The sequence below is a fragment of the Gemmobacter aquatilis genome, from assembly GCF_900110025.1.
GTDB classification, from domain to species: Bacteria; Pseudomonadota; Alphaproteobacteria; order Rhodobacterales; family Rhodobacteraceae; genus Gemmobacter; species Gemmobacter aquatilis.
The window spans coordinates 113,281-168,750 of record NZ_FOCE01000007.1; the positions used below are offsets into that span (position 1 = coordinate 113,281).

Sequence of the window (55,470 nt, forward strand, 5' to 3'; positions counted from 1 at the left end):
GCCGGGCCGTCATGCAGATCGGCGCCCAACTGCCGCAACACCTGATCGTTCAGCGCCGCCGTGCGTGCCGCCGCGCCCTGCACCCGCAGCCGCAGGGCGCGGTTATGCTCCGACATCTCGGCCAGCGCGGTCAACTGCCGCGCCATGGCCGCGCGCTGCGCCCCGATCGTGGCCGACCCGCGCGCCACGATCCCCCACAGCGCCGCCCCGATCGCCGCCATCACCAGCGCCACCGCCAACCAACTGCGCCGCTTGGCCGCCGTCAGATCGGCGGACAGCGTCGTGGCATTTTCATAGAACTCCACCACCGCGATCACCCGGCCCGACCACACCTCGCGGATCGGGCTGTAAATCTCCAGCAGCGGCAGGCCCATCGCCGCCTCGCGCGCGTTTTCCGCCGCGCCGGGCTGCACGAAATCCGCCGAAACCTCACCCGCCCAGGCGCGTTTCAGATCCACGCCCACCGGAAAGCGTTGCCCCAGCACGCTCTCGTCCGAAGCATCGACCACCAGCCCACCGGATTTCCAGATCTTGTAAGACACCACCCGCGCGCCCAGCGCGGTCGAGGCGAACACCTCGTCCAGCGCCCGATGCGCCAGTGGCGACAGCTCGTCCGTGGCGGCCAGATCCTGGCTCAACGGAGAGATGAAGCTTTCCATATACAGCGCCGTGGCATTGGCCCAGTTGCGCACCACCGCCTCTTCGATGCGCGCCGCCACCCACTGGCCCACGATCAGCATCGCCGCCAGCATGACCACGCCGCCCGCCACAGCAAATTGCGTGGCAAGCGACCAATTCGACCATCTGTTCCAGAACCGGTGCATCATGCCCCGGTTCTATCCGCCCCGCCGCGCCCGGCAAACGGGCGAAAGTCTGATCGGGCGGTTATTTCAGCTTTTCTTCCAGCGCGGCAATCCGCGCCTCCAGCGCCGCGTTTTCCTCGCGTGCCTTCACCGCCATGGCGCGCACCGCGTCGAACTCCTCGCGCGTCACGAAATCTCGGTCGGCCATCCAGCGGTCGATGAAGCCTTTCATCGCCGTCTCGGCCTCGGTCTTGGCGCCCTGGGCCACGCCCATGGCATTGGTCATCAGTTGCGACATGTCGTCGAAGAATTTGTTGCGGGTCTGCATGGGGATCTCCTGTGCTTGGCCTCTATATGCGGCGCCGCGCCCCCGCCTGCAAGTCCGCGCCCCCCTTTGTTCCCCGCCGGTTGACAATGCCGCAGCCCCGCCCGACAACACGCCAAGCCGGAGGCCCGCATGACCTATATCCCCTTCCCGAACCTCTCGCCCGATCTCTTCTCGATCGACCTGTTCGGGGTCACCTTTGCCCTGCGCTGGTATGCGCTGGCCTATATCGCGGGCCTGCTGATCGGCTGGCGGCTGGTGCTGCGCGCGCTCCACCAGCCCCGGCTCTGGGCCGCACAGGCGCCGATGAACGCCGAACAGCTTGACCGACTGCTGACATGGGTCATTCTTGGCGTGGTGCTGGGCGGGCGGCTTGGCTTCGTGCTGTTCTACCAGCCCGGCTATTACCTGACCCATCCCGCCGAAATCCTGAAAGTGTGGGAGGGGGGCATGTCCTTCCACGGCGGCTTCCTCGGCGTCGTCACCGCCGCCCTGATCTTCTGCAAGCGCGAACACATCCCGCTTCTGCCCATGGCCGATCTTCTGGCCCTGGCCGCCCCGCCCGGCCTGCTGCTGGGCCGCATCGCCAATTTCATCAATGCCGAGCTGTGGGGCCGCCCCACAACCCTGCCCTGGGGCGTGGCCTTCCCGGGCGAGGCGGCGCAAAGCTGCGCCACCGCCACCCTGCCCTGCATCCGCCACCCCAGCCAGCTTTACGAGGCAGGGATGGAGGGGCTGATCCTTGGCGCCACCCTGCTGATCCTCGCCTTCGCCACCCGCACCTTGCGCCATCCGGGCCGTCTGGCCGGGGTATTCATCGCCGGCTATGGCATCGCGCGTTTTCTGGTGGAATTTGCCCGCCAGCCCGATGCGCAATTCGCATCCCCGCTGAACCCGCTGGGCCTTTACATCCAGTGGGGGCCCTATGAGGGGCTGACGATGGGGCAGCTTCTGTCGCTGCCCATGGTGCTGATCGGGGCCGTGCTGATCCTGCGGGCGCGCCGTGACCCCGCTTGAATCGCTGCTGATCCGCCGCATCGCCACCACCGGCCCGATCACGCTGGCCGAGTATATGGCGGACTGCCTGCTGCATCCCGACCACGGCTATTACACCACGCGCGAACCCTTCGGGGCGCAGGGCGATTTCACCACCGCGCCCGAAATCAGCCAGATGTTCGGCGAATTGCTGGGCCTTTGCCTCGCGCAATACTGGCTGGACCTTGGCGCCCCCGCGCCCTTCACGCTGGCCGAGCTTGGCCCCGGGCGCGGCACGCTGATGGCCGATGTGCTGCGCGCCACCGCCCGCGTGCCGGGCTTTCACGCCGCGGCACAGGTCACGCTGGTCGAGGCCTCGCCCACCCTGCGCGCCCGCCAGCGCGCCACGCTGGGGGATCATCCGGTGCACTGGCTGGCCACGGTGGCCGACCTGCCCGCCCAACCGCTGTTCCTGCTGGCAAACGAATTCTTCGACGCCCTGCCGATCCGCCAGTTCACCCGCGATCCGGCGGGCTGGCGCGAAACCATGGTCACCGTGACCGAGGACCGCCTGTCCTTCGCCCTGTCATCCCCCGCGCCCATCGCCGCGCTGGACCACCGCCTTGCCGACACCACCCCCGGCGAGATTGTCGAGATCTGCCCCGCCGCCGCGCCGATCACCGCCGAAATCGCCGCCCGCATCACCGCCCAAGGCGGCACCGCCCTGCTGATCGACTATGGCGGCTGGCGCTCGCGCGGCGACACGCTGCAAGCCCTGCGCGCCCATGCCTTTGCCGATCCGCTGGCCCACCCCGGCGAGGCCGACCTCACCGCCCATGTGGATTTCGCGGCGCTGGCCCGCGCCGCCGCCCCCTGCCCCGCCTCCGAACTCACCCCGCAAGGCACCCTTCTGGCGCGGCTGGGCATCGAGGCCCGCGCAAACGCCCTCGCGCAGCGGTTGACGGGCGCCGCCCTGCAAGCGCATCTTGCCGCTACACGCCGCCTGACCGACCCCGCCGAGATGGGCACCCTGTTCAAGGCTCTCGCGCTGCACGCCCCCGGCACCAAGCCGCCGCCGGGCTTCGCGCCCGGCCCTGCCCACCCAGGCCAAACCTGCTGAGGACCAAATGCTCGAAATCATCACCTCCGACGCACTTGGCCTCGTCCGGCACGGTTTCTTCACCCGCAAGGGCGGCGCCTCCTCCGGCATCTTTTCGGGGCTGAACTGCGGCACCGGATCGACAGATCTGGCCGAGGTGGTGGCGATCAACCGCGCCCGGGTGGCCGCCGCCATGGGGGCGGACCCGCAGGCGCTGGTCACCGTCAACCAGATCCATTCCGCCGATGTCGTCCCCATCACCGGCCCGCATGGCGCCGAGGTGCCCAAGGCCGATGCCATGGTCACCGCCACCCCCGGCGTGGTGCTGGGCATCCTGACCGCCGATTGCCAGCCCGTGCTGTTTTCCGATCCGCAGGCCGGGGTGATCGGCGCCGCCCATGCCGGCTGGCGCGGCAGCAAAGAGGGCATCCTCGAAGCCACGCTCGACGCGATGGAGGCTCTGGGCGCCCGCCGTGCCCGCATCACCGCCATCATAGGCCCGACCATCAGCCAAGCCGCCTATGAGGTCGGCCCCGAGTTCTTTGAATCCTTCGTGGATGACGACCGCGACACCGCCCGCTTCTTCGCGCAAGGCAAGGGCGACCGTGCGCTGTTCGATCTGCCCGGCTATGCGCTGTGGAAACTGCGCCATGCCGGGGTCGGCCATGCCGAATGGACCCGCCACTGCACCTACCGCGACCCCGAGCGATTCTATTCCTTCCGCCGCACCACCCATCAGGGCGAGGCCGATTACGGGCGACTCATCTCCTGCATCCGGCTCTGATTGCGGCAGGCGCACGCCAAGTTCCCGCCGCAATTTCCGAAACAATCGCGTGCCCGCCCCCCCACTGTTTCACCGGCTCTCAAGTATTCCTCGCATTTTCCGCAAGTCCCGCTTGCCTTTCCCCCTCCTCCCATCCGCTGAAAATGCCACAATCGCGGCCAAACCCTTGCCGCAATAGGCTGGCAGATTGTTTCCAAGGTCGGACAGACCACGAAACAACCGCCCAGAAGGAGCAGACCATGAAGAAAGAACGCCGCTGGCTGAAATCGGTCCTCGCCGCTTCGGAAACCCAGCAGGCCGCCCTGCCGTGGCAGCGCGGCGCCCGCCGCAAGCCCGAAGCCTTCAAATCCGCCGCCGCGCCGCAGCCACGCGCCCAGGCCGCGCGCTGATCCTGCAGACCGTACGATCCCAAAGACCTCGACCGAAGGCCGCGTATGCAGAGACGCGGCCTTTTCCTTTGCCGATTCGCCGCCTTTTGCCATCACTCTCCCACAGATTGTGGCACATACCGGCACAACGTTGATCACGCGGAAACAGTGTCCCGCTTGCGGCAAGACTGCGCACGACGCCCTCCACAAAAATGAAATAACTTTGACAGGTCGCCGCGAAGCAGCCATCTTTGCCTTATCGGCGCCTGACCGTGCAAAAGCAGGTGCCACCCGTGAAAGTCATTGCTTCTGACTTGCGCGGGGTGGCTCGGGAAACCAGGCCAGATTGTGTGGCTCAGTACGGGCGGCCCTGTTGCGTTCCTCTGCGCAACGAAGGGGTCGCCTGTTCACTTTCCGGGTCATGCATATCGGCCCTTTCCCGGCCAGATCGCGCTCCCGAACATGCAAAAACCGGCCCACTTGCGCAGACCGGCCCAAGGCGTTCAGCCATTCCCCAAAATCAGGCGTTCTTGCTCAACCGCGCTTCCAGCACATCGAAGGGCAGCCCCGGCTCGTCCTTGGCACAGCGGATCACCAGCGAGGTCTTCACACTCGCCACATTTTCGGCCTTCAGCAATTCCCCGGTCAGAAAGCTCTGAAAGCTCGACAGGTCCGGCGCCACGCATTTCAGGATGAAGTCGATCTCGCCATTCAGCATATGGCACTCCCGCACCAGCGGCCAATCGCGGCAGCGCCCCTCGAAGGTGCTCAGATCGCCCTCGGCCTGGCTTTGCAACCGCACCATGGCGAACACCTGCACCTCGAACCCCAACTCGCGCGCGTCGATATCGGCGTGATAGCCCTTGATATACCCCGCCTCCTCCAGCGTGCGCACCCGGCGCAGACAGGGCGGTGCCGAGATCCCCACCCGCTTGGCCAGTTCCACATTGGTCATCCGCCCATCCGCCTGCAATTCAGCCAGAATATGGCGGTCGATGGGGTCCAGTTTGGCGCCAGCCATGAAGAAACGTCCTTTCCCGCGCCGCCTGTTGTGGTCATTGCGGCGTCTATTTCGTGCGGACATTAGGATTTTGCGCCCCCATGCGCAATATTCTTTCGCCCGATAGGTATTTTTCCGCACGACCCGACCCAAATGCCCCATTTCACGGCGCTGCGATCAGGCATTTGCCTCGCCCCGCGCCGCCCCCTATATGGGGCAGGCAACAGATACGAGGGCACCATGGGTGACGCGCGCCATACCAAAGTTCTGATCATCGGCTCCGGCCCGGCGGGCTATACCGCCGCCGTCTATGCCGCCCGGGCGATGCTGGAACCGATCCTCGTGCAGGGGATGCAGCCCGGCGGCCAGTTGACCATCACCACCGAGGTCGAAAACTGGCCCGGCGATACCCATGTGCAGGGCCCTGACCTGATGGTCCGCATGGAAGCCCATGCGCAGGCCATGGGGGCCGAGGTCATCGGCGATTACATCACCAGCCTCGATCTGCAAAACCGCCCCTTCACCGCGCAGGGCGACAGCGGCACCACCTATACCGCCGACGCCGTGATCCTTGCCACCGGTGCGCAGGCGCGCTGGCTGGGCCTGCCCTCCGAAGAAAAGTTCAAGGGCTTCGGCGTCTCGGCCTGCGCCACCTGTGACGGCTTCTTCTATCGCGGCAAGCAGGTCGTGGTAATCGGCGGCGGCAACACCGCCGTGGAAGAGGCGCTGTTCCTCACCAATTTCGCCACCAAGGTCACGCTGATCCACCGCCGCGATTCGCTGCGCGCCGAAAAGATCATGCAGGACCGCCTGTTCAAACACCCGAAGATCGAGGTGATCTGGAACAGCGAAGTGACCGAGGTTCTGGGCACCGAGGCGCCGCTGGGCGTCACCGCCGTGCGCGCCCGCAATCTGCAAACCGGCGAGACGACCGATGTCCCCTGCGACGGCTTCTTCGTCGCCATCGGCCATGCCCCCGCCTCGGAACTGGTGAACGACCAACTGGAGCTGCACAATGGCGGCTATGTGAAGGTCGAACCCGGCACCACCCGCACCTCGATCCCCGGCGTGTTTGCGGCGGGCGACCTGACGGATCACGTCTATCGTCAGGCGATCACCAGCGCGGGCATGGGCTGCATGGCAGCCCTTGACGCCGAGCGCTGGCTGGCCGGGCACTGATCGCCTCAACGCAAACGGCACCCCACGGGGTGCCGTTTTTCATTCTACCCGCGCCGCGCAGCCTTAATGCACGTTCACCGGCGCCAGATCGTTCTGCCGCGCCAGCGCGAAGGCCAGCGCCCGGTCGCGCACCAGCGCCAGCCGCTCGCCATCCGGGCGATGCACCGCATACAGCGTCTCGATACCGACCGCCTGCACCCGGATCTCTTCGGGCAGGTCGGCCACATGCACCGGGCGGACATAGACGATCCGCTCGGCGCTTTCAGGGAAGAAATTCACTTTCGCATCCATGACCCGATCCTTTCATTTCGCCTCGATCCGCTTCACCGGCGCAGGCGTATCCGCCACGCGCGGCGACCGGATCGGGATTGTCTGCACCACCGTCTCCGGCACGACGCGCCGCAGATCGACATGCAACAACCCGTGTTCCATATGCGCCCCCGCCACCTCTACCCCGTCGGCCAGCACGAAGCTGCGCTGGAAGGCGCGGCTGGCAATGCCCCGGTGCAGCCAGACCCGCGCGCCGTCATCCTCGGCCTGACGGCCCCGGATGACGAGTTGCCGGTCCTCCACCGTGATCGACAGCTCTTCCTCGCGGAACCCGGCCACGGCCAGCGTGATGCGATAGGCATTGTCTGCCACCGCTTCTATGTTGAACGGGGGATAGCCCTCGCCCGAGCCTTTGGCGGTGCGTTCCACCAGCCGTTCAAGCTGCTCGAACCCGAGAAGATAGGGATGGGACCCGAAACTGATCTTGGTCATCGACTTGCCCTTGCGAAAAGCGACATATCGTGCCCGGCCCCGTCATCGGGCACCCGGCTCCCCTTGAATATGGGGCGCCGCAACGCCCCGCGCAAGCCCCTGTGCGGCTGCCGCAATCGCAGGAAATCGCGGGACATTTCTTCCCAAAGCGCGGAAAAAATGCTATGTTTCGCAAGTAATTCGCCTGCGACTCAGCAGCCCGCCCGTCAGGAAGAACGCACATGAACGCTTCGATGGAACTCAATTTCGAAGAGATGCTGCGGATCCGGCTAGAAGTGCTGCGTTGCGAACACCGCGATCTGGACGAGGCGATCCATGTGCTGGAAACCATGGGCCGCCCCGATCAGTTGACGCTGCGGCGGCTGAAAAAGCAGAAACTCTGCCTGAAAGACCAGATCGTGAAGATCGAGGATCAGTTGATCCCCGACATCATCGCCTGACCTGACCGCGATCACGCCGCCCCGATCCTTCGCAGAAGGATCGCCGCCGCCCGAATCCCGCCCCATCCGATGCGCCGCAGCACGATCCTTCGCAGAAGGATCGCCCGTCACGCATCCGCGCTTGCCCCCTGCCCCCCTGCGCGCTAAAGCGCCTGAAAAACCACGGGGGATGCGATGGCTGTTGACGTCGGAATCATCATGGGCAGCCAGTCCGACTGGCCGACGATGCGCGAGGCGGCGGCGATCCTCGATGAACTCGGGATCAGCTACGAATCGAAGATCGTCTCGGCCCACCGCACGCCGGACCGGCTCTGGTCCTATGGCAAGACCGCGGTCGAGCGCGGGCTCAAGGTGATCATCGCCGGGGCCGGTGGCGCCGCCCATCTGCCCGGCATGATGGCCTCCAAGACCCGCGTGCCGGTGATCGGCGTGCCGGTGCAGACCCGTGCCCTGTCGGGCGTGGACAGCCTCTATTCCATCGTGCAGATGCCCAAGGGCTTTCCCGTCGCCACCATGGCCATCGGCGCCGCAGGGGCGGCCAATGCCGGGCTGATGGCCGCCGGCATCCTCGCCCTCACCGACCCGGCGCTGGCCGCCCGGCTGGATGCCTGGCGCGACGCCCTCTCCGCCTCCATCCCCGAGGAGCCGCGCGATGAATGAGGCCCTGCCGCTTGGCGCGATGATCGGTATTCTGGGCGGCGGCCAGTTGGGCCGGATGCTGTCGGTCGCGGCGGCCCGTCTGGGCTTTCGCACCCATATCTATGAGCCCTCCGCCAATCCCCCCGCTGCCCATGTCGCCGACCGGCTGACCACCGCCAGCTATGACGATGCCGAGGCGCTCCGCGCCTTCGCGCAAAGCGTCGATGTCATCACCTATGAGTTCGAGAACATCCCCACCGCCGCACTCGACCTGCTCGAATCGCTGCGCCCGATCCGCCCCAACCGCCGGGCGCTGGCCGTCAGTCAGGAGCGGATTGCGGAAAAGGATTTTCTCACCTCGCTCGGCCTGACCACCGCGCCCTATGCCGCCGTCACCACGCTGGAGGATCTGCACACCGCCCTCGCCCGCATCGGCACGCCGTCCATCCTGAAAACCTGCCGTCTGGGCTATGACGGCAAGGGCCAGGCCCGGTTGCACAGCCCCGCCGATGCCGAATCCGCACTGGCCCAGATGGACGGCGCCCCCGCCGTGCTGGAAGGCTTCGTGAGCTTCACGCATGAGGTGTCGGTCATCGCCGCCCGCGGGCTTGACGGTTCGGTCGCCTGCTATGACCCCGGCGAGAATGTGCATCGTGACGGCATCCTGCACACCACCACCCTGCCCGCCAAGCTGACCAATGCCCAGCGCACCGATGCCGTGCTGCTGGCCGCCCGCATCCTCAACGCGCTGGAGTATGTCGGCGTCATGGGGGTTGAACTGTTCGTGACGCCGCAGGGCCTGCTGGTCAACGAAATCGCCCCCCGCGTCCATAATTCCGGCCATTGGACGCAGAACGGCTGCGCGGTGGACCAGTTCGAACAGCACATCCGCGCCGTTACCGGCTGGCCGCTGGGCGACGGGTCGCGCTTTGCCGATGTGGTGATGGAAAACCTGATCGGCGACGACATCGCCCGCATCCCCGCCCTCGCGCGCGAAAAGAACGCCGCCCTGCACCTCTATGGCAAATCCGAGGCCCGCCCCGGCCGCAAGATGGGCCATGTGAACCGCATCATCGGCCGCTAAGGCTCAGGACTCCGGCGTGCCGGTATCGCTCTCCCCGCGCTCCAACCGGGCGCGGGCTTCCGCCGCCAGATTTTCGTAACGGCGGCGAAATGCCTCCAGACTGCGCTCCTCCAGCTCCTCCAGATCCAGCAGCGCGTTATGCGCGCCCTGCGTCGCCCGGATCAGCTCGTCCAGCTTCAACTGGATCGCCGAGGTGTCGCGGTTCTGGGTGTTCTGGATCAGGAACACCATCAGGAAGGTCACGATCGTCGTGCCGGTGTTGATGACAAGCTGCCAGGTGTCGGAAAACCCGAAGATCGGCCCGGTGACGATCCAGACGACAATCACCCCCAGCGCCAGCGTGAAGGTCGAAGGCCGCCCGCACCAGCGCGACACCGTTTTCGCGATGCTGCCATACCGATCCGCCATGCGCCGCCCTCCCCGTGATCCGGCGCCACCCTAGCGCAGCCCCGGGGCGCCGCAACCCCTGCTCAGCCGGCGGCAAGCCGCGCCAGCTGCTCCATCCGGGCCGCGAATTCCTTGCTGGCCGAATGGGCCCGCGCAAAGGCCAGCGCCCGCTCCGAATGGCCCGAAACCTCCTCGGGGGCCGCCGCCAGCAGCGCCGCCTCGCGCGCCAGCGCCACCGGGTCGCCAAACTGCACCGTCCAGCCCGCGCCCACCCGCGCCACCAGCCGCTCCAACATCCGGTTGGCATAGCCCAGCACCGGCAGCCCGCAGCCCATCGCCTCCAGATAGGCGCAGGATGGATCGTCCTGCCGGTGACAGCTCAGGAAAATATCCGCCTCCTGCCGCATCCACGGCACCAGCTCGCTCTCGAACGGCACCGGCGCGTGCAACCGCACCCGCGCCTCCAGCCGCGCCGCCGCGATCTCGTCGCGCAACTGCGCCTCCAGTGATCCGGTGCCGAAAATATCCAGCGTGAAATCCACGCTCCGCGCCCGCAGCGCCCGCGCAAAGGGCACCAGATCCTGCGCGCCCTTCATCGGCTCCAGCCGCCCGAAATTCACCAGCCGCAGCGGCCCGCCATGCAGTCGCCGCGCCAGCCGGATCGCCTGTTCCGAGGTTTGGGCGAACAGTGCCCCATCCATCCGCCCGTCATGGTAACGCAATACATCCGGCACCAGCCGACCATAGGCCTCGAACGCCGGGTCGCCATTGCATTGCAGCCCCGCCGCCCGGCGAAAGGCCCGGCACATCCGCCGCTCTTGCCGGATGACCCACAGCATCGACCGCAGGCGGCGCAGCCAGCCGATACCCTTGTCCAGCCGCAGAATATCCAGCCGCGTCGCCAGCGTGTATTCGATCGCATAGACCAGCTTCACCCCCGGCCCGCACAGATCGGGCAAGGCATGGGTGCGCCAGCCATCCGCCGCCGCCAGCACGATCCCCGCCCCCGCCAGATGATCGCGCGTCAGCGCCGCCCCCTCGGGCAGCACGGTCAACGGCACCGCCAGATCGGCCTCGGCCATCTCGCGGCCAAACGGCACCGGCCCGCCTTCCCAGATGATGCAGCGCAGCGGCCCATCCCAATGGGCGGCGTGCAGGGCCAGCCCCTCGATGAACCGCGCATCCAGCCGCAGCCGCCCGTCGGGCAGCCGCTCCAGCGGCGCCGTCACGATCATCACCAGTTCCGGCAGCATCCCGCCTCCATAGCAGCCCCAGTTGCGACAGACCTACACGAAACCCCGCCCCCCGCGCAGCAAAAAGGGCGCCCGAAGGCGCCCTTTTCCGTAAACAGCCTATCGGCTGATCACATCATGCCGTCCATGCCGCCCATGCCGCCCATGCCGCCGCCGCCAGCAGACGATTTGTCCTGCGGCTTGTCAGCGATCATCGCTTCGGTGGTGATCAGCAGCGAGGCAACCGACGCCGCGTCTTCCAGCGCGGTGCGGGTGACTTTCGCCGGGTCGATCACGCCGAACTTGAACATGTCGCCATATTCTTCGGTCTGCGCGTTGAAGCCGAAGGTCAGGTCGGTGGATTCGCGCACTTTGCCCGCAACCACAGCCCCGTCCACACCGGCGTTTTCGGCGATCTGACGCAGCGGTGCTTCCAGCGCGCGGCGCACGATGGCGATACCGGCATTCTGGTCAGAGTTTGCACCCACCAGACCGTCCAGCGATTTGCCAGCCTGAACCAGAGCCACGCCGCCGCCGACAACGATGCCTTCCTGCACGGCCGCACGGGTCGCGTTCAGGGCGTCATCCACGCGGTCCTTGCGCTCTTTCACTTCGATCTCGGTCATGCCGCCGACGCGGATCACCGCAACGCCGCCAGCCAGTTTGGCCACGCGCTCTTGCAGTTTTTCCTTGTCGTAATCCGACGTGGTTTCTTCGATCTGGGCGCGGATCTGCGACACGCGGGCCGCGATTTCAGCCTTGTCGCCAGCACCGTCCACGATGGTGGTGTTGTCTTTGGTGATCGACACTTTCTTGGCACGGCCGAGCATGTCGATGGTGACATTCTCCAGCTTCATGCCCAGATCGTCAGAAATCACCTGGCCGCCGGTCAGGATCGCGATGTCCTGCAGCATGGCCTTGCGACGGTCGCCGAAGCCCGGCGCCTTCACGGCAGCGATCTTCAGGCCGCCACGCAGCTTGTTGACGACGAGCGTGGCCAGAGCCTCGCCTTCCACGTCTTCGGCCACGATGATCAGCGGCTTTTGCGACTGGATCACGGCTTCCAGCAGCGGGACCATCGGCTGCAGCGACGAGAGTTTCTTCTCGTGCAGCAGGATGAGCGCGTCTTCCAGATCGGCGATCATCTTGTCCGGGTTGGTCACGAAATAGGGCGACAGGTAGCCGCGGTCGAACTGCATGCCTTCGACGACTTCGGTCTCGGTTTCGAGGCCTTTGTTCTCTTCGACGGTGATCACGCCTTCGTTGCCGACTTTCTGCATCGCGTCGGCGATCTGACGACCGATTTCCGCTTCGCCATTGGCCGAGATGGTGCCGACTTGCGCAACTTCAGCCGAATCCGAAACCGGACGGGCCGCAGCCTTGATCGCCGCGACGACTTTGGCGGTGGCCAGGTCGATGCCGCGCTTCAGGTCCATCGGGTTCATGCCAGCAGCAACGGCTTTCAGGCCGTCCTTGATGATGGCTTGGGCCAGAACGGTGGCGGTGGTGGTGCCGTCGCCCGCTTCGTCATTGGTGCGGGAAGCGACTTCCTTCACCATCTGCGCGCCCATGTTCTCGAACTTGTCGGCCAGTTCGATTTCCTTGGCAACCGTCACACCGTCTTTGGTGATGCGCGGGGCGCCGAAGGATTTGTCGATCACCACATTGCGGCCTTTCGGGCCGAGGGTAACCTTCACAGCATCGGCGAGGATGTTCACGCCGCGCAGCATGCGGTCGCGGGCATCGGTGTCGAACTTGACGTCTTTAGCAGCCATGTGCTTGCTCCAGTGTCTAGAATTTCAGGGATAAGGTCAGCGGTCCGTCAGGGATCAGGCGATGATCCCGAGGATGTCGCTTTCCTTCATGATGAGCAGCTCTTTGCCATCCAGCGTGACTTCGGTGCCCGACCATTTGCCGAACAGCACGCGGTCGCCCACGGCCACCGACGGCGCGATCAGCTCGCCCGAGTCCTTGCGTGCGCCTTGGCCCACGGCAACCACTTCGCCCTCAGCGGGCTTTTCTTTCGCGGTATCGGGGATGATCAGGCCGCCCTTGGTTTTTTCTTCGCCTTCGATGCGGCGAACCAGCACACGGTCATGCAGCGGTTTGAATGCCATCTTTGAACACTCCCTTTGGGTATCCAGTGTTAATCCGATTAGCACTCAGTCGGCCTGAGTGCCAATGGCCAGACAGTTAGGCACCCCGCGCGCACCTGTCAACGCCCGTCGCACAGAAAAAATCGCTGCGCCGCAGCGCCGGGCGGCCCTTGGCCCGCCCCCTCCCCCATGCCACACTCCCCCGATCCCGGAGGACCAGATGCCCCTGACACTCATCCGCCGTCTTGCCTGCAGCCTCGCCCTGTTGGCCGGGCTCTGCACCACGCCCGCACTGGCCGACAGCTGCACCGGCCGCAACCTGTTCACCACCCTCGCCCCGCCGGATACCGCCCGGCTCGATGCCGCCACCGCCGCCCAACCCTTTGCCACCGGCAATTTCTGGCGCGCCACCAAGGACGGGCGGCAACTGCACCTGATCGGCACCTTCCACCTGGCCGATTCGCGCCATGCCGCCACCCTCGCCCGCCTCGCCCCCGTGCTGCGCGACGCCCGCACCCTGCTGGTCGAAGCCGGGCCAGAAGAGGAACGCGCCCTCAAGGCCGCCATGGCCCGCAACCCCGACCTGATCCTGCTGCCCGCAGGCCCGACGTTGCGCGACCGCCTCGGCCCCGCCGATTGGGCCACGCTCACCACAGCCCTCAAACGCCACCAGATCCCCGCGATCATGGCTGCGCGGATGCGCCCGTGGTTCGTCGCCGTCACCCTGTCGATGTCCAGTTGCGCGCCCGCCGCCGCGCTGGATAACGGCCTTGACCGGCAATTGATGCAGCGCGCCACCGAGGTCGGGCTGCCGATCCGCGCGCTGGAACCCTACACCACGCTCTTCACCATTTTCGACAGCCTGTCGGAGGAAGACCAGCTCGGCATGATCCGCTCTGCCCTGCTGATGGAAGATCAGCTCGCCGATTACGCCACCACCCTTTCCGATGCCTATTTCGCCGAAGACAGCCGCCGCATGTGGGAGTTTACCCGCCTCGAATCAGCCAAGGCGCCCGGCTATACCGCCGCCCGCGCCGATGCCGAATTCGCCCGGCTGGAAGCCGCGCTGATGACCCACCGCAACCGCATCTGGATCGCGGTGCTGGAACAGGCCACCGCCGAAGGCCCCGCCCTTGCCGCCTTCGGGGCGCTCCACCTCTCGGGGCAAGAGGGCGTGCTGTCCCTGCTGGCAGAGCGCGGCTGGACCCTCGAACGCCTGCCGCTCTAGCCCGCACCTGAGACATTGCGCCGCGTGACATTGCCGCGCGGATTGCTATAACGCGCCAAACCCTCCTCAGACTACGGAACCCCGCATGATCCAGGTTTTCGGCCACAAGGCCCCCGACACCGATTCCACCGGCTCGCCCATCGTCTGGGCCTGGTATCTGACCGAAGTCAAAGGCACCCCGGCCAAGCCCGTGCTGCTGGGCGAACCCAATACCGAAGCCGCCTTCGTGCTGCGCCACTGGGGGCTCGACAAACCTGAAATCATCGCCGACATCGAACCCGGCGCCGAGGTTGTGGTGGTCGATACCAACAACCCCGCCGAATTGCCCGCCGGGATCCATGACGCCAAGCTGCTGGCGATCATCGACCACCACATGCTGGTCGGCGGGCTGAAGACCAAGACCCCGATCGACATCACCATCCGCCCGCTGGCCTGCACCGCCACGCTGATGCACGATCTGATGGGGGCCGATGCCGCCCGCGCCCCGCGCGCGATCAAGGGCGCGATGCTCTCCTGCATCCTGTCCGACACGCTGGAATTCCGCAGCCCCACCACCACCGCGCATGACCGCGCCGTGGCCGAGGCGCTGGCCGCCGATCTGGGCGTGACCATCGCCGAATTCGCCGCCGCAATGTTCGCCGCGAAATCCGATGTCTCCAGCTTCTCGGATGCCGAACTGCTGCGCATGGATTCGAAAGAATACAATGTCGCGGGCAAAGAGCTGCGCGTTTCCGTTCTGGAAACCACCGCGCCGCAGGTGCTGCTGGATCGCAAGGCCAGCCTGATGGACTCGATGGTCGCCGTCGCCAAGGAAGACGGCGCCGATCAGGTGCTGCTGTTCGTGATCGACATCCTGAACGAAGAAGCCACCCTGCTGGTGCCGAACGATCTGGTGAAACAACTGGCAGAAGCCAGCTTCGGCTGCACCGTCACCGGCGACACCGTGGTCCTGCCCGGCGTGATGAGCCGCAAGAAGCAGATCATCCCCTCGCTGAAACTCTGAACGCCACAACACACCACCCCTCTCCCCCGGGGGAGAGGGCAGGGTGAGGGAGCCACCGCACCCGCTTCCCCCAACGCCACCCACCCCAGCACACCACCCCCCTCTCCCCCGGGGGAGAGGGGGGGTGAGGGGGCCACCGCACACCCCTTCCCCCAACCCCACCCACCCCAGCACACCACCCCCCTCTCCCCCCGGGGGAGAGGGCAGGGTGAGGGGGCCACCACACCCGCCCCAGAAAAATCCCATCTTCCCTCCCCCAAAATTCCGGTAGAAAACACCCGACAGGGGGCGCACCGGGGGTGTACCCCCGGTGTACGCGAGTCACCCCCCCGAAATTCGCCGTGAAAGGCCCCAGATGACCACGCTGATCTCCGCCCTCTCCGAGATTTCTCCGTCCTACCGTGCGGTGTTCTGCGACCTCTGGGGCTGCCTGCACAACGGCCAGACCCCCTTCCCCGCCGCCGTTGCCGCGCTGCAGCAATTCCGCGCCAGCGGTGGCCTCGTCGTGCTGATGACCAACGCACCGCGCCCCCGCACCTCGGTCATGGCGCAGCTGGATCGCATGGGGGCGCCGCGCGATTGCTACGACATGGTGGTGTCCTCGGGCGATGCGGCACAATATGCGCTGGTGTCCGGCGCGGTGGGCCGTCGTATCCACCATATCGGCGCCGAGAAGGACATGCCCTTCTTCACCGATCTGCCGCCCGATCTGCAGGCCCTTGCCGCGGCCGATCCCATCACCTTCGTGCCCCTGGCCGAGGCGGAGGGCATCGTCTGCACCGGCCTGACCGATGACACGACCGAGACGCCCGACGACTACCGCGCCGCCCTGCTTCTGGGCAAGACGCGTGGCCTGACCATGCTCTGCGCCAACCCGGATATTGTGGTCGATATGGGCGACAAGCGCCTATATTGTGCCGGCGCCCTCGCAAAAGCCTATGAAGACATGGGCGGTAGCGCGCTTTATTTCGGCAAACCCCACCCGCCGATCTACGATCTCGCCCGCCGGATGCTGGCCGAATCCGGCAACCCGGTCGCGAATGAAGACATCCTTTGCATCGGCGACGGCCCCTGGACCGACGTGCAAGGCGGCCAGGCCGAGGGGCTGGACACGCTGTTCATCACCGGCGGCATCGTGGCGGATCGGTTCGGCGCAGATTCCTCCAATCCTGACAAAGGCTTGCTGGAAGACTGGCTCACCGCCGAACAGCTTGCCCCCACCTATGCGCTGGGGCATCTGAGCTAACCGACCCGCAATAATATTGCGACTTTTGTCGCACCTGCGTTAAATTATTACCCGACTGATTGCGCTGCATCGCAGCATCTGCTACGTTGCAGCGCAGTAAACCGGAGGATTCGCAGGATGTTGGACAATATGCCCCGCGGCACGATCTGCATCGAAGACATCGAAATCGGTATGACCCGCCACCTGCGGAAAACCGTAACCAACCGGGATATCGAGCTTTTTGCCGAGGTTTCGACCGACCGGAACCCCGTCCACCTCGACGATTCCTACGCGCAGGACACGATCTTTCAGGGCCGCATCGCCCATGGAATGTTGACCGCCGGGCTGATTTCGGCGGTAATCGGCGAACAGCTTCCCGGCCATGGCACTGTTTACCTTGGACAATCCCTGAAATTCATGGCCCCCGTGCGCCCCGGCGATACCGTCTATGCCGAGGTGAAGGTGACCGCGATCGACCATGCGAAACGCCGCGTGACCCTTGAAACCCATTGCGCAGTGGGTAATACCGTTGTCCTGAAAGGCGAAGCGCTGGTTCTGGCGCCCAGCCGCAAGTTCGACTGAGGGCGCGCGCCCTCACTACGGGGCCGCATGAAGATTTTTCAGCACTGGCAAGGGCTTGCGCCCGAAGATCGGGGCGCCTCGGTTGCGATGGGCAATTTTGACGGCGTGCATCTGGGCCACCGCTCGGTGATCGAAGCCGCATCGCAGCATGGCCCCTTGGGCGTGCTGACCTTCGAGCCGCACCCGCGCGAGTTCTTCGCCCCCGACGCCCCGCCCTTCCGGCTGATGAACGCCGAAGCCCGCGCCAATCGCCTGTCGAAACTTGGCGTCACCCGCCTTTACGAACTGCCCTTCGCCGCCGACATGGCCTCCCTCACCCCCGAGGGTTTTGCCGCGCAGGTGCTGGCCGCCGGTCTGGGCGCGCGCCATGTCACCGTGGGCACCGATTTCTGCTTTGGCAAGGGGCGCAAGGGAACGGTAGATGACCTGCAAGCCCTTGGGAACGCCTATGGTTTTGGCGTGACCATCGCCCCCCTGCTGCGCGCGGGCGGCAAGGAAATCTCATCCACCGCGATCCGTAACGCGCTGTCTGAAGGCCGCCCACAAGATGCCGCTGCCATGCTGGGCCACCTGCACCGGATCGAGGGCGCGGTGCTGCACGGCGAAAAACGCGGGCGCGAGTTGGGCTTCCCCACCGCGAATATGAGCGTGGGCGGGCTGCATCTGCCGCGCCTTGGCGTCTATGCGGTGAAGGTCGATGTGCTGACCGGGCCGCAGGCGGGCAGCTATGGCGGCGCAGCCAGCCTTGGCGTGCGGCCGATGTTTGGTGAAAACACCCCCAACCTTGAAACCTATATCTTTGATTTCAAAGGTGATCTTTATGGCCATCACCTTTCCGTCGCGCTGGTCGAATACCTCCGCCCCGAAATGAAGTTTGACGGCCTGCCCGCGCTGATCGCGCAGATGGATGCCGATTGCGCCCGCGCCCGCACTCTGCTGGCGGCTGCATGATGCGCCCGCGTTTCTGGGAAACCGTGCCGCTCAAGAAGATGTCCCCCGAGGAATGGGAGGCGCTGTGCGACGGCTGCGGCAAGTGCTGCCTGAACAAGATCGAGTTTGAAGACACCGGCGAAGTGGCCTTCACCAAGATCGCCTGCCGCCTGCTCGATGGCGAAACCTGCCGCTGCACCCAATACCCGATCCGCAAGCAATTCGTGCCCGATTGCGTGCGGCTGACCCCTTCCACCCTGCCGAAGATCGCCTATTGGATGCCGCGCACTTGTGCCTATCGCCTTCTGTTTGAAGGAAAATCCTTGCCTGACTGGCATCCGCTGGTGACCGGCGATCCCGAGAGCGTCCACACCGCAGGCGCCAGCGTGCGCGGCTGGACGGTGCCGGAATTCGAGGTGCCGGAGGAAGACTGGGAAGATTACATCATCGACGAGACGCCCTGATGTTCTTCGCCTCCGACAACACCGCGCCCTGCCCGCCCGAGGTTCTGGCCGCCCTCGCCGCCGCGAATGACGGCTACGCCCGCGGCTATGGCGCCGACCCGCTGACCGCCCGCGCGACCGAGATGTTGCGCGAGGTACTGAACGCACCGCAAGCCGTGGTGCATCTGGTGGCAACCGGCACCGCCGCCAACGCGCTGTCTCTGGCCAGTTTCTGCCCGCCCTGGGGCGCGGTGTTCTGCCATACCCACGCTCATATCGCCGAGGATGAATGCGGCGCGCCCGAATTCTTCACCCATGGCGCGAAACTGGTCCATGTGGGCGGCGCGCATGGGCGGATGGCCCCGGCGGCGCTGGCCCATGCCCTTGCAAACACAGGCGAAAGCGGTGTGCATGGCGTGCAGCGCGGCATGGTGTCACTGACCAATGTGACCGAGGCGGGCACGGTGTATTCTGCCGCCGAGACCACCGCTCTGGCCACGCTGGCCAAGGCCAAAGGCCTGCCCGTGCATCTGGACGGTGCGCGCTTTGCCAATGCCGTGGTGGCGACCGGCGCCACCCCCGCCGCGTTGACCGCGCAGGCCGGGGTGGATGTTCTGTCCTTTGGCGGCACCAAGAACGGCTTGATGGGGGTCGAGGCGGTGGTGATCTTCGCCCCTGACAAGGGATGGGAGTTCGAGCTGCGCCGCAAACGGGCCGGGCATCTGGTGTCGAAATCACGCTATCTGGCGGCGCAGATGGTGGCGATGCTGGAACAAGGGCGCTGGCTGGCCTGGGCCGCACAGGCCAATGCCATGGCGGCCCTGCTGGCCGAAGGGCTTGCCGCGCGCGGGATCAGCCTCGGCCATCCTGTTGACGCGAATATCCTTTTTCCACATTGGGAACCCGGCACCTCGGCCCGGCTGCGCGCAGCGGGTGCGCAGTTCTACGACGCCCCCGCCCCCGAAGGGCGCGAAGGCGCGCGGCTGGTCACCAGTTGGGCCACGACCGAGGCCGATGTGGCGGGTTTCCTCGCCGCGCTCTGACCGGCTCAGGCCGTGTCGGCCAGCAGGCGGCGGATTTCAGTGGCAACGGCGGCAGCATGGGTGATCGGCAGCATATGCCCCGCCCCCGGCACGATCACCCGGCGGGCCTGCGGCAGGCGGGCGGCCAGAACCCGTTGAATCGCGCCGATGACCGGCGGGCTATCGGCCCCTTCCAGCAGCAGCACCGGGCGGGCCAGCCCTTCGATCCGACCGGGCAGCGACAGCCCGGCAATGTCGTCCAGCAGGACCGGGTTTTGCCCCAGCACCAGCCCCATGCGGTGGGTCATGTAGTCGCGCTGCAAGGCAGGCAATCTGGTGAAATCGCCATGGCCCCAGCGGTTGTGAAACAGCGCAGCCGCGGCGGCGGGGTTTTGGCGAATTGTCTCGATGACCTCGGCATAACCCTTTGCGAAATCATCGAACTCCGGTGCACCGGCCTGCCTGACAGCCGAAAACAGCACCGGCTCGATCAGGGTCAGGCTGCGCACAAGGTCTGGCCGTTCCAACGCCACGCGCAGGGCAATGGTGCCACCGAAACTGTGCCCCAGCAGATCGACCGGGCCGCCGATCCGTTCGGCCAGGGCCACCGCCATTCGGGTGGCGACCAGATGCAGATCCTCGGCCCCGTCCCAATCGGCGCTGCGGCCATGGCCGGGCAGATCGGGGGCGCTGAACGTCACGCCCCCAAGCTGCGTCGCCACGCCCGACCAAGCCCCCGCATGGGCCAGCGAACAGTGCAGCGCCAGCAGCTGCCGCGCCCCCTGCCCCCAGACCCGAACGGCGGTTGGATGCCCGCCCAGCAGCGCCTGCCAGTTCACAGCGCCCCCGCAAGGTGCAGATCAAGGTCTTCCAGACGGTCCTGCCCCCAGAACCGCTCTTCCCCCACCACATAGAAGGGCACGCCGAACACGCCGCGCGACACGGCCTCTTCCAGATTCACCGCATAGGTTTCTGCCGCGCTGAGCATCCCGCGATCCGCGACCTTGGGGTCAAAGCCTGTCTGCTCCAGCACGGCGCGGATCACCTCGTCATCGGCGATGTCACGCTCTTCGGCCCAGCAGGCGCGCGCCAGACCATGCACCAGCGCGCCCAGATCGCCGCCCCCCGCCACCTGCGCCGCAATGATCGCATAGGCCGAAGGCGCGGGATTTACCGGCCAGAAGGCGGGTTGAAGGTTGATCGGCAGGCCGAACTTGCGCGACTGGCGTGCCAGATCCTGCAGGCGATAGGCCTTGCGGCTGTCATGGCGCTGCGGCAGCGACAGCCCGCCAGTACGGGCAAAAAGCGCCGTGGGATCGACAGGTTTATAGGTGAGCGTGGCAGCATGTTTTGCGGCAATAGCCTCCAGCCGCTGACCCGCGAGGTAGACGAAGGGCGAGACGGTGGCAAAAAAGTAGTCGATATGGGCCATTGGCCTCTCCTCGGGTTCTGCGCGGTTTGCGCCGACGGTAGCCGGGTGATAAGCGGTGTCAACGCCTCCCGACCGGCCCGATTCCCCCGGCCGCCCAGTTACAGGACAGACCCATGGCTGCGATGACCGAGCCCAAATTGATTGCCGGCAATGCGAACCTTTCTTTGGCAAAGGGAATTGCGCGACGGATGTCGATGCATCGCGGGATGCAGGTCGGCCTGGTCGATGCACGGGTGGAGCGGTTCAACGATCAGGAAATCTTCGTCGAAGTTTACGAGAATGTGCGCGGCGAAGACATGTATGTCATCCAGCCGACCTCGAACCCGGCGAATGACAACCTGATGGAACTGCTGATCATCGCCGATGCGCTGCGCCGGTCCTCGGCGGATCGCATCACCGCCGTGATCCCCTATTTCGGCTACGCCCGGCAGGATCGCCGCGCCAAGGCCCGCACGCCGATTTCGGCCAAGCTGGTGGCCAATCTGCTGACCGAGGCCGGGATCGACCGCGTGCTGACGCTGGACCTGCACGCCGCGCAGATTCAGGGCTTCTTCGACATTCCGGTGGACAACCTTTATGCCGCGCCGATCTTCGCGCTGGATATCGAACACCACTTCAAGGGCCAGATGGATGATCTGATGATTGTCTCGCCCGATGTCGGCGGGGTCGCGCGGGCCCGCGAACTGGCCAAGCGGATCAACGCACCGCTGTCGATCGTGGACAAGCGCCGCGAAAAGGCTGGCGAGATTGCAGAGATGACGGTGATCGGCAATGTCGAAGGCAAGAAATGCATCATCGTCGATGACATCTGCGATACGGCGGGCACGCTGTGCAAAGCCGCTGAAGTGCTGATGGAAAACGGCGCGACCGAGGTGCACAGCTACATCACCCATGGCGTGCTGTCCGGCCCGGCGGTGGAACGCGTGTCGAAATCGGTGATGAAATCGCTGGTGATTACCGATTCCATCGAGCCGACCGAGGCGGTGAAGAATGCCCCGAATATCCGCATCGTGCCGACGGCACCCATGTTCGCACAAGCCATCCTGAACATCTGGCACGGTACCTCGGTTTCGTCGCTGTTCGAAACCGATACGCTGGTGCCGATCTATGAAGGGCTGTATCAGCGCATCTGAGGCGGCAAGGTCAGCCCATCCTGCAGGGTGCGCTTTTCGGCGCACCTTTTTTCAATACAGTTGCCAGTCATCCTCGTCCCGCACCGGGCCAAGAGCTGTCCAATCCGCCCGCACCCGCGCCACGCGGGTATCGCCCCAAGTGCGGAAGACGATGTGGAACCCAGTGGGCGTAATATTCTCGGCCGAAATATCGGCGCGGGAATTGCTTTTATGATCCATGTCCCACATCGAAATGCCGACCATCACGGCGGGTGTGTCGGAAAACGGCTCTTTGAACGTCACGATAAAACGACTTTCACGCGGCCCCTGCCCCGTCCACATCACCCCGTCATCCGCGAAATCGGAAAACAGGACACGGCTGCCTTGCAAGACAGCTATCGAGCCTGAAGAAATGCGTTTCATGCCTGACAAATCCTCCCGACGGCGACGCTAGTGCCGAATTCCGCCAAAAATTTGGTAACACAATGAAAAAGGCCCCGAAAGCTCGGGGCCTGATCTTTGGCGTTAACCTGGGGTCGATCAGTGAGCGATGCTCTGGCGCAGGGCCAGCATGTCGTTCACCAGCTTTTCGGCACCGTCCTTCTGATCAGCCGGGGCAAGGGCGGCGAGATCGCGCGCTTCTTGCACCAGACCGTCCAGAACCGTGCCGGACAGATCTTCGACCGGGATCGCGCGTTCCGCCAGCACAGACACGCTGGAGCCGCTGATCTCGGCGAAGCCGCCGGTCACCGCAAAGGCCAGCGTCCCGGTCGGGCCGATTGCCTTGAGGATACCGGGGCGCAGGGTGGTGATGGTGGCCGAATGGCCTTCCATCGCCGTCATGTCGCCGTCCGTCCCCGGGATCTGCACCTCGGTGGCCTGAACGGAAGCGAGCTTCCGTTCGGGCGACACGAGGTCGAATTGCAGGGTGTTGGCCATCTACGCCCCCTTACGCCGCAGCCGCAGCGAGTTTCTGGGCCTTGGCTTTCACGTCTTCGATGCCGCCGACCATGTAGAAGGCCGCTTCCGGCAGGTGGTCATACTCGCCTGCAACCACGGCCTTGAACGAGGCAATGGTCACGTCGAGCGGAACCTGCACACCGTCAGAGCCGGTGAACACTTTCGCCACGTCGAAGGGTTGCGACAGGAAGCGCTGGATCTTCCGGGCGCGGGCCACGGTCAGTTTGTCTTCTTCCGACAGTTCGTCCATCCCGAGGATGGCGATGATGTCCTGCAGCGACTTGTAACGCTGAAGGATCTGCTGAACGTCGGTCGCAACCTTGTAGTGCTCGTCGCCGATCACCGCCGGGTCCAGCAGACGCGAGGTCGAGTCGAGCGGGTCCACGGCCGGATAGATGCCGAGTTCCGAGATGGCGCGCGACAGAACCGTGGTGGCGTCGAGGTGGGCGAACGAGGTCGCCGGAGCCGGGTCGGTGAGGTCGTCAGCCGGAACGTAGATGGCCTGCACCGAGGTGATCGAGCCATTCTTGGTCGAGGTGATGCGTTCCTGCAGCGCGCCCATGTCGGTCGCCAGCGTCGGCTGGTAGCCCACGGCCGAAGGAATACGGCCCAGCAGAGCCGACACTTCCGAACCTGCCTGGGTGAAGCGGAAGATGTTGTCCACGAAGAACAGAACGTCCGTGCCCGACTGGTCGCGGAACTGTTCGGCCAGCGTCAGGCCCGACAGTGCCACGCGCATACGCGCGCCCGGCGGTTCGTTCATCTGGCCATAGACAAGGGCCACTTTAGACTTCGTCAGGTCGTCCGGCACGATAACGCCGGATTCGATCATCTCGTGATACAGGTCGTTGCCTTCACGGGTCCGTTCACCCACGCCGGCGAACACGGAGAAGCCCGAGTGCACCTTGGCGATGTTGTTGATGAGTTCCATGATGAGAACGGTCTTGCCCACGCCGGCGCCGCCGAACAGGCCGATCTTGCCGCCTTTGGCATAGGGGGCCAGCAGGTCGATCACCTTGATGCCGGTCACCAGAACCACCGATTCCGTGGCCTGTGCCGCGAAGGACGGGGCGGGCTGGTGGATCGAGCGGGTTTCGGTGGCGAGAACCGGGCCTTTTTCGTCCACCGGCTCGCCGATGACGTTCAGGATGCGGCCCAGCGTCGCGTCGCCCACCGGCACCGAGATCGGAGCGCCCGTGTCGGACACCGGCGCGCCGCGGACGAGACCTTCGGTCGCGTCCATGGCGATGGTGCGGACAGTGTTCTCGCCGAGGTGCTGAGCCACTTCGAGAACCAGTTTCTTGCCGTTGTTCGTCGTGTTCAGCGCGTTGAGAATGGCCGGAAGGGCCCCCTCGAACTGGACGTCCACGACGGCGCCGATGACTTGCGTCACTTTGCCTTGTGCTTGTGCCATGTCGTTATCTCCGTACGGGTCAGAGCGCCTCGGCGCCCGAGATGATTTCGATAAGCTCTTTGGTGATCGCGGCCTGACGGCTCCGGTTGTACTGGATCGTCAGTTTGTTGATCATGTCGCCCGCGTTACGGGTGGCATTGTCCATCGCGCTCATCCGGGCACCCTGTTCGGAAGCCCCATTCTCCAGCAAGGCGGTGAAGACCTGCGTGGCCACACCGCGCGGCAGCAGGTCGGCAAGGATCGCCTCTTCGCTCGGCTCGTAGTCATACAGAGCCGACGGCGCGCCGCCTTCCAGCTTGGCCGGAATGATCTGCTGCGCGGTCGGGATCTGGCTGATCACCGACTGGAAGCGGTTGAAGAACAGCGTCGCCACATCGAATTCGCCGCCGTCAAAGCGGGAAAGGATGTCGCGGGCGATCTCTTGCGCGTTGACATAGCCGACGCGCTTCACTTCCGTCAGATCGACATGGCCCACGAACTTGTCGCCGAAGTCACGGCGCAACTGTTCGCGGCCCTTCTTGCCGACGGTGAGAATCTTCACCGTCTTGCCCTGCGCCAGCAACTCGTTGGCCGCCGCGCGGGCAAGCCGCACGATGGACGAGTTGAAGCCGCCGCACAGGCCGCGTTCCGCCGTCATCACCACGAGCAGATGCACGCGGTCGGCGCCCGTCCCGGCCAGAAGCCGGGGCGCGCTTTCCGAACCGGCCACCGAAGAGGCCAGCCCCGCCATCACGGCATTCATCCGTTCGGCATAGGGGCGGGCGGCCTCGGCGGCCTCCTGGGCGCGGCGCAGTTTTGCCGCGGCGACCATCTGCATGGCCTTCGTGATCTTCCGCGTGTTCTTGACGCTTCCGATCCGGTTTTTCAGGTCCTTAAGGCTGGGCATATCCCTCGTCCTTTCAGCCTGCGCTTACGCGAAGGTCTTGGCGAATTCGGTGATCGCAGCTTTCAGTTTGTCCTCGTCCGCACCCTTGATCTTGGGGTCCGCCGTGGTCAGCCACTCCAGGATGTCCTTGCGCTGGGTGCGCAGGTAGGACAGCAGCCCCGCTTCAAAGCGCAGGACATCCTTCACACCGATCTTGTCGAGGAAGCCGTTGGTACCCGCATAGATCACAGCCACGATTTCGGCGTTGGTCAGCGGCGAGTATTGCGGCTGTTTCATCAGCTCGGTCAGGCGGGCACCGCGGTTCAGCAGGGCCTGGGTCGAGGCGTCGAGGTCAGAACCGAACTGGGCGAAGGCGGCCATTTCGCGATACTGGGCAAGCTCCAGCTTCACTTTGCCGGCAACCGACTTCATCGAGTTGGTCTGGGCCGAGGAGCCCACACGCGACACGGAAAGGCCGGTGTTCACAGCCGGGCGGATGCCCTGATAGAACAGTTCGGTTTCCAGGAAGATCTGGCCGTCGGTGATCGAGATCACGTTCGTCGGAATGAAGGCCGACACGTCGCCGCCCTGCGTTTCGATGATCGGCAGCGCGGTCAGCGAGCCAGCCCCGAAATCTTCGTTCAGCTTGGCCGAACGCTCCAGCAGGCGGGAGTGAAGATAGAACACGTCGCCCGGATAGGCTTCACGCCCCGGCGGACGGCGCAGCAGCAGCGACATCTGACGATAGGACACGGCCTGTTTCGACAGGTCATCATAGATGATCAGGGCGTGACGGCCGTTGTCGCGGAAGAATTCCGCCATGGCGGTCGCGGCATAGGGCGCCAGGAACTGCATCGGCGCCGGGTCCGAGGCAGTAGCGGCCACGACGATCGTGTAGTCGATCGCGCCGGTTTCTTCCAGTTTCTTCACCAGCTGCGCCACGGTCGAGCGCTTCTGGCCGATAGCGACATAGATGCAGTACAGTTTCTTGTACTCATCGTCGCCAGCCGCTTCGTTATACGACTTCTGGTTCAGGATGGTGTCGAGCGCCACGGCAGTCTTGCCGGTCTGGCGGTCGCCGATGATCAGTTCGCGCTGGCCACGGCCAACCGGGATCATCGCGTCCACGGCCTTCAGGCCGGTCGCCATCGGTTCGTGCACCGATTTGCGCGGGATGATGCCCGGAGCCTTCACGTCGGCGATGCGACGTTCGGTGAACATGATCGGGCCTTTGCCGTCGATCGGGTTGCCAAGACCGTCAACCACACGGCCCAGCAGGCCGTTGCCCGCCGGAACGTCCACGATGGAGTTCGTGCGCTTGACGACGTCGCCTTCCTTGATGTCCTGGTCGGAGCCGAAGATCACGACGCCGACGTTATCGACTTCGAGGTTCAGCGCCATCCCGCGGATACCGCCGGGGAATTCCACCATTTCACCGGCCTGGACGTTGTCCAGCCCGTAAACGCGCGCGATCCCGTCACCGACGGACAGCACGCGGCCAACTTCGGCCACGGCAGCGTCTTTGCCGAAGTTCTTGATCTGCTCCTTGAGGATCGCAGAGATCTCAGCAGCCTGGATTCCCATCACCCAACCTCTTTCATTGCATTCTGGAGAGCCGCGAGCTTGGACTTGATCGAGGTGTCGATCATGGTCGAGCCCAGCTTGACGACGATACCCCCGATGAGGGTCTCATCGACGGCGAGTTTCAGTTTCACGTCCTTGCCGACGCGCGCTTTCAGCGTGGCGACGAGCGCGGAGACCTGCTCGTTGCTCATCGCGGTGGCGGCCGTGACCTCGGCGGTCACCTCGCCCTTGTCGGCGGCGATGCGGGCGCGCAGGTCAGCCACGAGTTGCGGCAGAACGAACAGGCGGCGCTTGGCCGCCATAAGCGCGAGCGTATGCGCGACATAGGGCGAAAGGCCCATCTGCGCGGCGATTGCGGTGATGGCATTGGCCTGTTCTTCGCGGGAATAGATCGGCGAGGAGATCAGATCGCGCAGGTCCGCACTGGTGCCAAGGGCGGCGTCGAGTGCATCAACGTCCCCCTCCAGCGCCAAGAGGCCCCCTTCTTCCTTCGACAGGTCGAACAGGGCAGTTGCGTAACGCGCGGCAATGCCGGAGGAGATCGAAGCTGGTTCGGACACGTCAACCCTTCCGCTGGCTTTGCCCCCGCCCTTTGCGAATTTTACCCCGCGCAGGCCAGAGGCTATTGTTGGCGCATGATGTTCATGCGTCTCAAATTCGAGGCGTCTCTAGCAGAGGCTTCCCAATGCCGCAACCGTGAACAGAGCCGAAGCGGGGCATGTCAGACGCAAACATGACTCCGTCATGTTCAGGTGGCGTGCAGATGCGGCATTCATGCCGCACAGCCGCCATACCCGGGCAAAAAACGACAGGCCCGCAGGGAATCGCCCTGTGCACCAGGGACGGCAGGAGGCCGCCCTGGTGATGCTTTCTGCATCAGCATCCGTCGGACATATCAGCCTTTGCGCAGCGCCGGTTCGGGGGCGCCCTGCCCCACACCTTCGAGCACACGCAACGGCCTGCGGACTACAGCGCCCAGCCCGCCGCGCGTGGGGGCGTAAACCTGTTTGCTCGCCTCGACCATCAGCACCCCGCCAGCGATCCAGGGGGCGAAACGGCGGCCGGTCTGCTCCCACAGCTGCGCGGTGCGCAGCCAGAAGCGTTGTGACGAGGGCGGCGCATACAACGCCGCGACATGGCGTTCGGGGGTAAAGCCATGACGCTTGAGTTGCGCCTCAAGCTGGCGCAGCGAATAGGGTCGGCCAAAGCCGAAGGGCGTGCCATCGCCCCGCGCCCAAAGGCCCGAGCGATTGGGCACGATGAACAACGCCTTGCCCCCCGGCCCCAGCACGCGCTGACATTCGTCCAGCACCGCCGAGGGCTGCTCCGAGGTTTCAAGCCCATGCATCAGCACCAGCCTGTCCACAAAGCCGGTTGACAGCGGCCAAGCGGTTTCTTCGCTCAGCACGCTGACATTCTCCATACCCGCCGGCCAAGGCATCACACCCTGCGGCCCCGGCATCAGGCCGACGACGCGCCGGGCCTCTGCCAGATAGGGCCGCAGCAAAGGCACGGCGAAACCAAAGCCCGCAACCGTTTGCCCGGCGGCGGGCGGCCACATCGCCACGACCTGATCACGGATCGCCCGCTGCGCCACGCGGCCAAGCTGCGTGCGGTAGTAGAAGTTGCGCAGGTCGAGTACGTCAAGATGCATTGCGGCTCGGGGCTGTTGCGGCCAATCTGGCTGAGAATAGCGAAGATGACAGGAAACGCCATGCCGCTTGAACTCGTCACCGTCCCTTGCCTGAAGGACAATTATGCCTTTCTGATCCACGACCCACAAAGCCGTTCAACCGCTGTGGTGGATGTGCCCGAGGCCGGGCCGATCAAGGCAGCCCTGAAGGCGCGTGGCTGGCGGCTGACCCATGTCTTGCTGACCCATCACCATTGGGATCATATCGACGGCGTGGCCGCGCTGATCGACGGCACCGAAGCACGGGTGATCGGTGCCGCCGCCGATGCGCATCGCTTGCCGCCACTGGATCGCAGCGTGGCCGAAGGGGACACGGTTCAGATCGGCGGCGCGACCGGTCATGTGATCGACGTGCCCGGCCATACCGTGGGCCATATCGCCTATCATTTTCCCGAAAGCAGGCTGGTGTTCACCGGCGACAGCCTGATGGCCATGGGCTGTGGCCGCCTGTTTGAAGGCACGCCCGACCAGATGTGGCAAAGCCTGTCCAAACTCGCCGCCCTGCCGCCTGAAACGCAGGTCTGTTGCGGGCATGAATACACCATGTCCAACGCCCGTTTCGCCCAGAGCCTTGAAGATATGACACCAGCACTTATCTTCAGGCTTGATGCGATCGCCCGGGCGCGCGAGGCTGACATGCCGACCGTTCCTTCTCTTCTGTCCGAGGAGCTGGCGACCAACCCGTTCCTGCGCGCCACCGATCCGGCGCTGAAAGCCGCGCTCGGCATGGTCGATGCCACGGACGCTGCGATTTTTGCCGAATTGCGGGCCCGAAAGGACAAATTCTGACCCGTTTCTGCACCGCAGCGATCACATTTTGCAACGGTTGCCCGCTATGTAACAATTCCTCCGAAATAGGACTTGAAGCGGCGCAAATAAAACCGAACTTTAATCTTATGAGGCCACGGTCGTAACGGGCCCCCTGCCCGCCGACCAGCAGGAAGGAGCACTCTATCGTGCCATCTTTTTCGACCACCCTTGAACAGGCCATCCATGGCGCGCTGGCCCTTGCCAATGCCCGCCGCCATGAACTCGCAACCCTTGAACACCTGCTGCTCGCGCTGATCGACGAACCCGATGCTGCACGGGTGATGAAAGCCTGCTCGGTCGATCTTGATGATCTGCGCAAGACACTGGTGGATTTCATCGACGACGATCTTTCGACGCTGGTCACCGATGTCGAAGGCTCCGAAGCCGTGCCGACCGCCGCCTTCCAGCGGGTGATCCAGCGCGCGGCGATCCATGTGCAAAGCTCGGGGCGGACCGAAGTGACCGGGGCGAATGTGCTGGTCGCGATCTTCGCCGAACGCGAATCCAACGCCGCCTATTTCCTGCAGGAACAGGACATGACGCGCTATGACGCGGTGAATTTCATCGCACATGGCGTGGCAAAAGACCCGACCTATGGCGAAACCCGTCCGGTGTCGGGCGCCGAGGAGCATCACGAGACGCCCAAGGCCGAAACCGGCGAGGCCAAGGAAAGCGCGCTGTCCAAATATTGCGTTGATCTGAACGTCAAATCGCTGAAAGGCGAGGTTGATCCGCTGATCGGGCGTGAGCAGGAGGTGGAGCGGGCGATCCAGGTGCTGTGCCGCCGCCGCAAGAACAACCCGCTACTGGTGGGCGACCCCGGTGTGGGCAAGACCGCCATCGCCGAAGGGCTGGCGCTGAAAATCGTGCGCGGCGAGACGCCGGAGATTCTGGCGGGCGCCACGATCTACAGCCTGGACATGGGCGCGCTGCTGGCGGGCACCCGCTATCGCGGCGATTTCGAAGAGCGGCTGAAAGCCGTGGTCAAGGAACTGGAAGACCACCCCGACGCGATCCTGTTCATCGACGAGATCCATACGGTGATCGGCGCCGGGGCGACCTCGGGCGGGGCGATGGATGCCTCCAACCTGCTGAAGCCCGCATTGCAGGGCGGCAAGCTGCGCTGCATGGGGTCGACCACCTACAAGGAGTTCCGCCAGCATTTCGAGAAGGACCGCGCGCTGAGCCGCCGGTTCCAGAAGATCGACGTGAATGAGCCTTCGGTGCCGGATGCGATCAAGATCCTGATGGGCCTGAAACCCAATTTCGAGGAACATCACGACCTGCGCTACACCGCCGACGCGATCAAATCGGCGGTGGAACTGGCTGCGCGCTATATCCATGACCGCAAGCTGCCCGACAGCGCCATCGACGTGATCGACGAGGCCGGGGCGGCGCAGCATCTGGTGGTAGAATCCAAGCGTCGCAAGGTGATCGGCACCAAGGAGATCGAGGCTGTGGTGGCCAAGATCGCCCGCATCCCGCCGAAGAACGTCTCGAAAGACGACGCCGAACTGCTGCGCGATCTGGAAAAATCGCTCAAGCGCGTGGTGTTCGGGCAGGATAAGGCGATCGAGGCACTGTCTTCCGCCATCAAACTGGCCCGCGCCGGTTTGCGCGAACCCGAAAAGCCCATCGGCAACTATCTGTTCGCCGGGCCGACGGGCGTGGGGAAAACCGAAGTCGCCAAACAGCTTGCCAATACGCTGGGGGTGGAGCTTCTGCGTTTCGACATGTCGGAATACATGGAGAAACACGCGGTGTCCCGGCTGATCGGCGCGCCGCCCGGCTATGTCGGCTTCGATCAGGGCGGGATGCTGACGGATGGGGTGGACCAGCATCCCCATTGCGTGCTGCTGCTGGACGAGATGGAAAAGGCCCACCCGGATGTCTACAACATCCTGCTGCAAGTGATGGACCACGGGAAACTCACCGACCATAACGGCCGGACGGTGGATTTCCGCAATGTGATCCTGATCATGACCTCCAACGCCGGGGCGGCCGAACAGGCCAAATCCGCGATCGGCTTTGGCCGCGACCGGCGCACGGGCGAGGATACGGCGGCGATCGAACGTACCTTCACGCCGGAGTTCCGCAACCGTCTGGATGCGGTGATCAGCTTTGCGCCGCTGGCGCGCGAGACGATCAATCAGGTGGTCGAGAAGTTCGTGCTGCAGCTTGAGGCGCAGTTGATGGACCGCAATGTCCATATCGAACTGACGCCCGAAGCGGCAACTTGGCTGGGCGACAAGGGCTATGATGACAAGATGGGCGCGCGTCCGCTGGGCCGCGTGATTCAGGAACACATCAAGAAGCCGCTGGCCGAGGAACTGCTGTTCGGGCGCCTGATCAAGGGCGGCGTGGTGCGCGTGACGGTGAAGGATGACCAAATCGAACTGGTGATCGAAGAGCCGGCCAAACCGCGGCTCACCGGCTCCAAACCGCCACTTCTGACGGCGGAATGATCCTGCGCAGCGCCCTTGCGCTGCTTCTGGCCCCCGCTGCGGCGGGGGCCTTTGAATTGGAATTTCCGCTGGACTGCACGCTGGGCGACACCTGTTATATCCAGCAGTATGTCGATCACGACCCCGGCCCCGCCGCGCGTGATTTCACCTGCGGCAGCCTGAGTTACGAGGCGCATGAGGGCACCGATTTCGCCCTGCCCTCACTTGCCGCCATGGCCGCAGGCGTGGAGGTGCGCGCCAGTGCGGCAGGTCGGGTGCGCGGCATCCGCGACGGGATGCCCGACATCGCCGCAAACGACTCCGCCGCCCCGGCGCTGGAGGGGCGCGACTGCGGCAACGGGGTGGCGATCACCCATGAAGGCGGCTGGGAAACCCAGTATTGCCATATGAAACAGGGCTCTCTGCTTGTTCGCCCCGGGCAGGACGTGGCCGCGGGCACCCCGCTGGGGCAGGTCGGCCTGTCGGGGCGGACCGAGTTTCCGCATCTGCATGTGACCCTGCGCCAAGGCAAGACGGTGGTGGACCCGTTCGCGCCTGGCAGCACCGACAGCTGCGGCCCTGCGACCGAGGGTCTGTGGCAAGTCGCCCTGCCCTATCAGCCCGGCGGCATCATCTCGCTGGGGTTTGCCAGCGAGGTGCCGGGCTTTGCTGCGGTCAGGGCCGGAACCGTGGCGCCTCCCACCGGGCCGGATGCCCCTGCGCTGGTGCTGTGGGCCTATCTGTTCGGCGGGCGGGCTGGTGATGTGCTGCGCGTGGAGATCACCGGACCCGAGGGGAAGGTGATCGCGCAAGACATGCGACTGGAAAAGACTCAGGCGCAGTTGTTCCGCGCCTTGGGCAAACGCCTGCGCGCCGCCACCTGGCCGCAAGGCAGTTATGACGGACAGGCGACGTTGCTGCGCAATGGGGCAACGGTGGACAGCGCGGCGGTGCGGCTGGATCTGTAACTACGCCACCGCGCCGCGCCCGTCAGACATTGACCTGTGTGCCGATCTCGACCACCCGCCCCGCGGGGATACGGAAATAATCCGACGCACTGGCGGCGTTGCGCGCCAGATAGATGAACAGCCGCGCCTGCCAGCCGGGCATCCGGCTGCGGGCCGACAGGCGCAGGCTGCGCCGCGACAGGATGAACGAGGTCGCCATGATGTCGAATTTCCAGCCAAGCTTGCGACATTGCATCAGACCCTTGGGCACATCCGGTTCCTCGAAATACCCATAGGTCAGCGTCACCCGGCGCAACCGGGGCGTCAGCACCTCGATATGGGCTCGGTCTTGATCGGCGATGCGCGGCACGTCGGCGGTGACAATGGTCAGGATCACATTCTGTTCGTGCAACGCCTTGAAATGCTTCAGGCTGTGCAGCAACGCCCCGGGCACCAGATCCGGCGTCGCGGTCAGGAACACTGCCGTTCCGGGAACTTTGGCAATGGATTTCGATTCGAGCTGGGGCAGCAATGTCTCCAGCGGCAGCTCGGCCTCGCGCTCTTTCGCCGCAACCGTGGCCACGCCGCGCCGCCAGCTCCACATCGTCAGCACCATGGCGGCGGCGATGCACAGCGGCAGCCAGCCCCCCTCCAGAACCTTCATCATGTTGGCCCCCAGAAACACAACGTCCATCATCAGAAACGGCAGCATCATGACAATCGACACCCAGAGCGGCAGCCCCCAATGGCGATACGCGACCACCATCGCCAGCGTGGCGGTCACCACCATGGTGCCGGTCACACTGATGCCATAGGCCGAAGCCAGAGCCGACGAGTTGCGGAAGGCCAGCACCAGCAGGATGACACCGAACATCAGCCAAGCATTGACGCCCGGCATGTAGATCTGGCCCTGCTGTGCATCCGAGGTGTGACGGATACGCATCCGTGGCAGCAGACGCAGTTGCACGGCCTGCTGGGTCAGTGAATAGGCCCCGGTGATGACGGCCTGGCTGGCGATGATGGTCGCCGCCGTGGCGAGGATCACCATCGGCAGCAACGCCCAGTCGGGGTAAAGGAAGTAGAACGGGTTTTCGAGGGCCGCAGGATCAGCCAGCAGCAAGGCGCCCTGCCCGAAATAGTTCAGGAGCAACGCCGGAAACGCCACGAACAGCCAGGCCATCTGGATCGGCTTGCGCCCGAAATGGCCCATATCGGCATAGAGCGCCTCTGCCCCCGTCACCGCGAGAAACACCGCTCCGAGCACGACCACGCCCAGCATCCCGTTCCCCGCCAGAAACCAGATCGCATGCAGCGGGTTGAGTGCGGCCAGAACGCTGGCATCATCGGCCATGCGGTAGATGCCACCCAGCGCCATGGCCAGAAACCAGACCAGCGTGATCGGCCCGAAGAACCGCGCCACCGCCGCTGTGCCCCGGTTCTGCACCAGAAACAACGCCAGGATGATCGCCACCGAGATCGGCAGGATGAAGGAATCGAAACCCGAGGTGACAAGCGTCAGCCCCTCCAGCGCCGAAAGCACCGAAATGGCCGGCGTGATTGCCGCGTCACCGTAGAACAGCGCCGCCCCAACCAGCCCCAGCAGCAGGATCAGCGCATTGGGGCGCTTCATCGCCCGCTGCGCCAGTGCCAGCAGCGACAGGGTTCCGCCCTCCCCCTCGTTATCCGCCCGCAGCAGGATCAGGACATATTTCACCGTCACGATCAGCATCAGCGCCCAAGTGATCAGGGACAGCACGCCCAGCACATCGTCCCGCGTCACCCCGCCATGGGTTGCCCCGGCCGCGTGCATCGCCTCGCGGAAAGCATAAAGCGGCGAGGTGCCGATATCACCATAAACAACCCCGACAGCCGCCAGAGACAGCGACAACAACCCACCGCCATGGCTTGCGGGTTCCTGGGAGAGAGAGGTTTCAGGGACAGCCATCTGTTTCACATCCATTGCACCGGGCAGGCCGGCAGAGACCCGCAACCTGTGCTGACCGGCATAAGGAAGCGACAGGGATTGCGGCGTACCGCATAAGGAAACCGTAAAGGCCGTGGACAAGATCGGCGGACCACGCGCAGATTGGCGCATGACTCGATACGCCCTATCGTCTTCACGCCCCGGCCTGATGGCGCCACGCCTGCACGGGCTGTTCAGCGCTGCCTTGGCGCTGGCGCTGGCAGCAGGCGTGACTTGGGCCTTGCGCGGGATCATCGGAAACACAGCCGGTATCATGCTGTTCCTGACCGCCGTTCTGGTCAATGCGGTGCGGTGCGGCTTCTGGATCGGTCTGGCAAGCGCGCTTGGTGCCTTTGCCGCCTTCAACTTCCTGTTCGTCGCGCCGCGCTTTACCTTCAACGTCGCCCATCCACAGGATCTGATCACACTGGCGGTGTTTTTGCTGGTCGCCGGGCTGACCGGGCTTCTGGCCGGGCGACTGCGAGAGCAGCGGGATGCGGCGCAGGGCCGGGCCGTCGTGCTGACCGTGCTGTCGCAAGTCTCCAGCGATCTGACGGCTGCGGATACGCCTGCGGCCATTCTGGGTTCAGCCTTGCGACATCTGGCTTCGGTTGCGCCCGGTCCTGCCATGGTGCTGACTTGCGAAGATGCACAGATACGCCTGATCGCCGCCCTGCCCGAGGCGTTTGAGCCGCAGGCGATCGACCTGCAGGCGGCGGATCAGGCGCTGCGCCATGGCCGCACCGAATTTGCCTCTGCCGAGGGCTGGAACGGCTCTGCCTTCACCTTCGTGCCGATCACCTCGGGCGGGTTTGCGGCCTATGTGCTGGGCCATACCCGGCTGGCCGCGCATCTGACGGATCTGCCCTATCGGGAAGAGGCGGTGGCGGTGATCTGCCGCCAGACCGAACTGGCGCTGCAACGCCAAGCCTTTGCCGAAAGCGCCACGCAGGAACGGCAGCGGGCCGAGGCGGAATCGCTGCGTGCCGCCCTGCTGGCCTCGTTGTCGCATGACCTGCGCACCCCCCTGGCGACCATCCTCGGCGCCGTGACCACGCTGCGCGACCCGGGCCTGACGCTGCCCGCCCCGGCGCAGGCCGACCTGCTGGAGGCAATCGAGCAAGAAGCCGACCGACTGAGCCGCTATGTGGAAAACCTGCTGCAAATGACGAGACTACAGGCCGGGCTGACGGTGCGTTCCGCCTGGGTCGATGCGGGCGATGTGGCACGCGCCGCCGCCCGCCGTGCAGGCCAAGCCTATCCCGCAACGCAGATAGAGCTGGTGCTGCCCGATCTGCCAATGATCCGGGCCGAAGCGGGCCTGCTGGAACAGGCCCTGTTCAACCTTCTGGAAAACGCTGCGAAATATGCGCCTGGCCCGATCCGGCTGGAGGGCGCCCTGCGCGAAGGCGCCCTTTGGCTGAGCGTCGCAGATACCGGCCCCGGCCCGCCGCCCGGTCTGGAGGGCTGGCTGCAGGCCGATCTGCTGACAGGCGCCCCTTCGGCAACTGGCCTCGGCCTGCCCATCTGCAAGGGCATTGCCCGCGCGCTTGGCGGCACATTGACAGCGCAGTCCCGGCCCGGCGGTGGCAGCCTGTTCACCTTGCACCTGCCCTTGCCTGACGAGACCGCCGCATGACCCGCCCGCCGCTGATCCTGATTGTCGATGACGCACCCCAGATCCAGCGTTTCTTGCGCCATGCGCTGACCGCCTCGGGCTATGACACCTGTCTGGCAGATACCGGCGGCGGCGCATTGGAACTGGCTGCCAGCCGTGACCCCGACCTGATGATTCTTGACCTTGGCTTGCCCGACATGAACGGCAAGGCTGTAATCGAGGCGCTGCGCGCGACATCCGATATGCCGATCATCGTGCTGTCAGCCCATGATCAGGAGATGGAAAAGATCATGGCGCTGGATCTGGGTGCGGATGATTTCGTGGCCAAACCCTTTGCGATCGGGGAATTGCTGGCGCGTCTGCGCGTCTGCCTGCGCCCCGGCCGCAGCGCGGAACGCCCGCAAGTCATCCGTTGTGGCGACCTGCGGATCGACCGGGCGGCACATGAGGTAACCCGCGCGGGCAGCCCGATCCATCTGACCCCGAAGGAGTTCGACCTGCTGCTGGCGCTTGCCGACAATCCGGGGCGGGTGATGACCCATCGCCAATTGCTGCAAACCGTCTGGGGCCCAGCCCATGTCGATGATGTGCCCTATCTGCGGGTCTTCATCGGGCAGTTGCGCCTGAAACTGGGCTTGGGCATCGACAGCCCGGTGCAGATTCACACCGAGCCGGGCGTAGGCTACCGCTGGCTGGTCACCGGCGCGTAGGCGGCGCAGATCACTCTTTCAACATGTCTGCAGGCTTGCTGCAGAACTCCAGCGCATGGGAAATCGAAAGGTCCGCCGCTTCGCCGCCAAAATGCAGCAGGCCCGAGGATTGGGCTGCACCTTCAGGGCGAACCGAGAACCGAATCCCCTCGCCGGCGCGCCGCGGCGGCGGCGAGACGCGCCAGATGTGATCGGTCAACCGCAAGCCCAGTGCCTGTGTGCCGTATTGCGCAGCCGCACACCAGAAGGCGGTAGCCCCGCTTTCGCCGTGATAGCCGACATAAAACGTGCCATTACCCTCGTCCTTCACCGGAAGCCCGTTGCTGGCGGTGAAGGCCAGGGCGGGGGCTGCGAGGGAAGCGGCCAAGGCAAAGGCCACAAGCGCGGATCTGAACATCGGGGATCTCCGTCTTTCGGAAGCGGCCGGGCCGCGTGGGAAAGCTGTCGCGCAAAGCCGGGGGCGCTGCAAGGGGAAAGACAGCCCCCCGGCGGCGCCCGCCTGTTCTGCGCGGGTCTCAGTCTGCCAGTTGCAGAGCGACCTCGCCCGACCAGGGCTCGGTCACGCCCCGCCCGCCGCCAAGGTCTTCAAGGATCGGGCGCAGCCGGTCGAGATTGGCGATCATCGCCGCTCGCGCGCCTGAGAGGGCAGTGGTGCTCTCCCATTCGCCCACAACGATGAAACTGCGTTCCCCGCTGCGGACCAGCCAGAAATTCCGTGCGCCCGGCATGTCCTTCAAGGTCATCTCTCGATGGATGCGGACGAACTCCTCCTCCATGCCGGGCTTTACGCGCATATGCACCACGTTCATTGCGGTCATCGATGCCTCCTCCTGTTGAAAGATGGTGGAGTGTAACATGGAATCGGTTGGGCGTCGGGCTCTGATCGGGCCAGAGGCGCACACGGCAGTATTGCGGCATGGACGGCACGAAAGCACGGAACAATGGTTGTGCGGTTTGGCTTTAGGCCTGCAACAGGTGCCACGCTTCAAGATAGGGATCTAGCCACCCTGTAGCGTAGACCGGACTATCCGGGGCATAGGCATATGTGTAGTCAGGTGTTAAGCGACGGACATTGCTGTCCTTTCGTACATGGCCGTTCTTTCCTGGCCTTGCCAGCCAAGCAGAATGGGAGTCGCGCAGAACGCGCGCAACAACGCGACTTGGAATGATGTAGGTCTTTGCAGCTCCAGTTTCGGACAGGCCAAAATCAACGAAACAGTAAAATAGCTGGTCACTTTCAATCGCCTCATGCTTGGCCCCCATGTGCCAGCCACCATCAGCTCCCTTTTCAAGACGCGACTTGACCTGAATACCGAACTGCCGCTGACCACCGATGTCGCTGACAACGATATCAAGGTTGGGTACGCCTTGCGGCGCCAAAGCCGCAATGAAGCCTTGGCGCAGAAGTTGCGACATGACGAAATGTTCACCCGCCGCACCGAGAAGTGATGTTTTTGATATCATTATAAAAACGCCCCCTTACGGGGGCGCCTCATCTCACTGATCCAGGAAGCTCCGCAGCTTCCGGCTCCGTGAGGGATGTTTCAACTTCCGCAGCGCCTTGGCCTCGATCTGGCGGATGCGTTCGCGGGTCACGCTGAACTGCTGCCCCACCTCTTCCAGCGTGTGGTCGGTGTTCATGCCGATGCCAAAGCGCATCCGCAGAACCCGTTCTTCGCGCGGGGTCAGGCTCGCCAGAACGCGGGTCGTGGTTTCCTTCAGGTTTTCCTGAATCGCACTGTCCAGCGGCAGGATGGCGTTCTTGTCTTCGATGAAATCGCCCAGCTGGCTGTCTTCTTCGTCGCCAATCGGGGTTTCCAGGGAAATCGGTTCCTTGGCGATCTTCATCACCTTGCGAACCTTTTCCAGCGGCATCTGCAGCTTTTCGGCCAGTTCCTCGGGCGTCGGTTCGCGGCCGATTTCGTGCAGCATCTGGCGCCCGGTGCGGACCAGCTTGTTGATCGTCTCGATCATGTGCACCGGGATACGGATGGTGCGCGCCTGATCGGCGATGGAGCGGGTGATCGCCTGACGGATCCACCACGTCGCATAGGTGGAGAATTTATAGCCGCGCCGATATTCAAACTTATCGACCGCCTTCATAAGCCCGATATTGCCTTCCTGAATAAGATCAAGGAATTGCAACCCACGGTTGGTATATTTCTTGGCGATAGAGATCACCAGACGCAGGTTTGCCTCGACCATTTCCTTCTTGGCCTGACGCGCCTCTTTCTCGCCCTTCTGTACCTGTTGAACGATGCGGCGGAATTCGCTGATATCCACGCCGACATATTGGCCGACCTGTGCCATTTCGGCGCGCAGCTCTTCCACCTTGTCGCGGCTCTTCTCGATCAGCATCTGCCAGCCGCGGCCCGCCTTTGCGGCCATGCGGTCCAGCCAGCTCGGGTCCAGCTCGTAGCCCTGATATTCGTCGATGAATTCGCGGCGGTTGATGCGGGCGGCATCGGCCAGTTTCACCATGCCCGAATTGATCGACATGATCTTGCGGTTGATGCCATAAAGCTGGTCGATCAGCGCTTCGATCCGGTTGTTGTGCAGATGCAGCTCATTCACCAGCAGCACGATTTCCGAACGCAGCTTCTGATACAGCGCCTCGTCCGCCGCGGTGAAGCGGGCGGCGGCGTTGTTCATCGTGGCACTCATCCGGCGGTCCTGCATGTCGGACAGCGTTTCATAGTCGCCCGCGATCCGCTCCAACGTTTCCAGAACCTTGGGACGCAGCGCGTTTTCCATCGCGGCCAGGGACATGCTGGAGGCATCGTCGTCGTCCTCCTCGTCCTCGGCGCGGCTGATCGGGTTGCCGTCGGCATCGAGTTCGGGTTCGGACGAGGCAGGACGACGTGGTGCAGCGGCCGCTGCGGCGCCCATGTCCACCTCTTCCAGCCCGCCCAACTCGTCATCGCCATCCAGAGAACGCCCGAAGGTCGCCTCCAGGTCGATTACGTCGCGCAGCAGGATGTCTTCGTTCAGAAGTTCTTCGCGCCAGATGGTGATTGCCTGGAAGGTCAGCGGGCTTTCGCACAGCCCGGCGATCATCGTGTTGCGCCCGGCCTCGATCCGTTTGGCGATGGCGATCTCGCCCTCACGCGACAGCAGCTCGACCGAGCCCATTTCGCGCAGATACATCCGAACAGGGTCATCTGTCCGGTCCAAGGCTTCCGCCGGCCCACCAGACACCGCAACTTCGCGCGATCCGCTGGCCGCCTCGACCAGTTCACCGCCGGTCTCGCCCTCTTCGGCTTCCTCGTTCTCGACGACGTTAATGCCCATTTCGGACAGCATCGCCATCACGTCTTCGATCTGTTCGGAAGACGCCTGCTCCGGCGGCAAGACCGCATTCAGCTGATCATAGGTGATGTAGCCACGCTCGCGGGCATCCGCGATCATGCGTTTTACGGCAGCCTGGCTCATGTCGAGCGAGACCTCAGCCTCCTGATCTTCGGTTTTGCCGTCGTCAGTGTCTTTGACCATGAGAACTCCTCGGGGCCGAATCGGTCGGATAAGCTACGAATCAATAGCGCGAATCACGGGAGGGGGAAGGGGGGCCAGGCAGCTTTCGCACCCGACCCTGTCGAATCCGCCAAATCAGTGCCGTGCTTTGCCGCCACGGGTAAAATCTATGCTGGCCCACATCTTTTGCGCATGGTCCAGCTCGTCCTTGTTCATCTCTACGCCATTCGGGGCGATCACGCCTTCGGCGCGTGCCGCTTCGGGGCCGCGCTCGGCCTCGATCTTCGCTTGGCTGACCTGTTTGAGCCGCCATGTCAGACCCTCGTCCGCCAGCCCGTCGAGATCTTCGACCGCCTCGCGGATTTCCTGTTCCGCGCCCCACAGCGCCTCCAGCTTGGCGAGTTCCTGCGCGATGCACATCGCCGCGCGGTCTTCGTCCTGCCGGTTGCGGATCGGGGGCGCGATCTGCACATAGGGATGCGCCAGCAAGGTATCAAGGTCTGCCCCCGCCGCGCGGGCCAGACGGGCGGGGCGGCTTTCGGGATCTTGGTCATGCGCATGGATCAATATCGCTTGCCGCAGATGCACATGCAGCGGGTCGCCGATCTTCAGCCGTTCGATCTGCGCCTCGAACCGGTCGATCAGGCCGGGATGCAGACACAGCGCCGCCAGCACGACCGAAATGCGCAAATCGACCATCGCCGCGTCGTCCGGCGCGGTGGCCAGCGTCGAGGCACGGGTCGAGGCAAGCGGCGATTCGAGCACCGCACTGCGCGCGCGGTACACAAAGGCGCCGGGGCGCTGCGGCCGATCCGGGCTGCGCGCCGGGCGGCGGCCCTGCCGAAACAACTCCCACCGCAGTTCCTTGATGTCCTCGCCATAGTGCTGGCGAATCGAGGGATCCTGAATTTTCTTCAGCGCGGCGCGCAGCACCTTGTCCAGCGCCGCCTTGCGTTCCGGGCTGTCGAACACCCGCCCCTCGGTTTCACGCCGCCACAGCAGGTTCACCATCGGCTGCGCCTGATCCAGCACCTCTTGCATGGCGCTCGCACCCTTGGCCTTGATCAGATCGTCCGGGTCCAGCCCCTGCGGCAGCACCGCAAAGCGCAGGCCCTGCCCGGCCTCCAGCAGCGGCAGCGCAAGGTCGATCACCCGCATCGCCGCGCGCTGGCCCGCCGTATCGCCATCCAGCGTGATGATCGGCTCGGGCGAGATGCGCCACATCAGGCGCAACTGGTCTTCGGTGATCGCGGTGCCCAGCGGCGCCACGGCGGCGCCAAAGCCCGCTTCGGCCAGCGCGATCACATCCATATAGCCTTCGGCCACGATCAGCGGCTGGCCCTTGCCTGCCGCCTCGCGCGCGGGGGCGTGGTTGAACAGGTTGCGCCCCTTGTCGAACAGCTCCGTCTCCGGGCCGTTGAGGTATTTCGCCCGCGCATTCGGATCAAGCGACCGCCCCCCGAGGCTGATCGCCCGCCCGCGCCCGTCGCGGATCGGAAAGATGATGCGCCCGCGAAAGCGGTCATACAGCGATCCGTCATCGCCCTTGGCAATCAGGCCCGAGGCGACCATCAGATCCGGCGCCACGCCCTTGGCCTTCAGCGCGTTCAGCAGCGCATGGCGGCTGTCGGGGGCCCAGCCGATGCCCCACCGATCCTGCGCCTCGGGGGACAGACGGCGCTTCACCAGATAGTCGCGCGCGCCTTGCGCCAGCCCGGTGCGCAGTTGCAGCCGGAAGAAACGGACCGCCTCCTCCATCACCTCGGCCAGTTGGGTCCGCCGATCGGCCTTTTGCGCCGCCTGCGGATCGCGGGCGGGCATCGGCATCCCGGCTTCGCGCGCCAGCATCTCCACCGCCTCCAGGAACGAGACGTTTTCGGTCTCTTTCACGAAGCTGACGGCATCACCTTTCGCGTGGCAGCCGAAGCAGTAATAAAATCCCTTGCGGTCATCGACGTGGAATGAGGCGGATTTTTCCTGATGGAACGGGCATGGCGCCCAGAAGTCACCCTTGCCCTGATTGGACTTGCGCATATCCCATGTGACCTTGCGCCCGACGACGCTGGACAGCGATACGCGGGTGCGAATCTCGTCAAGGAAACCGGGCGGAAGTGACATGCCTTCTATATCGGCGCTTGGAGGCGCGGAGTCCAGTGGATGACCTAGGGGCTTTGTCCCGTCGCCGATCAGGCTTGAACCGATGGCGCCCGATCAGCGACCCCAGGATATCTGAGCAAGGAAGAAAGATCAGCCGAGCAGGGTGCGGATGATGCGGTGGAAGGCGCGGATGCCCAGTGGAAGCAGGCTGTCAGGGAAATCGTAATCCGGGGCGTGCAGGGCGGGGCTGGCCTCGCCCGCGCCAAGGAAGGCCATGGCGGATTTGGCGGTGGCGCCAAGGCGGCCGAAATCTTCCGAGGCGCGCATCGGGCCATCGCCCGCGATGCGCGGCAGGCCTTCGGCCACCAGCGCGGCGCGGAACAGGGCGGTGGCTTCGGGGTCATTGGTGCAGGCGGCGAAATCGTCGTGCCAACTCAGCGACAGGCCCAGCCCTTCGGCGGCGGCCACGGATTCGGCCAGCGCCACCGCTTCGGCGCGCAGGGCGGCCATGCGGTCATCGGTCAGGCAGCGCAGCGTGGCCCACAGTTCGGCATGGCCGGGGGTGATGCCGAAGGCGGGTTCTCCCATGGCCAGATGGGTCAGCGTGACAAGGCGGAAATCGGCGGTCAGGTCGCCCCCCTGCCCCAGCGCCATCAGGCCGGGGATCAGCCGGGCCAGCGCCCGCGCCGGGGTGATCGCCTTGTGCGGTTCGGCGGCATGGGCAGTGCGACCCGCCAGGGCCATCTTCATCCCGACCGAGGCGCAATTGGCCGGGCCGGGATTGACCACGAACTGCCCCAGCGGCAGCCCCGGCAGATTGTGCAGCGCAAAGGCGTAATCCGGCGCGATCTGGGCAAAGCGCGGATCGGCCAGCACCGCCGCCGCACCCGAGCCATCTTCCTCGGCGGGCTGGAACAGCAGCACCACGCGCCCGCGCGCCGGACGCGCCCGCCCGATCAGCCGCGCCAGCCCGGCAACGATTGCCATATGCCCGTCATGGCCGCACAGATGCCCCTTGCCCGGCACGGTGGACCGCCAGCCCTGCGTGCCGGTCTCGGTGATCGGCAGCGCATCCAGCTCGCAGCGGATCAGCACGGTCGGCCCCTCTGCCGCGCCATGATAGACCAGCGCCACCCCATGCCCGCCAAGGCCGGTCACCACGACATCCGGTTCGGTTTCGGCGGTGAAGGCCAGAATCGCCTGCGCGGTCCAGGCTTCCTGCCCCGAAACCTCGGGCTGGCGGTGCAGCGCCTGACGCAAGCCCACCAGCGCCGCCAGATCGGCATTGCCCAGAATCACAGCGCCCTCCGCGCAGCGACATGCTGCATCGCCTCGGCAATCTCGGCCCAAGCGGTGCGCGCCATGGAGCGGAACACCAGTAGCTCGAACGCCGTTTCGGTGCGCATCAGCACCGAAGCCATGTGGTTCAGCCCGGCCCGCGCCGCCTGCCCCGGTGCAAAGACCTGCGCCCGCAGGTCCAGCGGGTAAAGCCGCATCAGCACATCCGCCGCCCCGGCCCCCTCCAGCCGCAGGCAGGCCCAGCCATCGGATTGATCGGTCAGCGCCGCCGCCGGCGTCTCCAGCACGGCATTGATCAGAAAGGCCTGATCGCGGCCCGTCCAGACCAGCCGCACCCCGGCCTTTTCGGCAAAGCTGTTCGGTGCCAGAAAGGCCAGACCCAGCGGTTTCAGCGCCTTGGCCAGCGCCTTTTCCTGCCCCCGGAACGGCGCGACCGAGGTGATCCGGTCCAGCGCCACCTCGGACAGCGACAGATCCCGGTGCGTCACGGGCCACAGCCCGCTGAGCGGTGTCTTGGCGATGAGCTTAGGCACGCAGCTTCTCCCCCTCGCGGTCATAGAAGACCGGATCACAGACCTCGCACAGCACATCGACAGCGCGCAGGTGATCGACAACGCGGATCACCTCGCCCTGCCGCGCCCTGCCATTCTTCAGGAACCCCAGCGCCAGCCATGACCCCAGCGTGGGCGAATAGCAGACCGAGGTGGTATAGCCCTGATCCTGCGCGCGCCCGACCTCTTCGCCCGGCACGAACAGATGCGCGCCTGCGGTCAGCGGGGCCTCTGTTTGCGGGCGCAGACCCACCAACTGTTCCCGCTCAGGCCCCGTCAGGCCGGGGCGCTGGCTGGCCGCCTTGCCGATGCAGTCTTTGCCCGCGCTGATCATCCGCCCCAGCCCCAGATCGAAGGCGGTGGTGCGGCCATGCAGTTCGGCATGGGTCAGGAAGCCCTTTTCAATGCGCAGCACATTCAGCGCCTCCATCCCGTAGGGGCCGCCGCCCAGCACCTCGGCCCGGGCCAGCAGATCGCGGAACAGCGCCTCGCCATAGCGGGCGGGCACCGCGATTTCATACCCTTCCTCGCCGGAAAACGAGATGCGGAACAGCCGCCCCTTCACGCCGTGCACCAGAACCGGCGCACAGCCCATGAAGGGCAGATCGGGCGGCGCATCCAGCACAGAGGCCAGCAAAGCCCGTGCGCGCGGCCCGGCCACGGCGAATTGCGCCCAGGCCTCGGTGACGGACATCAGCCGCAGATCCCAATCGGCGCAGAAGGCCTGCTGCACGAAATCCAGATGCCGCATCACCTGCCCCGCCGCCGCCGTGGTGGTGGTCATCACGAAATGCCCGTCGGCAAGCCGGGCCGCCGTGCCGTCATCCATCACATGCCCGTCGTCGCGCAGCATCAGCCCATAGCGCACCCGGCCCACCGGCAGGGTGGAAAAGGTGTTGGCATAGACGAAATCCAGAAACCGCCCGGCATCGGCGCCCTGAATGTCGATCTTGCCCAAGGTGGAGACATCGCAGACCCCGGCCCGTTCGCGCACCATGCGCACCTCGCGATCACAGGCGGTGCGCCAGTCGGCCTCGCCCGGACGGGGGAAGTAGCCGGCGCGATACCACAGCCCCGCCTCGATCATCGGCGCGCCGCGCTCCACGCTCGCCGTGTGCGAGGTCAGAAACCGCTGCGGCGCAAAGCCCGTGCCACGCCCGCCCGCGCCCATGGCCGCGATGGACACCGGCGTATAGGGTGGGCGGAAGGTCGTCACCCCGGTTTCGGCCACGCTGCGCCCGGTGGCATCGGCCAGCACCGCCAGCGCTGCGACATTGGAGTTCTTGCCCTGATCCGGCGCCATGCCCTGCGTGGTGTAGCGCTTCATATGCTCGACGCTGACGAAATTCTCCTGCGCCGCCAGTTTCACATCCTTCACCGTCACGTCATTGGCAAAATCGAGCCAAGCGCGGCGCCACAGCCCCGGCGCATGGGGCACCTGCCACAGCGCCTGAATGACATAGGGCGCATCTTCCGCCGCAGGCAGGCGGATGGCGGCAGGCTTGCGCCCCAGCGCCTCCAACGCCCCGCGTGCCGCGCGTTGCCCCGAGGCCAGGCAGGCCGCGGTAGACATGATGCCCGCCGCCGCCCCCGCAGGCTCCAGCCCCGGCACGGCGCCGGGCGCGGGCACAAAGGCCGCCAGCGCCTCGTTCCACAGCGGCCGCCCGTTCCTGTGGCAAGTCAGATGCAGCGTCGGGTTCCAGCCCCCCGAAATCGCCAGGCAATCCGTCTCGATCAGCGCCTCGCCGCCGCCATGCCTGACAGTGATATGGCTTAGCCCCTTGCGCCCACGCGTGTTGATGACAGTGGCGCCGGTATAGACCGGGCAATCCTCGACCGCGCTGGCATGGGGGCGGGCGTCGATGATCGCCGCCACCGGCACCCCCGCCGCCATCAGATCGCGCGCGGTGCGGCGCGCCTCTTCGTTGTTGGTGAATACGGTCACCCGCCGCCCCGGCGCCACGCCGTAACGGTTGAGGTAGCTGCGCACCGCCGAGGCCAGCATGATGCCGGGCCGGTCATTGTTTTCAAACGCCACCGGGCGCTCCAACGCCCCTGCCGCAAGGATCGCCTGTTTGGCCACGATGCGCCAGAAACACTCGCGCGGCAGATACGGGCGCGGCGCCAGATGCAGACCCACCCGCTCCAGCGCGCCATAGGTGCCATGGTCATAGGCGCCGGTCACGGTGGTGCGGGGCATCAGGCGGACATTGGGCAGGCTTTCCAGTTCCGCCAGAACCGAGGTCACCCATTCCATCCCCGGCCTGCCCTCCAGCACCAGCGTTTCCGACAGCAGGCGCCCGCCCATCCGGGCATCCTCGTCGGCCAGAATCACATCCGCCCCAGCCCGGCCAGCCTCCAGCGCGGCGACCAGTCCGGCGGGGCCGGCGCCGATCACCAGCAGGTCGCAAAAGGCATAAGCCTTTTCATAGGCCGCCGCATCATGCTGGCGCGACAGGCTGCCCAGCCCGGCGGCGCGGCGGATCAGGGGCTCATACAGCCCTTCCCAGAAGTGGCGCGGCCACATGAAGGTCTTGTAGTAGAACCCCGCCCCCAGCAACGGCGCGGCCAGATCGTTCAGCGCCAGCAGATCGAAGCCCAGCGTGGGAAAGCGGTTCTGGCTGCGCGCGGCGAGGCCGGGATAGAGCTCCTGCACCGTCGCCCGCACATTGGGCGTGCGCTGCCCCCCCTCCTCCAGCACCTCGACCAGCGCATTGGGCTCTTCGGACCCGGCGGTCAGGACGCCGCGCGGGCGGTGGTATTTGAAACTGCGCCCAACCAGCTTCACCCCGTTGGCCAGCAGCGCCGAGGCCAGCGTATCGCCCGCCTGCCCGACATAATCGCGCCCGTCGAAACGGAACCCCACCGGCACGGAGGGATCGGTCAAGCCCTTGCCTGCAATCCTCATTTCGCACCGCCCTTCAGCGTCGCCACCAGTTCGACCTTGCGGATGTCATGGCTGACCGTGTCACGGGTGACCAGCAACCACTGTCCGCAGCCTGCCTCGTGATACCACAGGTCGCGCGTCTCGCCCGCCGGGTTGTCGCGGTTGTGCAGGTAATCATCCCAGGCCGCAGACGCGGCCTCTGCTGCGGGGCGGCGCAGATACTCCTCCGCGCCGAGGTAATGGAATTCGCGCCGGTCGCGCGGACCGCAGAGGGGGCAGGTCAGGCGCATGGCACGGGCTCCTTCGCGGGATGAGACATGTGGTTTAGGGGCGCTGCCCCTCGGCCTGCGGCCTCACCCCGGGATATTTTTGCCAAGATGAAAGGCGCCTTCATTCTGGCTAAAATACTCCCGCCGGAGGCCTCTGCGGCCGGATGCGGGGGCGCGGTTTGGGGGCTGCGCATCATCGGCTCAATGCAGGTTATGCTGGCTGCCGGTGCCTTCTTCATCCAGAAGATGCCCCGTCGCGAAACGGTCCAGCCGGAAACGCCGCGCCACCTCATGCGGCTGGCCGGTGGCCATCAGATGCGCCATGCACCAGCCCGAGGCGGGAACGGCCTTGAAGCCGCCGTAGTTCCAGCCGCAATCCAGATACAGGCCCTCGATCGGGGTGCGGTCGATGATGGGCGATCCGTCGGGGGTCATGTCCATGATGCCGCCCCAGCTGCGCAACACCCTGGCGCGGCCGATCATCGGCATCAGCGTCATGCCCGCCTCCATCACATGTTCCATCATCGGCAGATTGCCGCGCGCGGCATAGCTGGCGTAGAAATCCAGATCACCCCCGAAGACCAGCCCGCCCTTGTCGGACTGGCTGATGTAGAAATGCCCCATGCCGAAGCTGATCACATGGTCGATCACCGGCTTCAGCCCTTCGGTGACGAAGGCCTGCAGCACATGGCTTTCCACCGGCAGCCGGAGCCCCGCCATCGCGGCCACCTGACTGCTGCGCCCGGCGACCACCATGCCCACCTTCTTGGCCCGGATCGCACCGCGCGTGGTCTGCACGCCGCGCACCACGCCGCCTTCGATGTCGATCCCCGTTACCTCGCAATTCTGGATCAGGTCCACCCCACGCTGATCAGCGCCGCGCGCATAGCCCCAGGCGACCGCATCATGCCGCGCCGTACCGCCGCGCCGGTGCAGCAACCCGCCATAGATCGGAAAGCGCGTCTGGTCGAAGTCCAGATAGGGCAGCAGCGCCCGCACGCCATCACGGTCCAGCAGTTCGGCGTCATCGCCCTGATTGATCATCGCATTGCCGCGCCGCGCGAAGGCATCGCGCTGGCCATCGGAATGGAACAGGTTGATCAGCCCGCGCTGGCTGTGCATCACGTTGTAGTTGAGATCGGCCTCCAGCCCCTCCCACAGCTTCAGCGAATGGCTGTAGAATTCGGAATTGCCGGGCAGGAAGTAGTTGGCGCGCACGATCGTCGTGTTGCGCCCGACATTGCCGCCGCCGAGGTAACCCTTTTCCAGCACCGCGATATTGGTCAGCCCGTGGTTCTTCGCCAGATAATAGGCGGTCGAAAGCCCATGGCCGCCACCGCCGATGATCACCGCATCATACTCGGCCTTGGGCGCCGGGTTGCGCCAGACCTGCCCCCAGCCGCGATTGCCAAACAACCCTTCGGTGATCACTTTCAGCCCGGAATAGCGCATGGCGGATGCCCCCTTGTGCCGGGGCCATCAGACCCAAGCCTGCGCCGATTATCAAGCCCCACCCGGCAATTCCTTGCCGCTGCGCGACATGCAAGGCCGGCTTCGGCGCCGATGGTCAGGCGCGCGGCCAGCCCGCGGGCGGGCGCGGACGGCTGCCCGATAGAACGGGTTCAACTCGCCCTTGCGGCGGCGCCCTGCGCAGCGCCGGGCCGGGCGCCGCGACAGCGGTCACAGCCGGAGCCGTCACGGCGCGGGTTGCCGCAAGCCCGGCAGGTTCTGCCGCCGCAGCCAGGCTTGCCGCCACACCCGGAGCCACGGGGCGCAGGCGCCCCATCGCGGCTGCCTCGCTCGCCTCGGCGATCCGGTGCAGCAGCACATTGTTTTCCATCTGCACGGCCACCATGCCAAACAACGCAACCAACCCCGCCAAGCCGCCGATCGCCATCGCAACGGCACTCACTGCATAGCCGGTATTCATGTAGTAAAGCCCGGCGCCGCCAAGAACCGCGATGCAAAACAGCGTCACAAGCGTAGGAAACAAGGTGCTGAACAGGCGGGCAAGGCTCGAGGTCATGCGCAGGGCTCCGGGAAAGCGGTTTGGCGCGGTTAAGCACCGCCGCCCCCCAAAGTCAACGCGGGCGACACGATCACAGGCCCTTGGAGCGATAGGTTTTCGCCACGCGATCAATGGCGACCATATAAGCGGCAACCCGCAAATCCTCCACCTCTGCCCGATCGTGCCAGACCTCGCGCATGGACTGATAGGCGATGCGCATCGTGTCATCGAGGCCAGAGCGCACCAGCGCCAACTCGTCCGAGCCGGTGAGGAACTTCTCCTTGAAATCCGGCGCCAGCGTCCAGCCCAGCCCCTTGTCGGCGCTCAGCCGCTCCAGCTCTTCCACCATCAGCCGCGAGCGCGCCTCTTCCGCCCGCCGCTGCATCCGGCCAAAGCGGATATGGCTCAGGTTCTTCACCCATTCGAAATAGCTGACCGTCACCCCCCCGGCATTGGCGTAAAGATCGGGGATGATCACCACACCCTTCTGCCGCAGGATCTCATCGGCGCCGAAGGTGATCGGGCCATTTGCCGCTTCGATGATCAGCGGCGCCTTGATGCGCGCGGCATTGCCCTTGTGGATCACCCCTTCCATGGCCGCCGGGATCAGGATGTCACAGGCCATTTCCAGCACTGCGGCCCCACCCTCCACATAAGTGCCCACAGGAAAGCCTTTCACCCCGCCATGCGCCGCGATCCAGCGCCGCACCTCCTCGACCGGCAGGCCCGCGTCATGCACCAGTGCGCCGTCGCGCTCGATGATCGCCACGACCTTCGCACCGTCGTCCTCGCTCAGGAACTTCGCGGCGTGATACCCCACATTGCCCAGGCCCTGCACCACGAGTCGCTTGCCGTCCAGAGTGCCCGCCAGTCCGGCTTTCGCCACATCTTGCGGATGGCGAAAGAATTCGCGCAGCGCGAATTGCACGCCCCGCCCAGTCGCTTCCACCCGCCCCTGAATCCCGCCCGCATGGGGTGGCTTGCCCGTTACACAGGCCTTGGCATTGATGTCGGTGGTGTTCATCCGCGCATATTGATCGGCGATCCAGGCCATTTCGCGTTCACCCGTGCCCATGTCGGGGGCGGGCACATTCTGCGCCGGGTTGATCAGGTCGCGCTTGATCAGCTCATAGGCAAAGCGACGGGTGATCTGTTCCAATTCGTGCTCATCCCAGGCGCGCGGGTCGATGCACAGCCCGCCTTTCGAGCCGCCGAACGGCGTTTCCACCAGCGCGCATTTATAGGTCATCAGCGCCGCCAGCGCCTCCACCTCGTCCTGATTGACGGACAGCGCATAACGGATGCCCCCCTTAACCGGCTCCATATGTTCCGAATGGACAGAGCGATAGCCGGTGAAGGTTTCGATCTTGCCGCGCAGCCGCACCCCGAAGCGCACGGTATAGGTGGAATTGCAGACGCGGATCTTCTGCTCCAGCCCGGGGCTGAGATCCATCAGACGCACCGCACGATTGAACATCATGTCCACCGAGTCGCGGAAGCCCGGTTCGTTCTGTGCCAGCATCGCAATTCTCCCTCTGCTACCCGCGCCAGACGCGGTTCCTCAGCCCTTCAGCGCTCAGGGTGCACAGATTTTCGGCGTTTTGAAAACTGCTTTCCTGCACGATCAGATGTGACATCGATTCGTTAGCGCCCTGTGAACAGGCCTGCGATTCCGCTCCGAAACAGTGTACAAACCCTGTTTCGTAGCCCGCTCGCGGACAATCCTAGCCTCTGCGCCGGATCGTCAACCCATACTGCTGATTTCATGGTCAAATCAGGCAATTACGCCATAATTTGGCCCAAAGTCTGCCGCACCTATTACCGATAAGCCCTGAGAGGAATGCCGCCCGTAAAGCGGCTCTTCCGGCGTATCGTTTAGGTGTGATTTGTCCGTGAGGGGGCAAGAATGAACAGGTTCAAGGTTTCAGCTCGTCTGGCGCAATTGCTGCGCCGCTATCGCAGCGAAGAAGAGGGGAGCATCCTTCTCTTCAGCCTCATCCTTCTGTTCATGATGGTCCTCGTTGGCGGTCTTGCCGTCGATGTGATGCGCCACGAAGAAAAACGCGTCCTGCTGCAACAAACTCTGGACCGCAGCGTTCTGGCTGCGGCCAGCCTTAGCCAGGAGCACGACCCGACCGAGGTGGTGAACGACTATTTCGAGAAGGCGAACCTGTTGGAATATCTCTCGGGCGTCGATGTCTCCGAAGGTCTGAACTTCCGGACCGTCACCGCAGATGCCCAGGCCGATGCCGAGCCGTTCTTCATGCACCTCATGGGCATCGACAAGTTCGAGGTCGCAGCCGACAGCACTGCCGACGAACGCATTTCCAACGTCGAAGTCTCGCTCGTGCTCGATATTTCCGGCTCGATGAACGGCTCGCGCATCAACAACCTGCGCCCCGCCGCACGCAGTTTCGTCGATACCGTGATGAACGCCTCCGATCCCGGCAAGGTCACCATGTCGATCGTGCCCTACAGCGCGCAGGTCAACCTTGGCCCCGATCTGATGGCGCAATTCAATGCCACCAAGATCCACGACTATTCCTATTGCCTCGAACTGCCGGACAGCGTGTTTTCCACCACCACCCTGTCGCAATCGACCAGCCTTGTGCACAATGGCCACTTCGACCCGTTCAACAACGCGACGACCTCCTCCCTGTTCAACTGCACCCATTACACCGCCAATCATGTGAACCCGATCAGCGACAGCGCCACCGCCCTGAAAAGCACGATCACCAACATGGTGGTCGGCGGCAACACCTCGATCGACCTTGGCGTGAAATGGGGGGCGCTGTTGCTCGATCCCGCCTCGCAGGGGATCACGGCCGGGTTGATTTCTCGCGGGAAAGTGGCGGCGACCTATAGTAACCGCCCGCTCGACTCGGGTGAAATTGATACGCTGAAGGTTCTGGTTGTGATGACCGACGGTGAAAACACCACCGAATACAAGCTGAAGTCGCCCTACAACACCGCTGGCCTTTCCAACGTCTGGACGACCTCAGGCGGCACGATCTACGCCTTTCATGATCGTTCCGGCACCTCAAGCGATTACTACAGGATTTCTGACGGCAAGTGGTATACAAAACCCACCGGCGTCACAAACATGACGTGGCCTGCCGTGTTCCAGAAATACACGACCTATTATGTAGCCTACAATATGTATGCCCGACCGTTGGGCGGCAGCACATCGACCTATGAAAACAACATGGTCAGCTCTGTGTCCTCGACCAAGAACACCCGGCTCCAGCAGATCTGCTCTGCCGCGCGCGAAGCCGGCATCGTGATCTATGGCATCGCCTTCGAGGCGCCCAGCAACGGCCAGACGCAGATCAAGAACTGCGCCACGTCTGACGCGCATTATTACAATGCCAACGGGCTGGAAATCTCGACCGTGTTCAACGCCATCGCCAACCAGATCAGCTACCTGAGGCTCACGCAATGACAACCGGCCTCAGGGCGCATTTTGCGACCTGCCAGCGGTGGTTCCGGCGCGAGGACGGAACAGCGACCATCGAATTCGTGTTGATGATCCCGATTTTGATGACGGTCTTCATGGCCTGCTTCGAGGCGGGGCTGATGACGCTGCGCCAGACCATGCTGGAGCGCGCGCTCGATATCGCCATGCGCGATCTGCGGCTGGGTCATCTCGGCTTGGCCCCCACTCATGACGACCTGAAAGATGCGATCTGCGCCAACTCCTCGATCCTGACGGAATGTGACAACACGCTGCTGGTCAGCCTTGACCGCGTGTCGCAGGATGACTGGGTTCTGCCCGCTGTCGAGGTGGTCTGCCGCGACCGGGCCTCGGATATCGAGCCGGTGACCACGCTCGATACCGCGCCCGGGGCACGCAGCGTGATCATGCTGGTGCGCGTTTGCCTGCGGGCCGATGCAATCTTCCCCTCTACCGGCATCGCCGCCAACATTGATCAGGATGGCGAGGGCGGCTACAGGCTGGTTGCTGCCTCTGCCTTCATGAACGAGCCCTGAGCCATGTTCCCGCGCGCCCTGCCCGGTCTTTCCGCTGCAATCTACCGCTTCCTGCGCGATGAACGCGGCACCATGCTGGTGGAAACCCTGCTGATCCTGCCGATGATGCTGTGGGCAGCCTTCGCGCTTTACGTCTATTGGGATGCCTATGCCACCATCAACAAGGTGCAGAAAGCCACCTATACCGTGGCGGATATCCTGTCGCGCAGTCGCACCAATATCGGCACAACCGAAGCTGCCGGGCTGGAAGACCTGTTCAACTTCCTGATGCCCGGCGACGAGACCGGCCGGATGCGGCTGACCAGCGTCATTTATGTCTCGGCCAGATCCCGGTTCGAGGTACAGTGGTCCTGTTCGCTGTCCACCACCGATCTGCCTGCGCTGACCACGACCACGGTTCAGGCCCTGAACGACAAGCTGCCACTCACCTCCAACGCCGATACGTTGCTGATCGTCGAAACCCGTTTCGATTTCGAGCCGATCCTCGACATCGGCCTGAACAACATGACCTTGCAGCAATTCGTGGCCACCCGCCCGCGGTTCGTGACCGCCGTCGGCTTCACCAATCCCGGCGGTTGTTCCTGACCGGCCTGTGCCCCGCCGCACAGTCATCCTGCATGCACCCGCATTGTCCGGCGCCTTTTGGCCCCTTACCTTTGCGTCAAGCGGCGCACCGATCCCCGGCAGCGCCCCAGACCGGAGAGCCTCATGTCCATTCGCCCCGTCCTGACCGAAACCACCGCCCGCCCCACGATGGAGGGCGCCGGCGTCCATCTGCACCGCGCCTTCGGCTTTCAGAACCCCGAACAGTTCGATCCGTTCCTGATGTTCGACGATTTCCGCAACGAGCGCCCGGAAGACTATTATCGCGGTTTCCCCTGGCACCCGCATCGCGGCATCGAAACCATCACCTATGTCCTGTCAGGCTCTGTCGATCATGGCGACAGTCTGGGCAATCAGGGCACCCTGCGCGGCGGGGATGTGCAGTGGATGACCGCAGGCTCCGGCATCCTGCATCAGGAAATGCCCAAGGGTAACGCCAAGGGCCAGATGCACGGGTTTCAACTTTGGGCCAACCTGCCGTCGCAGTTGAAGATGACGGCACCGCGCTATCAGGATGTGAAATCCGCTGACATCCCGGTGATTCAGGATGATGACGGCACCGTGGTCAAGGTGATCGTGGGCGCGTTCTGGGGCAAGACCGGCCCGGTGGACGGCATCGCCGCCGAGCCGCAATACCTTGACATCTTCGTGCCCGCCGGACGCCGGAAGGTGTTCAAGATCGACACCTATCGCCGCGCCTTCGCCTATATCTTTGAAGGCAAAGGCACGTTCCGCGATGCCAGCCGCCCGCGCGGCGTGTTGCTGGAAAAAGAGGTGGCCGGCGAAGAAGTGAACATCCGCGATATGTCGGGCGACCGGACGCTGGTGCAATTCGGCGCAGGGGATGAGGTGACTGTGACGGCCGGGCCGCAGGGCATCCGCTTCCTGCTGATTTCCGGCGCGCCGATTCAGGAACCCGTCGCCTGGCACGGCCCCATCGTGATGAACACCCAGGACGAAATCCGTCAGGCCATGGCGGACCTGCGCAACGGCACCTTCATCAAGCCCGCGCATTGATCACGGCGCCGCAGTGAAAACAGCAAGGGGGCCTGTCGGCCCCCTTTTCAGCTTCTCCGCACCGGATTGCGCATCGTCACCAGTTCTTCCGACATGGTGGGATGCACCGCAACCGTGCGG

Annotated in this window: 57 protein-coding genes (2 of these 57 cut by a window edge); 25 read left to right on the plus strand and 32 right to left on the minus strand. The window is 64.8% G+C overall.

Features of this window, described 5'->3' with window-relative positions; translation table 11 throughout:
• Positions 1 to 827: the 5' portion of a sensor histidine kinase gene (locus BMX43_RS13060; protein WP_091302069.1), read on the minus strand. It extends 562 nt beyond the left edge of the window; the window shows 827 of its 1,389 coding nt (coding positions 1-827); it begins with the start codon at positions 825 to 827; the stop codon falls past the left edge of the window.
• 58 nt (positions 828 to 885) lie between these two features.
• Positions 886 to 1,131 carry an accessory factor UbiK family protein gene (locus BMX43_RS13065; RefSeq protein ID WP_091302072.1) on the minus strand — a complete coding sequence of 82 codons (246 nt, stop codon included), beginning with the start codon at positions 1,129 to 1,131 and terminating at the stop codon, positions 886 to 888.
• Between the two features lie 129 nt (positions 1,132 to 1,260).
• Between BMX43_RS13065 and lgt the strand changes: the two genes are divergently transcribed.
• From lgt to BMX43_RS19840, 4 genes are all read left to right on the plus strand, one after another.
• Positions 1,261 to 2,145: a prolipoprotein diacylglyceryl transferase gene (gene lgt, locus BMX43_RS13070; protein WP_091302073.1), complete on the plus strand. Its 885-nt coding sequence runs from the start codon at positions 1,261 to 1,263 to the stop codon at positions 2,143 to 2,145.
• The gene (locus BMX43_RS13075; RefSeq protein ID WP_091302075.1) at positions 2,132 to 3,223 is read left to right on the plus strand and encodes a class I SAM-dependent methyltransferase; all 1,092 of its coding nucleotides are present in this window, start codon (positions 2,132 to 2,134) and stop codon (positions 3,221 to 3,223) included. The genes lgt and BMX43_RS13075 overlap by 14 nt, the downstream gene beginning before the upstream one ends.
• Before the next feature lie 7 nt (positions 3,224 to 3,230).
• Complete coding sequence (pgeF, locus tag BMX43_RS13080; protein ID WP_091302077.1) at positions 3,231 to 3,986, plus strand: peptidoglycan editing factor PgeF; 756 nt, start codon at positions 3,231 to 3,233, stop codon at positions 3,984 to 3,986.
• A 239-nt stretch (positions 3,987 to 4,225) separates the two neighbouring features.
• Positions 4,226 to 4,375: a hypothetical protein gene (locus tag BMX43_RS19840; protein ID WP_175482110.1), complete on the plus strand. Its 150-nt coding sequence runs from the start codon at positions 4,226 to 4,228 to the stop codon at positions 4,373 to 4,375.
• Positions 4,376 to 4,874: 499 nt separating this feature from the next.
• Here the strand turns inward: BMX43_RS19840 and BMX43_RS13085 are convergent, their stop codons facing one another.
• Positions 4,875 to 5,375 carry an Lrp/AsnC family transcriptional regulator gene (locus tag BMX43_RS13085; RefSeq protein WP_091302079.1) on the minus strand — a complete coding sequence of 167 codons (501 nt, stop codon included), beginning with the start codon at positions 5,373 to 5,375 and terminating at the stop codon, positions 4,875 to 4,877.
• A 219-nt stretch (positions 5,376 to 5,594) separates the two neighbouring features.
• On the opposite strand from BMX43_RS13085, the gene trxB reads away from it, so the two are divergent.
• Positions 5,595 to 6,533: a thioredoxin-disulfide reductase gene (gene trxB, locus BMX43_RS13090; protein WP_091302228.1), complete on the plus strand. Its 939-nt coding sequence runs from the start codon at positions 5,595 to 5,597 to the stop codon at positions 6,531 to 6,533.
• A gap of 63 nt (positions 6,534 to 6,596) precedes the next feature.
• On the opposite strand, the gene BMX43_RS13095 is transcribed toward trxB, so the two are convergent.
• Complete coding sequence (locus BMX43_RS13095) at positions 6,597 to 6,824, minus strand: DUF1150 family protein (RefSeq protein WP_091302081.1); 228 nt, start codon at positions 6,822 to 6,824, stop codon at positions 6,597 to 6,599.
• A gap of 12 nt (positions 6,825 to 6,836) precedes the next feature.
• Positions 6,837 to 7,295 (minus strand): Hsp20 family protein, encoded by a 459-nt coding sequence (locus BMX43_RS13100; protein ID WP_091302083.1) that lies wholly within the window; start codon positions 7,293 to 7,295, stop codon positions 6,837 to 6,839.
• Positions 7,296 to 7,516: 221 nt separating this feature from the next.
• On the opposite strand from BMX43_RS13100, the gene BMX43_RS13105 reads away from it, so the two are divergent.
• The 3 genes from BMX43_RS13105 (at position 7,517) to BMX43_RS13115 (ending at position 9,458) form a co-directional block, all read left to right on the plus strand.
• Positions 7,517 to 7,735, plus strand: coding sequence for a YdcH family protein (locus tag BMX43_RS13105; protein WP_091302085.1), 219 nt, complete (start codon positions 7,517 to 7,519; stop codon positions 7,733 to 7,735).
• A gap of 174 nt (positions 7,736 to 7,909) precedes the next feature.
• Positions 7,910 to 8,395, plus strand: coding sequence for a 5-(carboxyamino)imidazole ribonucleotide mutase (purE, locus tag BMX43_RS13110; protein ID WP_091302086.1), 486 nt, complete (start codon positions 7,910 to 7,912; stop codon positions 8,393 to 8,395).
• The gene (locus BMX43_RS13115; RefSeq protein ID WP_091302088.1) at positions 8,388 to 9,458 is read left to right on the plus strand and encodes a 5-(carboxyamino)imidazole ribonucleotide synthase; all 1,071 of its coding nucleotides are present in this window, start codon (positions 8,388 to 8,390) and stop codon (positions 9,456 to 9,458) included. Before purE ends, BMX43_RS13115 begins: the two co-directional genes overlap by 8 nt.
• 3 nt (positions 9,459 to 9,461) lie before the next feature.
• Here the strand turns inward: BMX43_RS13115 and BMX43_RS13120 are convergent, their stop codons facing one another.
• The 4 genes from BMX43_RS13120 to groES form a co-directional block, all read right to left on the minus strand.
• Entirely contained in the window at positions 9,462 to 9,866 is a 405-nt protein-coding gene (locus tag BMX43_RS13120; protein WP_091302090.1) for a low affinity iron permease family protein, read from the minus strand.
• Positions 9,867 to 9,928: 62 nt separating this feature from the next.
• The gene (locus BMX43_RS13125; RefSeq protein ID WP_091302092.1) at positions 9,929 to 11,098 is read right to left on the minus strand and encodes a glycosyltransferase; all 1,170 of its coding nucleotides are present in this window, start codon (positions 11,096 to 11,098) and stop codon (positions 9,929 to 9,931) included.
• A 110-nt stretch (positions 11,099 to 11,208) separates the two neighbouring features.
• Entirely contained in the window at positions 11,209 to 12,852 is a 1,644-nt protein-coding gene (groL, locus tag BMX43_RS13130) for a chaperonin GroEL (protein WP_091302094.1), read from the minus strand.
• A gap of 54 nt (positions 12,853 to 12,906) precedes the next feature.
• Positions 12,907 to 13,194, minus strand: coding sequence for a co-chaperone GroES (gene groES / locus BMX43_RS13135; RefSeq protein ID WP_091302096.1), 288 nt, complete (start codon positions 13,192 to 13,194; stop codon positions 12,907 to 12,909).
• A 199-nt stretch (positions 13,195 to 13,393) separates the two neighbouring features.
• Here groES and BMX43_RS13140 point away from each other — a divergent pair, with 199 nt between their 5' ends.
• The 7 genes from BMX43_RS13140 (at position 13,394) to BMX43_RS13170 (ending at position 19,627) form a co-directional block, all read left to right on the plus strand.
• On the plus strand, positions 13,394 to 14,401 hold the full coding sequence (locus tag BMX43_RS13140) for a TraB/GumN family protein (RefSeq protein WP_245749470.1): 1,008 nt from the start codon (positions 13,394 to 13,396) through the stop codon (positions 14,399 to 14,401).
• Positions 14,402 to 14,486: 85 nt separating this feature from the next.
• On the plus strand, positions 14,487 to 15,404 hold the full coding sequence (locus tag BMX43_RS13145) for a manganese-dependent inorganic pyrophosphatase (protein ID WP_091302098.1): 918 nt from the start codon (positions 14,487 to 14,489) through the stop codon (positions 15,402 to 15,404).
• A 355-nt stretch (positions 15,405 to 15,759) separates the two neighbouring features.
• Positions 15,760 to 16,650, plus strand: a complete 891-nt coding sequence (locus BMX43_RS13150; protein WP_091302100.1) for a TIGR01459 family HAD-type hydrolase — start codon at positions 15,760 to 15,762, stop codon at positions 16,648 to 16,650.
• Between the two features lie 117 nt (positions 16,651 to 16,767).
• Positions 16,768 to 17,211: a MaoC family dehydratase gene (locus tag BMX43_RS13155; protein ID WP_091302102.1), complete on the plus strand. Its 444-nt coding sequence runs from the start codon at positions 16,768 to 16,770 to the stop codon at positions 17,209 to 17,211.
• A 27-nt stretch (positions 17,212 to 17,238) separates the two neighbouring features.
• On the plus strand, positions 17,239 to 18,162 hold the full coding sequence (locus BMX43_RS13160; RefSeq protein WP_091302104.1) for a bifunctional riboflavin kinase/FAD synthetase: 924 nt from the start codon (positions 17,239 to 17,241) through the stop codon (positions 18,160 to 18,162).
• Complete coding sequence (locus tag BMX43_RS13165) at positions 18,159 to 18,605, plus strand: YcgN family cysteine cluster protein (RefSeq protein WP_091302106.1); 447 nt, start codon at positions 18,159 to 18,161, stop codon at positions 18,603 to 18,605. Before BMX43_RS13160 ends, BMX43_RS13165 begins: the two co-directional genes overlap by 4 nt.
• The gene (locus BMX43_RS13170) at positions 18,605 to 19,627 is read left to right on the plus strand and encodes a threonine aldolase family protein (RefSeq protein WP_091302108.1); all 1,023 of its coding nucleotides are present in this window, start codon (positions 18,605 to 18,607) and stop codon (positions 19,625 to 19,627) included. Before BMX43_RS13165 ends, BMX43_RS13170 begins: the two co-directional genes overlap by 1 nt.
• A 5-nt stretch (positions 19,628 to 19,632) precedes the next feature.
• Here the strand turns inward: BMX43_RS13170 and BMX43_RS13175 are convergent, their stop codons facing one another.
• The gene (locus BMX43_RS13175) at positions 19,633 to 20,445 is read right to left on the minus strand and encodes an alpha/beta fold hydrolase (protein ID WP_245749471.1); all 813 of its coding nucleotides are present in this window, start codon (positions 20,443 to 20,445) and stop codon (positions 19,633 to 19,635) included.
• Entirely contained in the window at positions 20,442 to 21,038 is a 597-nt protein-coding gene (locus BMX43_RS13180) for a 2-hydroxychromene-2-carboxylate isomerase (protein ID WP_091302110.1), read from the minus strand. Before BMX43_RS13180 ends, BMX43_RS13175 begins: the two co-directional genes overlap by 4 nt.
• A 113-nt stretch (positions 21,039 to 21,151) precedes the next feature.
• Here BMX43_RS13180 and BMX43_RS13185 point away from each other — a divergent pair, with 113 nt between their 5' ends.
• Positions 21,152 to 22,171, plus strand: a complete 1,020-nt coding sequence (locus BMX43_RS13185) for a ribose-phosphate pyrophosphokinase (protein WP_091302112.1) — start codon at positions 21,152 to 21,154, stop codon at positions 22,169 to 22,171.
• 51 nt (positions 22,172 to 22,222) lie between these two features.
• On the opposite strand, the gene BMX43_RS13190 is transcribed toward BMX43_RS13185, so the two are convergent.
• The 7 genes from BMX43_RS13190 to BMX43_RS13220 form a co-directional block, all read right to left on the minus strand.
• Positions 22,223 to 22,573 carry an H-type lectin domain-containing protein gene (locus BMX43_RS13190; protein ID WP_091302114.1) on the minus strand — a complete coding sequence of 117 codons (351 nt, stop codon included), beginning with the start codon at positions 22,571 to 22,573 and terminating at the stop codon, positions 22,223 to 22,225.
• A 117-nt stretch (positions 22,574 to 22,690) separates the two neighbouring features.
• Positions 22,691 to 23,089: a F0F1 ATP synthase subunit epsilon gene (locus BMX43_RS13195; protein ID WP_091302115.1), complete on the minus strand. Its 399-nt coding sequence runs from the start codon at positions 23,087 to 23,089 to the stop codon at positions 22,691 to 22,693.
• A gap of 10 nt (positions 23,090 to 23,099) precedes the next feature.
• The gene (gene atpD / locus BMX43_RS13200) at positions 23,100 to 24,524 is read right to left on the minus strand and encodes a F0F1 ATP synthase subunit beta (RefSeq protein WP_091302117.1); all 1,425 of its coding nucleotides are present in this window, start codon (positions 24,522 to 24,524) and stop codon (positions 23,100 to 23,102) included.
• Positions 24,525 to 24,543: 19 nt separating this feature from the next.
• Entirely contained in the window at positions 24,544 to 25,410 is an 867-nt protein-coding gene (locus BMX43_RS13205) for a F0F1 ATP synthase subunit gamma (RefSeq protein ID WP_091302119.1), read from the minus strand.
• 24 nt (positions 25,411 to 25,434) lie between these two features.
• Positions 25,435 to 26,973: a F0F1 ATP synthase subunit alpha gene (atpA, locus tag BMX43_RS13210; RefSeq protein ID WP_091302121.1), complete on the minus strand. Its 1,539-nt coding sequence runs from the start codon at positions 26,971 to 26,973 to the stop codon at positions 25,435 to 25,437.
• Positions 26,973 to 27,533, minus strand: a complete 561-nt coding sequence (locus BMX43_RS13215; RefSeq protein ID WP_091302123.1) for a F0F1 ATP synthase subunit delta — start codon at positions 27,531 to 27,533, stop codon at positions 26,973 to 26,975. Before BMX43_RS13215 ends, atpA begins: the two co-directional genes overlap by 1 nt.
• Positions 27,534 to 27,868: 335 nt before the next feature.
• Positions 27,869 to 28,627, minus strand: coding sequence for a class I SAM-dependent methyltransferase (locus tag BMX43_RS13220; protein ID WP_091302125.1), 759 nt, complete (start codon positions 28,625 to 28,627; stop codon positions 27,869 to 27,871).
• A 60-nt stretch (positions 28,628 to 28,687) separates the two neighbouring features.
• Here BMX43_RS13220 and gloB point away from each other — a divergent pair, with 60 nt between their 5' ends.
• The 3 genes from gloB to BMX43_RS13235 all read left to right on the plus strand — a co-directional run bounded on the left by gloB (position 28,688) and on the right by BMX43_RS13235 (position 32,888).
• Positions 28,688 to 29,455, plus strand: coding sequence for a hydroxyacylglutathione hydrolase (gene gloB / locus BMX43_RS13225; protein ID WP_091302127.1), 768 nt, complete (start codon positions 28,688 to 28,690; stop codon positions 29,453 to 29,455).
• A gap of 167 nt (positions 29,456 to 29,622) precedes the next feature.
• Positions 29,623 to 31,941 carry an ATP-dependent Clp protease ATP-binding subunit ClpA gene (clpA, locus tag BMX43_RS13230; RefSeq protein WP_091302128.1) on the plus strand — a complete coding sequence of 773 codons (2,319 nt, stop codon included), beginning with the start codon at positions 29,623 to 29,625 and terminating at the stop codon, positions 31,939 to 31,941.
• The gene (locus tag BMX43_RS13235) at positions 31,938 to 32,888 is read left to right on the plus strand and encodes a M23 family metallopeptidase (RefSeq protein WP_091302130.1); all 951 of its coding nucleotides are present in this window, start codon (positions 31,938 to 31,940) and stop codon (positions 32,886 to 32,888) included. The genes clpA and BMX43_RS13235 overlap by 4 nt, the downstream gene beginning before the upstream one ends.
• A gap of 22 nt (positions 32,889 to 32,910) precedes the next feature.
• Here the strand turns inward: BMX43_RS13235 and BMX43_RS13240 are convergent, their stop codons facing one another.
• Entirely contained in the window at positions 32,911 to 34,812 is a 1,902-nt protein-coding gene (locus BMX43_RS13240; protein ID WP_091302234.1) for a potassium transporter Kup, read from the minus strand.
• A 148-nt stretch (positions 34,813 to 34,960) separates the two neighbouring features.
• On the opposite strand from BMX43_RS13240, the gene BMX43_RS13245 reads away from it, so the two are divergent.
• Positions 34,961 to 36,469, plus strand: coding sequence for a sensor histidine kinase (locus BMX43_RS13245; protein WP_091302132.1), 1,509 nt, complete (start codon positions 34,961 to 34,963; stop codon positions 36,467 to 36,469).
• Positions 36,466 to 37,158 (plus strand): response regulator, encoded by a 693-nt coding sequence (locus tag BMX43_RS13250; RefSeq protein WP_091302134.1) that lies wholly within the window; start codon positions 36,466 to 36,468, stop codon positions 37,156 to 37,158. Before BMX43_RS13245 ends, BMX43_RS13250 begins: the two co-directional genes overlap by 4 nt.
• Before the next feature lie 10 nt (positions 37,159 to 37,168).
• Here the strand turns inward: BMX43_RS13250 and BMX43_RS13255 are convergent, their stop codons facing one another.
• The 12 genes from BMX43_RS13255 to BMX43_RS13310 form a co-directional block, all read right to left on the minus strand.
• On the minus strand, positions 37,169 to 37,555 hold the full coding sequence (locus BMX43_RS13255; protein WP_091302136.1) for a hypothetical protein: 387 nt from the start codon (positions 37,553 to 37,555) through the stop codon (positions 37,169 to 37,171).
• Positions 37,556 to 37,673: 118 nt separating this feature from the next.
• Positions 37,674 to 37,976, minus strand: coding sequence for an antibiotic biosynthesis monooxygenase family protein (locus BMX43_RS13260; RefSeq protein WP_091302236.1), 303 nt, complete (start codon positions 37,974 to 37,976; stop codon positions 37,674 to 37,676).
• Positions 37,977 to 38,118: 142 nt separating this feature from the next.
• Entirely contained in the window at positions 38,119 to 38,574 is a 456-nt protein-coding gene (locus BMX43_RS13265; protein ID WP_091302139.1) for a hypothetical protein, read from the minus strand.
• Positions 38,575 to 38,655: 81 nt separating this feature from the next.
• A complete protein-coding gene (gene rpoD, locus BMX43_RS13270; protein WP_091302141.1) occupies positions 38,656 to 40,650 on the minus strand; it encodes an RNA polymerase sigma factor RpoD in 1,995 nt (664 codons plus the stop codon).
• Positions 40,651 to 40,764: 114 nt separating this feature from the next.
• Positions 40,765 to 42,747, minus strand: coding sequence for a DNA primase (gene dnaG, locus BMX43_RS13275; protein ID WP_091302143.1), 1,983 nt, complete (start codon positions 42,745 to 42,747; stop codon positions 40,765 to 40,767).
• A gap of 129 nt (positions 42,748 to 42,876) precedes the next feature.
• Positions 42,877 to 44,025: an amidohydrolase gene (locus BMX43_RS13280; protein ID WP_091302144.1), complete on the minus strand. Its 1,149-nt coding sequence runs from the start codon at positions 44,023 to 44,025 to the stop codon at positions 42,877 to 42,879.
• Positions 44,022 to 44,558, minus strand: a complete 537-nt coding sequence (locus BMX43_RS13285; protein ID WP_091302146.1) for a sarcosine oxidase subunit gamma — start codon at positions 44,556 to 44,558, stop codon at positions 44,022 to 44,024. The genes BMX43_RS13280 and BMX43_RS13285 overlap by 4 nt, the downstream gene beginning before the upstream one ends.
• Positions 44,551 to 47,484 carry a sarcosine oxidase subunit alpha family protein gene (locus BMX43_RS13290; RefSeq protein WP_091302148.1) on the minus strand — a complete coding sequence of 978 codons (2,934 nt, stop codon included), beginning with the start codon at positions 47,482 to 47,484 and terminating at the stop codon, positions 44,551 to 44,553. The genes BMX43_RS13285 and BMX43_RS13290 overlap by 8 nt, the downstream gene beginning before the upstream one ends.
• Positions 47,481 to 47,753, minus strand: coding sequence for a sarcosine oxidase subunit delta (locus BMX43_RS13295; RefSeq protein ID WP_091302150.1), 273 nt, complete (start codon positions 47,751 to 47,753; stop codon positions 47,481 to 47,483). The genes BMX43_RS13290 and BMX43_RS13295 overlap by 4 nt, the downstream gene beginning before the upstream one ends.
• A gap of 180 nt (positions 47,754 to 47,933) precedes the next feature.
• Positions 47,934 to 49,184, minus strand: a complete 1,251-nt coding sequence (locus BMX43_RS13300; protein WP_091302152.1) for a sarcosine oxidase subunit beta family protein — start codon at positions 49,182 to 49,184, stop codon at positions 47,934 to 47,936.
• Between the two features lie 115 nt (positions 49,185 to 49,299).
• Positions 49,300 to 49,758 carry a hypothetical protein gene (locus tag BMX43_RS13305; protein ID WP_091302153.1) on the minus strand — a complete coding sequence of 153 codons (459 nt, stop codon included), beginning with the start codon at positions 49,756 to 49,758 and terminating at the stop codon, positions 49,300 to 49,302.
• Positions 49,759 to 49,831: 73 nt separating this feature from the next.
• Positions 49,832 to 51,262, minus strand: a complete 1,431-nt coding sequence (locus BMX43_RS13310; protein WP_425431806.1) for a Glu/Leu/Phe/Val family dehydrogenase — start codon at positions 51,260 to 51,262, stop codon at positions 49,832 to 49,834.
• A 384-nt stretch (positions 51,263 to 51,646) separates the two neighbouring features.
• Here BMX43_RS13310 and BMX43_RS13315 point away from each other — a divergent pair, with 384 nt between their 5' ends.
• From BMX43_RS13315 to BMX43_RS13330, 4 genes are all read left to right on the plus strand, one after another.
• Positions 51,647 to 53,182 carry a pilus assembly protein TadG-related protein gene (locus BMX43_RS13315; RefSeq protein ID WP_091302156.1) on the plus strand — a complete coding sequence of 512 codons (1,536 nt, stop codon included), beginning with the start codon at positions 51,647 to 51,649 and terminating at the stop codon, positions 53,180 to 53,182.
• Positions 53,179 to 53,730 (plus strand): TadE/TadG family type IV pilus assembly protein, encoded by a 552-nt coding sequence (locus BMX43_RS13320; protein ID WP_091302158.1) that lies wholly within the window; start codon positions 53,179 to 53,181, stop codon positions 53,728 to 53,730. The genes BMX43_RS13315 and BMX43_RS13320 overlap by 4 nt, the downstream gene beginning before the upstream one ends.
• A 3-nt stretch (positions 53,731 to 53,733) precedes the next feature.
• Positions 53,734 to 54,315, plus strand: coding sequence for a TadE/TadG family type IV pilus assembly protein (locus BMX43_RS13325; RefSeq protein WP_091302160.1), 582 nt, complete (start codon positions 53,734 to 53,736; stop codon positions 54,313 to 54,315).
• Positions 54,316 to 54,438: 123 nt separating this feature from the next.
• Positions 54,439 to 55,350, plus strand: a complete 912-nt coding sequence (locus BMX43_RS13330; protein ID WP_091302162.1) for a pirin family protein — start codon at positions 54,439 to 54,441, stop codon at positions 55,348 to 55,350.
• Between the two features lie 47 nt (positions 55,351 to 55,397).
• On the opposite strand, the gene gor is transcribed toward BMX43_RS13330, so the two are convergent.
• A protein-coding gene (gene gor / locus BMX43_RS13335; RefSeq protein WP_091302164.1) for a glutathione-disulfide reductase crosses the window boundary here: on the minus strand, positions 55,398 to 55,470 show its end. The gene runs 1,286 nt beyond the window's last position; only the last 73 of its 1,359 coding nucleotides appear in the window; its start codon lies off the right edge, out of view — the gene reads right to left on this strand; it ends in the stop codon at positions 55,398 to 55,400.

Coding starts and splice junctions, on each gene's coding strand:
- BMX43_RS13065 (WP_091302072.1), bottom strand. CDS start 1,131: ATGCAGACCCGCAACAAATTCTTCGACGACATGTCGCAACTGATGACC.
- lgt (WP_091302073.1), top strand. CDS start 1,261: ATGACCTATATCCCCTTCCCGAACCTCTCGCCCGATCTCTTCTCGATC.
- pgeF (WP_091302077.1), top strand. CDS start 3,231: ATGCTCGAAATCATCACCTCCGACGCACTTGGCCTCGTCCGGCACGGT.
- BMX43_RS19840 (WP_175482110.1), top strand. CDS start 4,226: ATGAAGAAAGAACGCCGCTGGCTGAAATCGGTCCTCGCCGCTTCGGAA.
- BMX43_RS13085 (WP_091302079.1), bottom strand. CDS start 5,375: ATGGCTGGCGCCAAACTGGACCCCATCGACCGCCATATTCTGGCTGAA.
- trxB (WP_091302228.1), top strand. CDS start 5,595: ATGGGTGACGCGCGCCATACCAAAGTTCTGATCATCGGCTCCGGCCCG.
- BMX43_RS13095 (WP_091302081.1), bottom strand. CDS start 6,824: ATGGATGCGAAAGTGAATTTCTTCCCTGAAAGCGCCGAGCGGATCGTC.
- BMX43_RS13100 (WP_091302083.1), bottom strand. CDS start 7,295: ATGACCAAGATCAGTTTCGGGTCCCATCCCTATCTTCTCGGGTTCGAG.
- BMX43_RS13105 (WP_091302085.1), top strand. CDS start 7,517: ATGAACGCTTCGATGGAACTCAATTTCGAAGAGATGCTGCGGATCCGG.
- purE (WP_091302086.1), top strand. CDS start 7,910: ATGGCTGTTGACGTCGGAATCATCATGGGCAGCCAGTCCGACTGGCCG.
- BMX43_RS13115 (WP_091302088.1), top strand. CDS start 8,388: ATGAATGAGGCCCTGCCGCTTGGCGCGATGATCGGTATTCTGGGCGGC.
- BMX43_RS13120 (WP_091302090.1), bottom strand. CDS start 9,866: ATGGCGGATCGGTATGGCAGCATCGCGAAAACGGTGTCGCGCTGGTGC.
- BMX43_RS13125 (WP_091302092.1), bottom strand. CDS start 11,098: ATGCTGCCGGAACTGGTGATGATCGTGACGGCGCCGCTGGAGCGGCTG.
- groL (WP_091302094.1), bottom strand. CDS start 12,852: ATGGCTGCTAAAGACGTCAAGTTCGACACCGATGCCCGCGACCGCATG.
- groES (WP_091302096.1), bottom strand. CDS start 13,194: ATGGCATTCAAACCGCTGCATGACCGTGTGCTGGTTCGCCGCATCGAA.
- BMX43_RS13140 (WP_245749470.1), top strand. CDS start 13,394: ATGCCCCTGACACTCATCCGCCGTCTTGCCTGCAGCCTCGCCCTGTTG.
- BMX43_RS13145 (WP_091302098.1), top strand. CDS start 14,487: ATGATCCAGGTTTTCGGCCACAAGGCCCCCGACACCGATTCCACCGGC.
- BMX43_RS13150 (WP_091302100.1), top strand. CDS start 15,760: ATGACCACGCTGATCTCCGCCCTCTCCGAGATTTCTCCGTCCTACCGT.
- BMX43_RS13155 (WP_091302102.1), top strand. CDS start 16,768: ATGTTGGACAATATGCCCCGCGGCACGATCTGCATCGAAGACATCGAA.
- BMX43_RS13160 (WP_091302104.1), top strand. CDS start 17,239: ATGAAGATTTTTCAGCACTGGCAAGGGCTTGCGCCCGAAGATCGGGGC.
- BMX43_RS13165 (WP_091302106.1), top strand. CDS start 18,159: ATGATGCGCCCGCGTTTCTGGGAAACCGTGCCGCTCAAGAAGATGTCC.
- BMX43_RS13170 (WP_091302108.1), top strand. CDS start 18,605: ATGTTCTTCGCCTCCGACAACACCGCGCCCTGCCCGCCCGAGGTTCTG.
- BMX43_RS13180 (WP_091302110.1), bottom strand. CDS start 21,038: ATGGCCCATATCGACTACTTTTTTGCCACCGTCTCGCCCTTCGTCTAC.
- BMX43_RS13185 (WP_091302112.1), top strand. CDS start 21,152: ATGGCTGCGATGACCGAGCCCAAATTGATTGCCGGCAATGCGAACCTT.
- BMX43_RS13190 (WP_091302114.1), bottom strand. CDS start 22,573: ATGAAACGCATTTCTTCAGGCTCGATAGCTGTCTTGCAAGGCAGCCGT.
- BMX43_RS13195 (WP_091302115.1), bottom strand. CDS start 23,089: ATGGCCAACACCCTGCAATTCGACCTCGTGTCGCCCGAACGGAAGCTC.
- atpD (WP_091302117.1), bottom strand. CDS start 24,524: ATGGCACAAGCACAAGGCAAAGTGACGCAAGTCATCGGCGCCGTCGTG.
- BMX43_RS13205 (WP_091302119.1), bottom strand. CDS start 25,410: ATGCCCAGCCTTAAGGACCTGAAAAACCGGATCGGAAGCGTCAAGAAC.
- atpA (WP_091302121.1), bottom strand. CDS start 26,973: ATGGGAATCCAGGCTGCTGAGATCTCTGCGATCCTCAAGGAGCAGATC.
- BMX43_RS13220 (WP_091302125.1), bottom strand. CDS start 28,627: ATGCATCTTGACGTACTCGACCTGCGCAACTTCTACTACCGCACGCAG.
- gloB (WP_091302127.1), top strand. CDS start 28,688: ATGCCGCTTGAACTCGTCACCGTCCCTTGCCTGAAGGACAATTATGCC.
- BMX43_RS13235 (WP_091302130.1), top strand. CDS start 31,938: ATGATCCTGCGCAGCGCCCTTGCGCTGCTTCTGGCCCCCGCTGCGGCG.
- BMX43_RS13240 (WP_091302234.1), bottom strand. CDS start 34,812: ATGGCTGTCCCTGAAACCTCTCTCTCCCAGGAACCCGCAAGCCATGGC.
- BMX43_RS13245 (WP_091302132.1), top strand. CDS start 34,961: ATGACTCGATACGCCCTATCGTCTTCACGCCCCGGCCTGATGGCGCCA.
- BMX43_RS13250 (WP_091302134.1), top strand. CDS start 36,466: ATGACCCGCCCGCCGCTGATCCTGATTGTCGATGACGCACCCCAGATC.
- BMX43_RS13255 (WP_091302136.1), bottom strand. CDS start 37,555: ATGTTCAGATCCGCGCTTGTGGCCTTTGCCTTGGCCGCTTCCCTCGCA.
- BMX43_RS13260 (WP_091302236.1), bottom strand. CDS start 37,976: ATGACCGCAATGAACGTGGTGCATATGCGCGTAAAGCCCGGCATGGAG.
- BMX43_RS13265 (WP_091302139.1), bottom strand. CDS start 38,574: ATGTCGCAACTTCTGCGCCAAGGCTTCATTGCGGCTTTGGCGCCGCAA.
- rpoD (WP_091302141.1), bottom strand. CDS start 40,650: ATGGTCAAAGACACTGACGACGGCAAAACCGAAGATCAGGAGGCTGAG.
- dnaG (WP_091302143.1), bottom strand. CDS start 42,747: ATGTCACTTCCGCCCGGTTTCCTTGACGAGATTCGCACCCGCGTATCG.
- BMX43_RS13290 (WP_091302148.1), bottom strand. CDS start 47,484: ATGAGGATTGCAGGCAAGGGCTTGACCGATCCCTCCGTGCCGGTGGGG.
- BMX43_RS13295 (WP_091302150.1), bottom strand. CDS start 47,753: ATGCGCCTGACCTGCCCCCTCTGCGGTCCGCGCGACCGGCGCGAATTC.
- BMX43_RS13300 (WP_091302152.1), bottom strand. CDS start 49,184: ATGCGCTATTCCGGGCTGAAAGTGATCACCGAAGGGTTGTTTGGCAAT.
- BMX43_RS13305 (WP_091302153.1), bottom strand. CDS start 49,758: ATGACCTCGAGCCTTGCCCGCCTGTTCAGCACCTTGTTTCCTACGCTT.
- BMX43_RS13310 (WP_425431806.1), bottom strand. CDS start 51,262: ATGCTGGCACAGAACGAACCGGGCTTCCGCGACTCGGTGGACATGATG.
- BMX43_RS13315 (WP_091302156.1), top strand. CDS start 51,647: ATGAACAGGTTCAAGGTTTCAGCTCGTCTGGCGCAATTGCTGCGCCGC.
- BMX43_RS13320 (WP_091302158.1), top strand. CDS start 53,179: ATGACAACCGGCCTCAGGGCGCATTTTGCGACCTGCCAGCGGTGGTTC.
- BMX43_RS13325 (WP_091302160.1), top strand. CDS start 53,734: ATGTTCCCGCGCGCCCTGCCCGGTCTTTCCGCTGCAATCTACCGCTTC.
- BMX43_RS13330 (WP_091302162.1), top strand. CDS start 54,439: ATGTCCATTCGCCCCGTCCTGACCGAAACCACCGCCCGCCCCACGATG.